A 56,351-nucleotide genomic window follows, 5' to 3' on the forward strand; every position below is an offset into this window, starting at 1 on the left:
AATTCATTTTGTGGAAGGATTATTTAACGGTAAACGTTTTGGATCCGACTTGATAATTGTCGACAAAAACCTTTATTTGATGAGTTCCGGAGGCATAATCGGATCCCTTCTCATAGTAGAAAACCAGATCCTGCTCAGTGTTGTCAAAGATAATGTCCTGCTTTACGGTGTAGAATTGCTCTGCACCATTGATCATGAATGTACCTGAGCCTTTTGCGACATCAAAGATTGGCTGGGAATTGGGGCCTAAAACCTGAACATATACGTTTCTTGGACCTTTTTGAGCCACTTTGTTATCAGCTAGATTAAAGCTCACTTTAAGTCTTTCCATTTGTTTGTTACGGAAATCCTTGGTGGTCTCTACACGCTCTTTACCTCTTGAGTTCACAGCGGTTATAGTAATGTTTTCAGCTTTTAGCATGGAAGCTACATCCACTTTTGCTTGTAAATCTTGTTTCTGAATGTTCAGCTGAGCTACTTCTTCCTCGATTTGAGCCTTGGTAGTTTTCAAATCTTCATTTTCTGCAAAAAGCTGTTGATTAGCGGCTCTGAGTTCGAGGATTTCTTGGTCCTTCTGTGCGATTAGGCCGTTGAGGTTGGTGATCTTGCTGTTCAAAGCTGCAATTTCAGATGAACTCCTCTGCTTGGATGAATTGCGCTCTGCGATCAATTGATCTCTTACTGCTTCAAGAGCTTGAATGTCTCCTCCAAGTTTTTCAATTTCTTGGATTCGAAGGTCAAGCTGATAGGTGACAGAGTCAAGCCTCTTGTTTAATTCGTTGTTTTCTGTGGAAAGGAGAAGTATTTCTTCAGTCTTCTTTGTGCGGTCTACATAGTCTGTATAAAGTTTGATACCGCTTATGATGACCAAGAGAACGAGAACAATTATTATGATGTTCTTATTTTGGTCTTTCTTTTGACTTGATTCCTTTTCAAAATTAGTGTTCATGTTTGATAATCTGTTTAGGGGCTTATGATATGCTGAATTTGGACGAAAATTTTTGGACCTCCAGATACCTTAGCGGTTCAACTGGATGGGATCTGGCTTCCGCCTCATCTCCCCTTTATCAATATCTTTGCCAAATTCATACTAAAACCATTTCTGTGCTCGTTCCGGGTGCGGGTAATGCGTATGAAGTGGCTGCCGGTTGGGGATTGGGCATTCACAACATTCATTTGTTGGACATTTCCTTCGTCCCGATTGAGCATTTTTTGAAAAAAAATCCATCTTTTCCAAATTCACAGGTTCACCATGAGGATTTTTTTGAACACAAAGGGAGCTATGATTTGATTCTTGAGCAGACGTTTTTTTGTGCCTTGAATCCGAGTTTAAGACCTGCTTATGCCCAAAAGATGCATGAATTGCTTAATCCGGGAGGGAAGTTAGTAGGGGTGTTGTTTAATAGGGATTTTCCAAACCAGGGTCCTCCTTTTGGAGGAAATGAGGTGGAGTATCGAACTTATTTTGAGCCCTATTTCGAGTTAGAAAAGTTTGAACCATGCTACAATTCCCATCCGGCTAGAATGGGATCTGAGCTTTTTATCAATCTTAGAAAATTAGATATCCAAAATTAGGTGGGTTTTTACTCCGGGATAATTAAAAAAAACAATTCCGCATTCGAAAAAATCTATGGTTAATTTCACCTGAGGGCAAGATTTAATTTCCTCCCATGCTTTTTCCATTTCAGGTGTCCAATGGATATCCCCAACTGCAATTATGGATTTACTATGAACTTTAGGAAGCAAAGTGTAAAAGGATTGGAGGGTTCCCTGATAAGTATGATTAGCATCGATTAGTGCAAAGTCGACGTGGTGGACCTCATTTATCACTTTAGGAAGTTTTTCCTCAATGGGCCCTAAAATGAATTCTGTTCTTTCCGGTGTCGGGTTTTGGGTTGCGATTTTTTGAATTTCCTCAGATCCCTCAAAAGTATATAGTTTTCCCAGGGTGGCTTTGGAAAGGTATCGGGTGGAGATTCCTACACATGTACCAAGCTCAATCACTTTTTCACCAGGTGTTAATGAGCAGAAAAACTGATAGAGTTGAGAAAATTTAGGATTGCTAGTTGAATAGCGAGTAATCTCAGCGATTTCCCTCGTTGGTAATGGAACCATTTTCGAGCCTGCCCCTAAGTCAAGAACGTTGATCTTGGTTTTGGTTTTCAATAATCTCTTTCTGATTTTTTCAATTTCAGGGTCACCGACTCTGTTTTCATTCAAAAAATTATAAAGCCGATTATACGTTTGAAAAATGAATGGAGATTGCTGGCTATAGTGATCTTCTTTTTTCAGCCAATATTTTAGGTATGATTTTATTGAAAAAAGAAGTCTTGCCAAATCAATTATGGAAAATGTTGGCAATCATTTGGAATTCCGGAACCTCTACATTGATCAGTTTTCCATCAAAAAGTTTTTCCATGGTAAAAACACCTTTCATTTTACCTAACCCAGACTTCAAATTACAGCCGGATACATAGGTGTGTGATTCTCCAGGCTCAAGAATAGGTTGTTGCCCTACTACTCCATTGCCTTCTATAATTTTTGGATTTTCGGCTGCATCAAAAATTTCCCATTTCCTTCTCAATAGCTGGTAGGTAAATTGGCTTTTGTTTTCAATAGTTACCTTGTAAGTGAATACATAATGGTGCTGGTGCGGACTTGAAAATTCCGCCTGATAAGTGACTTCTACGCAAACTTTGATTCCTTCAGTAACCGCTGTAACCATTGGATAATGCATTAAAATGACGATAATTTACAATTTCTTGTGATAAAATCAAGTATAAGTTAATGGAAGTCAAAATTGAAGATAGTTGGAAAAACGAATTAAGCGAAGTTTTTCACCATGACTTTTTTATTAAACTCGCAACTTTTGTCAAATACGAATACCAGAACTACCAGGTTTTTCCTCCGGGCAAAGAAATTTTTAATGCTTTTTGGCATTGTCCATTGAACGCCGTAAAGGTAGTTATTTTAGGTCAGGATCCGTACCATGGTCCAGGCCAAGCGCATGGGTTGTCGTTTTCAGTGAAGCCAGGTGTCCCTTTTCCCCCAAGTCTTTTGAATATTTTCAAAGAAATCAAATCGGATATCGGAACGGATATGCCTCCCAATGGAGATCTTACTCGATGGGCGGATCAGGGTGTTTTCCTCCTCAATGCTACTTTGACGGTTCGGGCCAATCAAGCCGGGTCACACCAGAATCAAGGGTGGGAGTCATTCACGGATGAAGTAATCCGGATAATTAATCAAAATCAGAACCACGTGGTCTTTATGCTCTGGGGAGCTTATGCTCAAAAAAAGGCCGAATTAATCGACTCAAAAAAGCATCTGGTTTTGAGGGCACCACATCCAAGTCCGCTTTCTGCACATAGGGGATTCTTGGGTTGTCGACATTTTTCCCAAGCAAACCGATATCTTTTGGAAAATGGTAAGGAACCAATTAGATGGTAACAAAAAGCCTCGAATCAATTCGAGGCTTTTGCTTAGTCAATTCCTTTGAAGAATCTGTTCCATCGGATTTTATTGAACATTGACTCGTATTTGTCCAGTGAAAGCCATAAGAACCAGGCTTTTCCAACAATATGATCTTCAGGTACAAATCCCCAGAACCTAGAATCCAGTGAATCATGGCGGTTGTCACCCATCATGAAGTAGTAATTTTGTTTGAAAGTATACTGATCAATTTTTTTACCATCAATCAATAGTTCACCGTTTCTGATTTCAACCTGCTTGTGTCCTTCGTACTTTTCAATGGTAAAGCCATACCGCATTACATTGTCGGCAGTCATTTCAATGGTCCAGTCTTTTGCGGGAATCTGTAATGGACCGAAGTTATCCGCATTCCAGCCGTAATTTGAACCATTTGGGAAAATTCTTGAATCATTTTCTCCCGGACTTTCGATTCGCTTGGTGATTGACACCACTACAGGAGAAGATTTCAGTCTTTCCATCATTTCATCTGTCCCAAAAACCAAATAACCTGCACCATTGGTAAAAGCCATAAAGCTTTCCGGATTGATCCCGTAATCGGCAAAGAAATCTACTGTCAATGGTCTATTGCTGATTAGATCATAGGAATACTGCATCTCCTCAGGTTTTGGAGCCGGTTCGCCATTAACGATCAATTCGCCCTGCTTAACTTCCAAAATGTCTCCAGGTATCCCTACGGCTCTTTTGATGTAGTTGGTTTTCAGATCACTTGGAAATTGGAATTCGACAGGGTAATTGAATACGACCACATCATTTCTTTCCACATCACTAAACCCTGGCAGGCGATAGTATGGTAGCTGAATGGCGTCCGAATAGGAGGAAAGTTCCGTCCCCCAAATTTTCTGATGAGTCAGAGGGACTTGAAGAGGGGTCTTTGGAATTCGCGTTCCATAGTGCATTTTGCTCACAAAAAGGAAATCACCAACCAAGAGAGATTTTTCCATGGATGCCGTAGGAATAGTAAAAGGTTCAAGCAAAAGCCAACGGATTAAGCTTGCTGCGACAACTGCAAAAACCAGCGCATCCAACCATTCCCGAGTTGCTGATTTTGTTTTTTTAGTTTGACTCATGATCTAAAATTAGTTTCAGAAAGATAGAAAATCGTCCATGGAAAGTACTCCTTTTCTGCCCTGTATCCACTCAGCTACTAAAACTGCACCAAGGGCAAATCCCTGTCTGCTGTGGGCAGTGTGGCTGATCTCAATTTCATCAATATCAGAGCTATAGCGAATAATGTGGGTACCCGGAGCAGGATCAATTCGCTTGGCTGTAATCGGCAGAGAGTGTTCGTTTTCGTTCGACTGTCCGACCAAATGCCAATCCTTCAATTTGTCCATGTTTCGGATAATTCCCTCAGCAAGTGTGATCGCTGTGCCGGATGGAGCATCTTTTTTCTCGGTATGGTGAATCTCTTCAAGAGATGCTTTATATCCGCTGGTTTCATTCATGAGCTTGGCCAAAAACTCATTGACTTTGAAGAAAATGTTGACACCAATGCTGTAATTGGATGCGTAAAAGAAAGCACCTTTTTTATCCTGGGTCAATTTTTCGACTTCGGCTTTTCGGGACAGCCAACCGGTAGTTCCTGAGACCACTGGAATTCCACGCTCCATGGCCCAGGTAATGTTTTCAACAGCGGCTTCTGGTTGGCTAAATTCAATCGCTACATTAATCATTGTAGGATCGAGTGTGTTGAGTTCTTCCCGATTGTCAATATTTATTTTTGCTACTAGGGAATGGCCTCGGGATTCAGCGATTTCGCCGATGATTTTCCCCATTTTGCCGTATCCAAGAATTAAAATATTCATTATTTAATTTGAAATTTCAGGGTTAGCCCCATGGATGAATTGGAAGCAGCGAAAGTACCCAGATTTGGTTCAATTTTCATGGCGATATCATCGGAAATATCGAATCCTGACAAATGTGCATCCACGTTGGCATCTATCAGATTGAGTGCATAGATCGCCGCTAACAAAAGTATGGTCAAATCCCGATTTTGCCTCCAATAGTCTACGTTTCGAACTAATGCGTCTCTGTTGAGCGATGGAAACTGACTTTGATCTCCTTCATCGTAGGCAAAGAGTGCATCCCGAAAGGTTTGATAGCGCTTATTATTGTAACCGATAAAATAAATATCAGTCATAAATCCGGCATAAAGAATCGGGACCTTCCACGCTTTACCATTATAAACCTGACCTGCTCCCGGCAAAACTGCCGAAAGAATGGTGGCTTTTTTTGGATTTTTGGGAAGGGAGGAATAGTCCGGTTTTTCCTTTTTCTCTTTTTCCTTTTTTTCCACAACCTCCGATTCAGTCTGATTTTGTGAAAATGCCGGTCTAGCCACAGTCAATACCAAAAGCAAAAGCCCCAAGGAAATCCATGGGGTCTTAATTTTGAAATCTAACGTGGAAAAGATGGCTTTCAATTGGTTCAGATGATTTCTAGGATTTCTAGGATTCTATTCAGGTCGGTAGCTGAATTGAAAGGAATTTTGATTTCTCCCCTGTTTTTTTCGTCTGCTTTTAAAGCGACTTTGGTTCCAAAGTGAGAAGCAAGACGCTGTTGGATTTTGTTTATTTCATATTTCCGAACATGATCGAGGCCTTTCTGGGAAGTTTCCTTTTCCTGCTTTCCTTCGTTTAGCGCCTTCACTAGTGCCTCTACCTTTCGGACACTCAGTTCTTCTTCCACCGCTTTTTTGAAAATCGCCAACTGCTTTTCCACATCTTCCACATTGATTAGTGCACGCGCATGCCCCATGAACAATTGCTGGTCGCGAATGGCAGCCTGGATGGTGGGAGGGAGTTTCAGGAGGCGAAGGTAATTATTGACTGTGGTACGGTTTTTACCAACTCGATCTCCGAGTTCTTCCTGTTTTAGATTACACTCAGCAAGTAAACGCTGATAAGAATGGGCGATTTCAAGCGCATTCAGGTTTTCACGTTGTATGTTTTCGATCAGGGCCATTTCCAGCATTTGCTGGTCGTTAGCTGTCCTGACGTAGGCCGGAATTTGAGTCAGCCCGGCGAGTTTGGATGCTTGAAAACGGCGTTCGCCAGAGATTAACTGATATTCATTAGGAGCAAGTTTTCTTACCGTGATCGGTTGAATGATGCCTTGGACTTTGATGGATTCGGCTAGTTCCTGGAGCGCATCTTTATCAAAATGAATCCTTGGCTGATAAGGATTGACTTGGATTTCTTCCAGTGAAATTTCAAAAATCCCTGTTTTGGCGACTTCAGGAAGTATTTCTGTGGGTTTGTTCTTAGCTGGGCTATCTTCCAAAAGTGCTCCAAGCCCTCTGCCTAATGCGTTTTTTCGATTCGGTTTTTGATCGGACATGGTTAGTTATTCACTTTTTGAAGGCCATTTTTCTGGGCGATTTCCCCTGCCAGATTGAGGTAAGCGATGGAGCCTTTTCCGTCTGCGTCAAAGGCAATAACGGGAAGTCCAAAGCTTGGAGATTCCGAAAGCCGGACGTTCCTTGGGATAATTGTATCAAAAACCATGTTTTTGAAGTGAAGTCTGACCTCTTCCACTACTTGATTGGATAGTCGCAGACGCACATCATACATAGTCAATAGGATTCCTTCGATCTCCAAGTCCGGATTGAGTCGGGTCTGAATTATCTTGATCGTATTAAGCAATTTCCCTAATCCTTCGAGGGCGAAATATTCACACTGAACTGGAATGATTACAGAATTTGCAGCTGTAAGCGCATTAATGGTAATTAAACCAAGAGATGGAGAGCAATCGATGATGATGAAGTCATAGAGATCTTTGATTTCCGAAATGACTCCTTTCATTTTCTCCTCCCTGTTTTCCATGTTGATCATCTCCACCTCGGCACCGACCAAGTCAATGTGTGAGGGTACAAGGTCAAGATTTTCAATTCCGGTTTTGATGACAATGTCCTTGACATCGATACCCTCCACCATACATTCGTAGATGCTGGTGTCTATGGCTTTTGGATCCTGTCCAAGCCCTGAGGTAGTATTGGCCTGAGGATCGGCATCGATCACCAGGGTTTTAAATTCCAATACCGCTAGGCTGGCTGCCAGATTCATTGCTGTGGTTGTTTTTCCCACACCGCCCTTTTGGTTGGCTATGGCAATAATTTTTCCCATGGTTTAGTTAGAGGGTATTTGGACTTCAATATTAAACAAATTCAGGTCTTTTCCTGTGGTCGTTTGGGCTTTTTTTGGGATGTACTTTAGGTGAAAAAAGGTTAAATCCTTCACATTCAACCAACAGGGGAATTCGCCGCAAATCTTTTCTGACAAAAAGCGACATAAAAAAAGGAGCCTTCGAAAGACTCCTTTTAGCTTATTTTTTTTTGCTCGCCTCTGCGGCTTTCATGGCATCTTCCAGTCTTTGTTGGAATTTGGATTTCTTTTTATTCACATTCTTCACTTTGTTCTCCTCAACTTTTTGACGAATTTTTGAATCATCGACAAAAAGCTTAATTAAGGCTTGCTGTCCGAAAGTAACCATGTTGGAAACGAAGTAATAAAAACTCAGACCTGCAGGGTAAGAGTTGAGGACAAACATGAACATGACAGGCATGATGTAGCCCAAGTTTTTCATCGGGCCTGTAGCCGTGGTAAGTTGATTGTTGAAATGCGTGTAAACCAACTGCGACACTGTCATCAATAAGGTGAATAAACTCACGTGTGCACCATAGAAAGGAATGGTGAACGGAAGCTTGATGAATTCATCGTACGTAGAAAGGTCACTAGCCCAAAGGAATGATTCCTGACGAAGTTCTACCGCATTTGGGAAGAAGAAGAACATCGCAAAAAGGAATGGCATCTGAAGCAGCAAAGGCAAGCATCCGGAGATTGGACTTACCCCAAGTTGCGAGAAGAGCTTCATTTGCTCTTGTTGCATTTTGGTTGGGTCTTCGCCGTATTTTTCTTTCAGTTCATCGATTTCAGGCTTGATCACCCGCATTTTTGCCATCCCAATATATGACTTGTAGGTCAAGGGAGACAAAGCAAGCTTGATGAGCAATACTATCAGAATGATGATAATTCCATAGCTGTCAAAATATTTTTCAAGAAACTCGAATAGGTGTACGACAATGTACTTGTTGACCCAGCTCACAAAGAAGTAACCCATGTCCACATTATCCTCAAATCCATCGGTGACTTTCTTCAGGATTTTGTATTTGTCCGGGCCAAAGTAAAAACTAAGTTCTGCCTTTCCATTTTCCATCGGAATGGAAAAAGAGGTTTTCATCGTTCGGACTACAGTCGAATCTGTTGGAGTGGACTGGGCTACATTCACATTCTGAAATACAGAATCTGCAATAATGCCAGCTGTGAAGAACCTTTGGCTGAAACCAATCCATTTCACAGGTTCGGCCAGTTGCTCTTCTTCCGCGTCATCTCCGACACCCAGATTTTCAAACGACTCGGAAGCGAGATAATAATTCAGCTGGGTTTGTCTTCTGGATTCTGCCAGGTCTTTTTCCTGAGCTTTTATCTGATCCTCCCAAGAGAAATTAATGGCGTTTCCGGAGAAAACTCCCTGAAACCGGTCTATTTCCAAGGTTCTTTTCACCTCATAGCTTCCATCAGCCAAGGTGAATTTTTGGATGATTTGTCCGGATTCTGTTCCTGCAGATAGGGTCAGAACCTGAGTTTTAACTCCTTCAATCTCCTCTTCAGACAATTTTGGGCTGAAGTAAAGCTCTGCAATATCCAGAGGTCCCTTAGAGCTTTCCAAAGTAAAACTCATTTTGGAACTCTTTTCATCCAACAGAGCCAAAGGCTCCATGGACCAGCTTTTGTAATCTTTGAGGATTACTTCTTTGATTGCTGCACCTTTGGTCGATAACGTAATTTTTACTTGTTCATTTTCCAAAACCACGTCTTGTTCCTCACCCAAAGTCAGGGGAGCAAGTGCTCCGTACTTTGCAGTACGCTGTACGTCTACCAAACTGTCCGGTAAAATTTCGGGCTGAGATTCCGGGGTGTTTATAGCTGCTTGCGCTTCAGTCTGCTGTTGAATTTCTTCTACCGGAGGAACTTCAGGACCACTCGCAAAAAAGATCGAGTAAATCAAAATTACCGCCGCAAAAAGAATCAAACCAGTTGCTTGATTTTTATCCATACGTTCACTTTTCTTAGCTGAAAAACTCAGCTCAATTCAATTACTTCTGTTTTTTATTATCAATAGCCGCTTGAATGAACTTGACAAACAGTGGCTGAGGGTTCAATACAGTGCTTTTATATTCCGGGTGGAATTGTACCCCTACGAACCAAGGGTGGTTTTTCAATTCCATGATTTCTACCAGACCTGTGTTGGGATTTTTTCCGGTTGCAATCATTCCTTTACTCTCAACTTGCTCCAGGTATTCATTGTTGAATTCATATCTGTGGCGATGTCTTTCCTGAATTTTTGTTTTGCCATAGGCCAAAGCCGCCTTGCTACCTTTTTTGAGGTCGCAAGCATACGAACCCAATCGCATAGTTCCACCCATTTGGTCAATTTTCTTTTGCTCTTCCATAAGCCCAATTACCGGATGGGGTGTTTTTGGATCCATTTCGGTGGAGTTTGCCTCCTCAAGACCCAATACATTTCTGGAGAATTCAATCACAGCTACTTGCATACCCAAACAGATTCCGAAGAATGGAACCTGATTTTCTCGGGCATAACGAACTGTTTCGATTTTTCCCTCAAATCCTCTTTCTCCAAATCCAGGTGCTACCAGAATTCCATCCAACTCATCCAGTTTGGATGAGAAATTTTCAGAATTGATTTCTTCTGAAGAAATTAATTTAAGATTCACTTTACATTCCACTGCCGCACCTGCATGGGTAAAGGACTCAATGATGGACTTATAGGAATCAGGAAGAGAAACATACTTACCGATAAGTCCAATGGTGACTTCCTGTGTTGGATTTTTTAGCCTTCCCAAGAAATCTTTCCAGTCCTCTAAGTCTGCGTGTGTTTTGGATGATAATTTCAATTTGCTCATCACCCGTTCATCCAGCTTTTCTTTTTTCATCAAAAGCGGTACATCGTAGATCGATTCTGCATCCATAGCCTCAATGACACTATTGAGCTGGACGTTGCAGAAAAGCGCTAGCTTTTTCTTCACATCTGGAGGAAGGTGATATTCCGTACGGCAAACTAAAATATCCGGCTGAATACCCGCCTCGAGCAATTGCTTGACCGAATGCTGGGTAGGCTTTGTTTTTAGCTCTTTGGCTGCTTTTAGGTAAGGAATAAGAGTCAGGTGAATGACAAGGAAGTTGCCCGGTCCCAAATCCCAACGTGCCTGACGAACTGCCTCAATAAAGGGAAGTGATTCGATGTCACCCACGCACCCTCCAATCTCAGTGATGACTACATCATATTTCCCATCATGCCCAAGCTTGTAGAAGTTACTCTTGATTTCATCGGTGATATGTGGGATTACTTGTACAGTTTTTCCCAAAAACTCACCTTTTCGTTCTTTGGTGATAACATTGTTGTATATCCTGCCAGTCGTGATGTTATTACTTTGAGAGGTAGTGACATTGAGAAACCTCTCATAATGTCCAAGGTCCAAATCAGTCTCTGCACCGTCATCCGTCACATAACATTCTCCGTGCTCATAGGGATTGAGCGTTCCTGGGTCAATGTTCAGGTAAGGATCAAATTTTTGAATGGTCACACTGAATCCCCTGGATTGCAGCAATTTGCCCAGTGAAGCAGCAATAATGCCTTTTCCCAGAGAGGAGGTAACGCCTCCGGTGATGAAAATGTACTTGGTGGATTGGCCCATAAGAATGGTGGCGGGATGATTTTGATTGGATTCTTATGGGGTTCAAAAGTAGGGAAATTTCCTGACTTGGCTTCTGTTCTTCCCGGTGAATTTTTAGTAAATCCTGACTTTTTCAAGGATTAAGACTGCTGGGATCCAAAAAGTATATACCGACAATATGTGTCAATTGATTGGTTGTGTTTGGGTACTCCACTAGTTTAGCAGCATGATTTGAGTGAAAAATTAGTCCATTGGTTTTCCCTTTAAAGTTATTGTGCCCATTTGTTTTCACTGCTTTCCAAACATCTTAAATATCATTCTGAATAAATATTAATCTAACCATCGTAATACTATGAACTCAAGAATCAAAAAAATTATTCTCGTAGATCAACATATGGAAATGAACCCAACTTGGATGGGGGAGTTTTCAGATCAAACCCGAGACTTGGTGATATTGGATCCTGTCCAGTTATTTGCAGAGATCGATTGGACCCGCTACGAGGAAGATGTTCAGGTGATCAATCAGATTTACTCCCGCCTTTTTGAAGAGGTTGTCATTGCCAATAAACGGTTGGTTTGTTTTTGGCCATTAGTAGAACAATATGGTAATGATTGGTTTGAATTGGCTTCCTTATGTAACCACAATCAGTTTGAGTTGGAAGTTTATAAACATATACTTTTTGAGTCTGAAAATTATGGATTCAGTTCAGAGATTCTGAGTGCTTGGAAAAAGTTTGTTTATTTCCTCATTGAATCTCTGATGGAGGATATTCATATGAATGAACAATTTGATGAGATCGCTACATTAATAGGAGAAAATGAATCAATTGTTTTATTCAGAATGGAAACTAACGGAAATGTTAGATACTCATTTGCTTCAAGTTCTGAATATTTTGAGATAACTCCGGATCAAATAATTGAACCGTCGGAAAGGGATAAACAATTGCCTTTTTTTGATTCCTTTAATGAAATGCTGGTGAAGCTTTCGGATGGAAATGATTTGTCTAAATATCAAACAAAGTTTGTGGACAGACAGCTGGAAAAAGCTTATTTCAATGTACTTGCAAAGGATTTTAAAATTAAAAACCTTATCCAAAACTGGCTCGAAACCTATTCCCTGAATTGATATTATCAATTGAAAATGATTTGAAAAGGAATTTTCATAAAATATTTTTTAAAAACTATTAATTGGTAAAAGAGCAATTTATATATTGCATGGATTTTTATTAACACAAATAAATATTCTAGCAATGAGAGAACTTATTAAAGAAGCTATTGCTGATCTGAAAAGAACAGACGGCTTTATCTATGTAACAGCCGACGGAAAGAAAATTGATCTTTATGAAGCTGCTGCAAGAGGTATTGCGGTAACTCCGGTTAATCCAAAGGATGAAGTCATCAAGAAATTAGAAGCAGCAGGATTGTTTTTAACAGATGGTAAATTCGTTTCTGAATTGAATGATTTGATCGCTGCATTAAGTGGCGCCGCAACTTCAAAAGGTGCGGGTAAGAGAAGATCTTTTTCTGATCATGAGAAAAACAAAATTGTTGAGGAGTGGAAAAAAGTAGAGGCAGCTGGAAAGAAAACCAAAGCTGCTTTTGCCAGAGAAATTGGTGTGGGTTATCAAACTTTTATCAACTGGTTGAAAAGCTAATTGAACTTGGTAATCAGGAAAAAGACAGCTAAATGGCTGTCTTTTTTTTATGTCTATTTTTTTCTTCTCATGGATTCTTGATTTTATACTAAGTCCAACGTCATAAAAATCTTTGAAGACATTTTAAATAAGAGTAAAAATTAGGCTGTTTTAGTGAGAGTCTTTTCTTTATTTATTTTCTGCTGAATTGAGTTGCTAACGGCTTTTTTTTCAGTTGGCGTTTGGATCACTATTAGATGTAAAATGGAAATAAGATCCTAAAATTAAGCCCAAGATGGAATTGGTTTTTTTGAGTTTGAGATTTTAACCTCTTGGGCCGGATAATCTGATTATTTTTGTTTCAAAATTTAAAGTTTTGGATCAGCAAGCAATTTTCAAAGCCTTTCGCGAAAAGGGTCAGGTATCTATTAAGGAGGGAAACGGAAAAATCCTTACACTTCTAAAAATGGAGAGTTGGAAACCGGAAATGGGGAAGGATTGGGTATATCTTTTGTTCGACCTTTTCCAGATTCGTACGGTATGTGAGCCTTTTTCTGAGGTTTCATTGGATATCGTGGAGTTTGGAACCAAGCCCACCATTTACCGTAGCCCAGCAAGCGGAGTATTGAAGCATGGGCCTATTCAAGATGGAGTGATTCGATTTTCCCTTATCAGAGAGCCTAATTGGAACAAACTGTTGTTTCAGATTTCACAACCTATTTTGATGAAAATTGAATCAGATAAATCCTCTGCAGAATTTCAAACTGACGTTTATTTTCCACTTTTAAGCCCTACCACCAAAGAAATGTTCTTGGGTCCGGACGGAGACGTAAAAATTATCAACCGATGAATTTGAAGTCAAGGCTTGATGAGCATGAGATTTTTGAACGAGTAGGATCAGCAGGAAAAAGGCTTGGATTGAAAACCTATGTCGTGGGAGGGTATGTTCGTGACCTGATTCTCAATCGGCCAAGTAAGGACATTGACTTTACCTGTGTTGGAAGTGGAATTGCATTGGCACAGGAAGTCGCCAAATCTTTTGAGCAGCATGTGCCGCTTTCAGTTTTTAAAAATTTCGGAACAGCAATGCTCAAGCTGGATGATTGGGAACTTGAATTTGTGGGTGCTCGAAAAGAGTCGTATCGACTAGAATCCCGCAAACCAATCGTGGAAGACGGGAGCCTAGAGGAGGATCTAGAGCGCCGAGATTTTACCATTAATGCGATGGCAATTTCCCTTAATCCGGAAGATTACGGGGAGTTGATCGATCCATTTGACGGGGTGGGTGACATCAAGCGAAAGAATATCAAAACGCCTCTTGAGCCCGGAATCACCTTTTCGGATGATCCGCTCCGAATGATGCGTGCAGTGCGATTTGCGGCTCAACTGACTTTCGATATTGATGCGGATACTTTTTTTGCGTTGTCAGAAAATGCCAGTCGACTTCAGATTATTTCCGCTGAGCGGATTATTGATGAATTGAATAAAATCATCATGACGCCGAAGCCCTCCTATGGATTTAAGCTGCTTTTTGCTTCCAAACTACTTCATGAATTTTTTCCTGAAATGGTCGAATTGCAGGGAGTAGATTCAGTGGATGACAAATCGCACAAGGATAACTTTTACCACACACTTCAGGTCCTTGATAATGTTTGTCTTACCACTGATAACCTTTGGCTTAGGTGGGCTGCAATTATGCATGACATTGCCAAGCCTGCCACCAAGCGATTTAATCCTAAAGTTGGGTGGACTTTTCACGGTCACGAAGATAAAGGCGCCCGAATGACTCCCCATATCTTTCGCAGGCTGAAACTCCCAATGGATGACCGGATGAAATATGTCCAAAAATTGGTTCGCCTCCACCTCAGGCCAATTGCCTTGGTAAAAGTTGAAGTGACGGATTCAGCGTTGAGGAGGTTACTTTTTGATTCAGGAGACGATATTGATGACCTAATGAAGCTTTGTCGGGCTGATATCACTTCCAAGAATAACAAGAAAGTACAGCGCTACCTCGAAAATTTCGACAAGGTGGAAGAGAAACTCAAGGAAGTAGAAGAAAAAGATCAGGTACGAAACTTCCAACCTCCTGTTAGTGGCGAAGAAATAATGGCCATTTTTGGCCTTCCTCCGTCAAAAATTATCGGAGAAATCAAAGAAGAAATTAAAGAAGCTATATTGGAGGGCAAAATTCAAAATAACCCTGAATCAGCTCGAGAGCTCATGTTTGAGATTGCCCTAAGCAAGGGAATAACTCCCATACAGAATTAATCAAATCACAAAAAAATAACGAAGTAACGATGAAGCGCACATTCCTTTTGCTGCTGTTGGCCATTTGTGCCGGAAATCTGGCTGCCCAGACTGCCAACGACTCCATTCCTAAAGTAGACCCGAAAACCAAAAGCGCCTTGAATGCGGCTGATCAGATGGTTTATCAGGCGGCCATGAGGTACAATGATTTGGATATAGCCAAAACTAAGTTGTATGAGCTTATGATCAGAAATCCGGAGGATATCCGATACATGGAGGCTTTGGCAAGTTTGTATTTTGATGCCAGCCAATTCACCTCAGCTGCTCTGATCTCCTTGGATTTACTTGAGTTGAACGATAAAAACATTGGGGCATTGGAGGTAGCTGCGTATTCCTTGGAGCAACTTGGAGCCTTAGACAGAGCTTTGCCTCAGTTTGAAAGTCTCTATCTCCTCACCGGGGACAACTTCAGCTTATACAAATCTGCTTTTATCCAATACAACTTGAAGCGGTATGATGAAGCTATGAATTCGGTCAACATGTTGGTAAAAAATGCCAAACCTGAAGAAAAGATCGGGTTTCCTAAAACCCAAACCGAAACACAGGAGGTCAGCATGAAAGCCGCCGCACTTAATTTGAAAGGATTGATTTACTTAGATCAAAATTCAAAAGTAGAAGCAAAGACTGCTTTCAACGAAGCTATAGCTTTGGATCCTGCCTTCGAACAGGCAAAAGAAAATCTGAAAAAAACCAATTAATAGCTCCAGTTAGCTAAGCAAAAACCGGCTCCAAGCCGGTTTTTTTATTCCCAAATTACCGATCGATTAAAATTAGATCGGGAAAAGATTATTTTATTTGATCGGGCAGGAGGTTTTATGGAAAATCAATAGCTTGACAATTAGTCCAAAAATTTTGGAGAAGTATTGGATTAATTAACCCCCTAAACTATGAAAAGCAACGTTTTCCTTTTTTTTGGTGTGCTGATGTTTAGCAGTTCATTCCTTTTTGCACAGGAATCCCGGGTCTATAAGGAACCTAAGTTTCATTTGGAGTGGTCCAAGCCTTCCGAATATCCTGATCGGATTGTGCTGAACTTTGGACAGAATCCCTCATCAGAGGTCAATGTCACTTGGCGTACCAATATTGACATCGATATTGCTTATGCTGAAATTGCGATTGCAACGGCAGCACCAAGATTTTGGAAAAACGGAGTCACCTTGCTGGCTAAAACTGAAGAATTGGATGCCAGTGATGTGCTGGATGCAGAAGTTATCGCCAATTATCATTCTGTAGAATTCAGGGATTTATTGCCTGATACCACTTATGCTTATCGGGTTGGAGACGGAGAGCGCTGGAGCGAGTGGTTTCAGTTTAGGACGGCTTCAGAAAATCCCGATGAGAAGTTTTCTTTTCTCTATGTCGGAGATGCCCAAAACTATATTCTGGAATTATGGTCTCGTTTAATCCGGGAGGGATTCCGCAAGGCACCTGATGCCCGTTTTTTTGTGCATGCTGGAGATTTGATCAATCGGGCTCATCGTGAGCAGGAATGGCACGAATGGTTTACTGCAGGAGGGTTTATTCATAGTATGATTCCTTCCATGCCAGTACCTGGTAACCATGAATACCGTGCAAAAAACCAGGATGAAACTAATCAAAGAATAAGAAGTCTGTCAGTCCAATGGAAACCCCAATTTACCCTTCCTGAAAATGGTCCAAAGGGATTGGAGGAAACCGTCTACTTTATGGATTATCAGGATGTCAGGATTATCTTTTTAGACTCCAACCGTGACCATCAACTGCAGGCTAAATGGCTAGAGGATGTGCTTGCTTCTAATCCGAAAAAATGGACGATTGTAAGCTATCACCACCCCCTTTTCTCGGCATCAAATGGCCGGGACAATGAAGAATTGAGAGCGCTGTGGAAGCCGATTTTTGATAAGTATAAGGTTGACTTGGCACTTCAGGGTCATGATCATGCTTATGCCAGAGGAAGAGTGGCTCCTGGGGAAAATATTATGGATGGGGTAAATATGAGAGATCTTACCGGAACTGTTTATGTGGTCTCTGTCAGTGGGGGAAAAATGTATGAAATAGGAGATGATTGGACGGACAAAGGCGGTCAGCGGGACCGAATTGCTGAGAATACCCAACTTTTTCAAGTGATTACAGTGGAAGGGGATCGACTTATTTTCGAAGCCTTCACTGCCATTGGGGAGCTTTATGATTCGTTTGAGTTGGTCAAGCAGGACAATGATTTGAATCAATTCATTGAACTCCGGGTAAGAGCGGTTCCTGAAAAAAACAATTCCAATACGATCCCTTATAAAGATTGACAAAAGAAAAGCCCCCAAAAAGTAACTTACTTTTTGGGGGCTTTTCTGTACTTGAGTTTTTTGTATTTATCGGTCGTTTAGATTTTCAATCATTACACCGTTTCTGTTTTTTAGGTCCAAAGTACTGGCGATATCTACACGGTCAAGCTGCTGGAATCTTGCTCCAGAAGGTACACCCGTGATTTGTTCGATTGCTTTTCTTAGCAATAATTCATTGACATCACCAAGCGGTCTTAGCCTTTCGGAGGATTCTTTGGCCTCAATGTTAGCCCCAAAACCATTGGTGTAATCTGACTGATCCAGACTGTTGAAGCTTCGGGAGACAATCGGTAAAATCCCATATTTATTGTCAGCGTTTTCTTCATCCTCAAAAGGCACGGAACCCACATTTTTCCCTGTTGTCTTATCTCCAATCAAAAACACATCCATGTAGGGTTTAAGGCCGTTTATGATCAGCTCAGAGGCAGATGCTGTTCGGGAAGAAGTAAGGATGTAAACTCTGTTTCCTTTAAGAATTTTTCCCAAGTTTTCAGCTTTGGCTTTAAATGGGGTCTGTACATTCTTGAGGTTGTCAAACTGCATCAGAAAACTGTTGTACTTGGTTTTGGAAAAAATATCTGTTGCTTTCACTCCCGGAGCGATTAAGCTAGCCAAATTTACCGCTGAGGAAACAAACCCACCACCATTGTATCGAAAGTCAACAATTAGGTTTTGGATTCCTTTAGCCTTGAAATCGGCAAAAATTGCATCCATTTCCTGGTCGTATGCAGTGCTGTTGTTCCCAGGTCCTGGTGCAAAGAAATGATAGACCACATAGCCGATTTTTTCTCCATTAATGGTATAAACAGAATCCATAAAGTTTGGATTTTCAGCAAGTTGCACTGCAGTTAGAGAAATTTCAGGCTGCGGCTCAAAGCTTCCACTTCCTTCATTGAAGCGAAGTGTAGTCAGCGTATGAGGCTTGTCTATTTGGGCAATTACACTGCGGTAATTTTCCAAAGTCATTTGAGTCCCATTGATTCGGGTGATGTAGTCACCTCTTTTTAATGGAGTACTGGCCGCAGGGCTGTTTTTCTTGACATAAGATATTTCAGCGACAACATTGTTGTTGCTTTGGCTCTCCCGGTATAGGGTAAATTCATACCCTGCCTCGAGAGTGATTCCATTAAGGGAATTGATCAATTCCTGATAATCCGGGTAGATTACCGAGAACCGATCGGTTGGTCGATTAAGCAACGACTCAAAATAATCTTCGGGATCAGAGGTGTCTGCGATCGGAGTTCGCATTTCTCCCAACCAGAGGTAAACCTCCTTCATTACTTCATTGATCCACTTGTTGATGGCAATATTAGGATTCGGTTTTTCGATTACCGGCTCAATTTCCTCTTCTTCCTTGCACGCAAATCCTCCCCAAGCCAACAGGCCAAAGAGAAAAATCCTGATTAAATACCTCTTTTTCATAGGATTGATTAGTTACTTATTGAAAAACGACTAAGTCGTCATCATGTTTTCAATTAATGAAATTTTGATCTCAAAAGGAAGATCCAAAGGAAACATCGTGAAGTTGACTGTCCAGAAGTTTTCCTTTTTCACATTTTAAAACACGATAAGGGAACTTACGAAGTAACTCATGGTTGTGGGTTGCCATGAGAATGGCAGTGCCTTTTTTATTTATCTCCTGGAATAGTTTAAAAATCCCGTCCGCTACATCAGGATCGAGGTTTCCGGTCGGTTCATCTGCCAAAAGAATGCAGGGTTCATTGAGCAAAGCTCTGGCAATTACCACACGTTGTTGTTCCCCACCGGAGAGTTGATGAGGCATTTTTTGAAGGGAATCGACTAATCCTACTTGGATGAGAACTTCGCTGATCCGCTCTTTTATTTTGACTGGATCGGTCCAACCGGTTGCTTTTAATACGAAGGAAAGATTCTCCTGAATCGTCCGGTCACTGAATAGCTGAAAGTCCTGAAAAATAATCCCGATTTTCCTTCGGAGATAGGGGACTTCACTGGTTTTAATTTTGGAAAGGGAATAGCCTACAATTTCTGCAAGACCTGATCTCAGAGGCAAATCTGCGTAAAGGGTTTTCAGAAGGGAGCTTTTACCGCTTCCCGTTCTTCCGATCAGAAAGACGAATTCATGCTGTTCCACAGCAAAATTTACATCTGACAAGACAGGTGATTCTCCCTGAAAAATGGTTGCCTGTGTCATTTGCAACACAGGTTTGGTACTGAAATCCATGGTTTAGAGTTCTAGTTTTTGAAGTTTTCCAAAAGGAAGGTTTTTGATTACTTCTTCGAGTTGGTCTTCCTTTCCTTCCAGACCAAATTTCTCGATATTCTTGAGGGGTCTGTCGGCACGGAAATAAGCAACCAAAACGAAATTCTCATCCCGGATCTGGATGTAATCAGGGATTTTGGCTTTTCCTTTTACTTTGATGATATACATACGGTGGGATTGAAAAAGAGGCTGTGTCCGGAAAGAAACAGCCTCTTTGTTGGATTTATTTTCCAGCTGCTTTCGCGTGATCTGCCAGAAACTGTGCCAGACCTGAATCCGTCAGGGGATGCTTTAGCAATCCTGTGATTACTTTTAGTGGACAAGTGACTACATCAGCTCCAAGCTCTGCACACTTGATCAGGTGCATGGTATGGCGCACAGAAGCCGCCAAAATTTCGGTTTCAAAACCGTAGTTCTGATAGATATGTACAATCTGTCCGATCAATTCCAGTCCATCATAAGAGATGTCATCCAATCGGCCAATGAAAGGGGAGAGGTAAGATGCACCTGCTTTGGCGGCTAGTATTGCTTGACCAGCAGAAAACACCAATGTGCAGTTAGTTCGGATGCCTTCGCTGTGAAAATATTTGATGGCTTTGATGCCATCTTTGATCATCGGGATTTTCACCACGATTTTGTCATCTATTTTTGCCAGTTCTTTGCCTTCGCGGATCATTCCTTCAAAGTCAGTAGCAATCACTTCTGCGCTAACTTTGTCATCCACGATATTGCAGATGGCTTTGTAGTGTGCTCTTACATTGGCTTCGCCGCTGATTCCTTCTTTGGCCATCAGGGAAGGATTGGTAGTCACACCGTCCAATACTCCGAGGTCATAGGCTTCGCGGATTTCGTCAAGATTGGCGGTATCGATAAAGAATTTCATGAGAATAGGTTTTTGGTTAACACTTAAACTAGACGCTTAAGCTTGAGATTAATTTTCGTTAGGCTAACGAACAAAGTTAGAAGATAAATCAGGATTAGGAATTCCAAAAAGTGGAGGAATTGGAAAATTTAGGGCAAAAAAGAAGCGGCATCGCACCGCTACAACCGCCTACCCTTGCTTCCTTCCGGACCTGGGGGATTCAGCAGGAGCTGGTCGTGCCGCTAGGTCACAAAGGTAAGTCAATTTTGGCTCCAAGCAATGGGCAGTTCTGAAATTGATTTTATCCTTCAGGTAATCAACAGCTAAAAGTTTTAACTTCGGGTCGGAAGAGGTCAATCCCTTCCACTTTTATCCCCACCTTAATCGTATGAAAAAAACACTTATCGTTGTCTCAATTGGTATTTCCTGTCTTTTGGGATGCCAGTCAGCAGAGCAAGCCAATTATCAATTCAAAGTTTCCGATCTCGAACCCAATCTGGTCAAACTAGCTTCAGATGAATTCATGGGAAGGTTACCTTTCACTGAAGGAGAAAAAATCACCACATCTTTTTTAGAATCCGAATTCAAAACAATGGGTTTGGAGCCGGGAAATGGTGATTCGTACTTTCAGGATGTCCCAATGGTTTCTATCGTGAGCAAACCTTCGGAAACCATGGAGTTAAAAACTTCCAATTCTTCTGTTTCCTTGAAAGGATTTAATGACTTTGTCATTTGGACTCAAAAAACTGATTCTTTGGTCGATGTGAAAGATGCCGAAGTGGTCTTCGCTGGCTTTGGAATAGTTGCTCCGGAGTATGGATGGAATGATTACGAGGGACTGGATGTCAAGGGAAAAATCGTGGTTGTCCTAGTCAATGATCCTGGATTTGGCACAGAAGATTCTACTTTTTTCAAGGGAAATACGATGACGTACTACGGCCGTTGGACTTACAAATACGAGGAGGCGGCCAGACAAGGAGCTTTGGGTTGCTTAATTGTTCACAATACCATACCAGCTGGATATGGATTCAACGTAATCCAAGGAAAACACAACGCCCCAATCCTTTACCTGGATGATCGGGGAAAGGAAAATTACAAAATGGGATTTGAAGGCTGGATTACCCTCCCTTCAGCCAAGAAATTGTTTGATCTCGCAGGAATGAACAATGGGGAGCTTTTGGCGAAGGCAAGAAAACCAGGATTCCAGGGGATGCCTTTGGGTGTGAATCTGACTGCTTCTATTCAAGTGGAGGCAGAATACAATATTTCCCAAAATGTAGTGGCAAAAATCACCGGTCAATCCAAGCCTGAGGAATACATTATTTATTCAGCACACTGGGATCATTTTGGCATAGGAAAACCGGACGAAACCGGAGACAGCATCTACAACGGAGCCTTGGATAATGCCTCAGGAACTGCCGCACTTTTGGCTTTGGCAAAAGCCTTTAAAACTGATGGGGCTCCTGAAAGAACTGTGGTTTTTCTTGCAGTGACCGCTGAGGAACAGGGGCTTTGGGGCTCGGCTTATTATGCCCAAAACCCGATTTATCCCAAGGAAAAAACTGTAGCCAATATCAATATGGACGGCATCAACCCTTATGGGAAAATGAAGGATGTGTCGATCATCGGGGTAGGTCAGTCTGAGATGGAAGACTTGCTCAATGTGGAATTGGAAAAATTGGGACGATACAGTGCTCCAGAGCCAAATCCGATAGCCGGTTATTACTTCCGTTCAGACCATTTCAATTTTGCCAAAATCGGGATTCCGGCCTTGTATTTTGGGACTGGAATCGACCATTTCGAAAAAGGGAAAGAATATGGGAAACAGCTTCAGGAAGACTATACGGCCAACTATTACCATAAGCCCAATGAAGAGTATGATCCTGCCCGATGGAATCTGGATGGTGCAGTAGATGATGTACAGGTCCTCTATAATGTTGGAAGAAGTTTGGCCAATTCCGATAAATGGCCGAATTGGAAACCGACATCTGAGTTTAAGGCTGTCAGGGATAGTTACATGAAAAGGTAATAGCAAAAAGCCGGATCAAATCGATCCGGCTTTCTTTTTCAGCCTATTTTAATTCCGTAATTACTCAAAAGGCCCGGTAATCCATCCAGGTCAAATCTTGCCCCTTTGATCCGATTCCTCTCAGGGTCTATCCTGAAATTAATAGCTTCCCGGAAATCCGCTTTTTCCAGATTAGTTCGGTCGAAAACTGCCCCGGTCAAATCCGATCCTTGAAAATCTGCACCACCTAGTTCAGCTTGTGAAAAGTCCACTTCCCGGAGGCGGCTGTTTTTGAAGATTGATTTTTTGAGTTGCAGATTGAAAAAGTTACAATAATCCAACTGACAGTTTTGGAAATCGAATTCCAGAAGAAATGGATTGGCAGCATTGAAATGAACCCCCAACAGTTTGCAAGTCTCAAACTTTACCTGCCGAAAACTTACCTGAGAAACTTTGGAATTGCTCAAGTCACAATTTTTGAAGCTGCAGTTTTCAAAACTACAACCATGAAAGTTCAAGTTGGAAAAATTACATCCGACAAAGGTGCAGCCTTCGTATTCTCCGATTTGGAAATCAGCAGCACTGAAGTTTTGGAAAGTTTGATCGGAGAAGTAGGGCATGAGGTGATGTGTTTCTTTTTATTTCACTTCGAAATTCATCATTCGATGTTCGATGTTCAAAATTTAAAAATATCGAACGCTGAATATCGAATTTCGAAGTTTATAAACCAGCCAAATCCCACTTCCGGATCGTTTCTTTGATCAGATCGGCGACTTTCGCATTGACTTTTTTGAAATACTCATCAGCCTGAGCCTGGTTGAAATTGGGATATCCTTGGCCTTCCTGATAGAGTCCGATGGAGGAGGGGAAAGGTACTGCTGACCATGTGCCTGGTTTAGGATATGCAGTGGCTTGGTCTGAGTTATAGCGCTCTTTGTGAACCAAAGTTGGATCGATGGCCTGAATGTAAGCCGTCTCGTTTAGCCCGGCATGACCTCCGTCTTCCTTAAATACTTCCAAAGTCACGTCTGACGCGAAGGACCACCAGTTGATCACCAGGGTCCGGACTCCCTGTTCATTGGCGACATCTGCGGCAACTTTTTGCAAGACGGCCGTTTGTCCACCTCCATGCCCATTGAGGATGATGATGTTTTTAAACCCGTTTTTGGAAAGTCCTTTCAAGATATCCCGTATAAACGGAGCATAGGCTTCTTCGGTGATTTGAAAAGCTCCCGGGTAAGCCGCCATCGAACCAGTGATTCCGTAATTCAGGGTAGGAGCAATCAAAGCATTCAGCTCATCCGCCATGGCTTTTGCCATCGCAAAGGGTGCAGTATTGTCCGCTCCGTTGTTAATGACTCCATGAGGCTCCAAGGTGCCTGTTGGCAAAAGCACGGTATTAATTTTTTCAGGGACAAACTCCGCAAACTCCATCCAGTTGATCCGATCCATTTCGCGGGTGGAAATTGAATTTTGAGCAGTAAGATCAGTGGCTAGGAAAAAGCAAAAAATGAAAGAAAAGAGGATTCGTTGCATAAGAAATGTTTTGGAGTTCAGAAAGCTGAAAATAAGCCAAAAAAATTAATTGAATTGGTAAAAAATCTACCAGTGGATAAAATGAAAAAGCCCTTAAGAAATATCTAAAGGGCTTTTCTGTATTAATGGCTACCGTTTTCTCCGCATTTCACTTTGGGATTAAACTTGGTAAAAATCCCCGAAGGATTGTTTTTCCAAACCCAAACATGGAGCTGGTAATTATCGAAAGGCAAAGGAGTAGGAGCCAAGGCTATGTCGAATATCTGACTGCCGAAATGGGGGATTTCCTCCTCTTCCCAAGCTTCAGTTACGACAATGAATTCAACTGCTACCAGTTTCATGTTTCCTTCCTGATCCATTTCATAGAGCAATGCTTCGGGTTGGGTAGGATCGAATATACCATCTACAAGATCAAAATTAACGAAGTGATAGCCCATGCTGCCCAAATTGGGATGAGATATACAGGGAGTGGCCTGTGAATATCCATCATCTTCTGCCACTTCCATCCGGTGGTATTTAGCAGTGGCGCTTCGTAAGTCCGCCAGCATTTTCAGCGTTGTAGGATCCATTCGCAAGTTTTCCAGAGGAAAGTCAGCTGATTCGGCCAAGACTTTTTCAAGATCCGCTGAGGGATCCAAAGGGAGGGCGGGATTGCTGTTATCAGAGATACAGCCGGTTTGGGTCAGGCTTGCTGAAAGGATCAGCAAAGCTGCCCAAATGAAATTTGAAGACATGTTCTTCATGGTTTTTGGGTTTTTGTTTTTAAAAGAATTGAATCAAAAGAAATCAAAAAAAACCTCGAGGGTACCGAGAGCAAATTGATTGAATATCAATTTATTGACTTAGTGAAATTAGGGTAATGGAATGATTTTTTGGAGAATTTATTTTAGTAAAAAATCATAATTCAACCCTTTTGGAGAATATTTTTTAATCTGATCAATCCAGCTTGATCATCCACTTCGTAATTCCCTCCAAATCGATCGGCTCTTAAGTTGATCTCAGATTTGACTTTTTTCCATGGAAAACAAAAACCAATTCTTAACCTCAAAACAAACCAAAATGAAAAAGGAATTGATCAAGCCTCAGGGCTTGGTAAAAAATGCCAACAGACGTCAGTTTCTCAAAATGGGGACTTTGACTATAGCCGGTGCAGGCTTGTTATTCGTAGGCTGCAACGATGACGATGAAATGATGCCCACAATGCCAGGCATGGTAAGTTTGGGTTCGGGAGATGTCGGGATTCTCAATTATGCCTATGCTTTAGAGCAGTTGGAAGCTGCTTTCTATGCGGAAGTGATCAAAGGAAGTTATTTCGCCAATGCTTCTGCCGAAGAAAAAATCATCATGGGTGACTTGGAAAAGCACGAGCGTGCTCACAGGGAATTTTTCAAGGCTGCTCTAGGGGCTAGTGCCATTGGGTCTTTGGAAGTTGATTTTTCCAGTATTGATTTCAGTAGCAGAACCTCTGTTCTGATGGCGGCAAAGACTTTCGAAGACTTGGGCGTGGCCGCTTACAACGGTGCTGGACAGTTTTTGGAGAGTTCGGATTTTCTGTTGATCGCTGGTAAGATTGTATCCGTTGAGGCTCGGCATGCGGCAGCAATCCGAGACCTGATCAATCCAGGTTCGGCGGATTTTGCCGGAGATGACATCATCGATGCCAACGGGTTGGAGCGAACCCTCAATTTTACCCAAGTGCTGACTGCAGCCAGTGCATTTGTCAAGACTGAGATCGATTTCAGTCAGTTGCCAAGCTAATCATTCACCTTAATTCACAGAACACATGAACTTGATCAAATTATTAGATACGATTTGCCCGGACACGAAAAGTGCCGAAGACAAGGACCGTTTTTTCTCCAGGAGAGAGGCATTTCGCCAATTTGGAGATTTTGGGAAAAAGATGGCCTTGGCAGCCGTCCCATTGGCGGTATTGAATTCCATTCCCCATGTGGCAAAGGCAGATACTGCCAGCCTGATTGGGGTGCTGAATTATGCTCTGACTCTTGAGCATTTGGAGTACCGGTATTACCAGTTGGCCTTGGATTCAGGTGTAATCGAAGCGGCTGATCGGGTGATTTTCCAGAAAATCCGTGACCACGAATTGGCTCACGTGCGGTTTCTGCAGGAAGTCATCGGCAATGTGCTGATGGGTACTCCTGTTGCTGAGCCTAAGTTTGACTTTACAGCCGGTGGAAATTTCTCTCCCTTCACGAGTTATCCTACGTTTTTGGCACTTGCCCAAGCATTTGAAGATACAGGGGTAAGGGCTTATAAAGGACAGGCCGCCAATGTGAAAGAAAGCGATGTGGTGTTGACGGCGGCTTTGTCCATTCATTCGGTGGAGGCACGGCATGCCTCGCAGGTGAGAAGACTCCGTACCAAAAAAGGTCAGGATGCCATCAAAGGATGGATCACAAACGGGTCAATCGGCTCGCTACCTGCAGCGACGATGGCCATCTATGCAGGTGAGGAAAACTTAACTCACGGTGGTGTAAATGTGTCCAGCCTGACAGGAATCGATGCTGCGGCTGTCTCCGAGGGCTGGGATGAGCCATTGAGCAGAGAACAGGTACTGGGAATTGCCGGATTATTTTTAGCAGGTTCCAACTAATTGCTGGGTAGAAGTTGGGACTCGGGCCATCTCCGATAGGGGATGGCTTTTTTTATAGTCTCCAAAATGATCAGAGACAATAGACTTCAAGTCAGGAGTCTTAGACTCTAACTTATTTTAAAGACTGATGCGGTATAGGCTGCAGCGCTGAATGTCAGGGAAGTTTTGTAGTTCGGAGTGATCAAAGTCTTTCCAATGACTCATGCCGATCTTTTTCATCACTTGGATCGATGCTGTGTTTCCAATGGAGGCCATCGAGAGTACTTCCCGGATTCCTTTTTGCTTTGCAAATTCCAGACAGGCTATCGCTCCTTCAGTGGTCAGGCCCTTATTCCACCATTTTTTGCTGATTCTCCAGCCGATGTCCACGCATGGTGTAAAGTCTGCTTCAAAGGTTTTCCAACCGAGTCCGATCGTGCCGATCAGTTCTTTGGTCTCCAGCAGATTCACTGCGAAATAGCAAAATCCCCTTTCTTCAAACATCCGCTGCATCCGGTCCATCATGGCTTGGGTTTCCTCGCGGGAAAGAGGCTTTTGGAAGAAACGCATCACTTCTTGGTCGGCATTGATGGCGGTGAAGTCATCCAAATCAAAGGGCTGCCAGGTTCGAAAACCGAGTCGGTGAGAGGTGAAGAGGTAAGGGTTCATTTCAGGCTAAAATCTGCTTTTTTCTCGATCTTAATCAATAAAATGCAGGGTTATTTTCCGTTAAAATCGAAGATTTTACCTTTTCATCCATTTTGAATTTCCCTTTTTCAACCACTCATTAACTAGATCGCCATCCCGTTGAACGGATTAAATCTCCGTCTTCCCACTCCCATGGCTACGGCTCGGCAGACGGTTTTGTCACCGTATTTCACGTTTAGTCGGTCGAGTGCTTGATAGAGATTGATCTGCTCCTGAGTGTCTTCGAAGAGCTTGATCTGGTAGTTGCCGTACACGAGTGCACTGAAACGTACCCCAATCAGACGAATGAGCAGGCGACGGCTGTAGAGTTTTCGGAAGAGCTCTTTCACCACGGGCAAGAGTGTGTGGTCTGCCGAAGTGTAGGGGATACGCTGCTGCACGGTATGCGTATCGAAGTCCGAATAGCGGATCTTCACACTCACGCAGGAGGTCAATTGGCGATTTTGGCGGAGCTTGCTGCTGAGCTGCTCGGTCATGGCGACGAGTGTGGCTTCGAGTAGTTTTACATCGATGGTGTCCTGTTCGAAGGTATTTTCCGAAGAGACGGACTTTGCTTCGGAGTAGGGAGTTACCGGTGATCGGTCGATTCCGTTGGCTTTTTCCCAGATCATTGTGCCATTTTTTCCGAAAGTCGCTTCGAGAAGTTGAGCAGGCATCTGCTGTAGCGTATGGACTTTTTTGACCCCCATACTGTAAAGTGTTTGAGAGGTTTTCTCTCCGATCATGGGGATTTTACGCACAGACAGCGGAGCGAGAAAGGGTTTTTCTTCTCCAAAAGGCACCTGCTTTTCATTGTTGGGTTTGGCTTCTCCGGTGGCGACTTTTGACACGGTTTTGTTTTCGGAAAGTCCCAGAGAAATAGGCAGACCGGTTTCTTTGATGATCTTTTGCCGGATCTCATGAGCCAGCTTGAAGCAACCGAAAAACCGATCCATCCCGGTCATGTCAATGTAAAACTCGTCGATGGAAGACTTTTCAAAAAGCGGGACATTCTCCCGGATGATTTCCGTGACTTCGTGGGATTTTTGGCTGTACTTTTCAAAATCCCCGCGGATGATCAATGCCTCGGGGCAAAGTTGCCTTGCCGTCCGCATGGGCATGGCTGAGTGCACTCCGAATTTTCTCGCTTCATAGCTGCAGGAAGCCACGACTCCGCGGTCTCCAGATCCTCCGATCAGGATGGGTTTGCCATTTAGTCTGCTGTCAAAAAGCCGCTCAACTGACACAAAAAATGAATCCAGATCCATGTGCGCAATACTCCTTTTCCCTTCCATAGCTTTTTGTTAATTATTTAAACATTTTACTGTTTATAATTTAATCAAAAAGAGTAGATTTGGTTTGTAGAATTCTAAAGGATTGACTGAAGCTGTCTTAATGTTATATGTATCTAAACTCAAACCTCAAATTCCTTCGAAAAAAGAAAGGTCTGACCCAAGAGGCTTTGGCGGAGGCATTGACGATTTCCCGGTCTAAGTTGGCCGGCTATGAGTTGACCATTACTCCGCCGCTTGATGCTATGGTTCGGATCTCAGACTTTTTCAAGGTGTCACTCGATATTCTGGTGAAGGAGGACTTGTCTTCCTATTCGGAATATAAGCTTCGGGAACTACTGGAAACGGACCAATTTCTCAGGGGACGAAAGCTTCGCATTCTGGCCACCACGGTAGATGAACAGGGTAGGGAACTGATCGAGGTAGTCTCCCAGCGGGCAAAAGCCAGCTACCTCGCGGGCTTTTCGGATCCGGAATACATTGCAGAATTGCCCAGATTTGCTTTGCCTTTTCTGCCAATGGACAAAAAACATCGCGTATTTCAGGTGGATGGAGATTCCATGCTGCCGATTCCCGATGGGGCTTGGATTGTCTGCGAATACGTGGATGACTGGACTGCTATCAAGGACGGTGAACGCTATGTGATCGTCACTGAGCAAGACGGAGTGACCTTCAAAATCGCCTACAATAAGATCAAAGAAGAGCAAAAATTGTTGCTCTGCTCAGCCAATCCGATCTATGTCCCGTTTGAAATAGAAATTGAGCAGCTTCGGGAGGTGTGGAGGTACCGGCTGGCAATGAGTTGATTAATTGCCAAAGACCAAGGTTTTTGTTCCATGAAAATTCACCAATAGCTCAATAGCCAATTTCCAATAATTCAATCCCTCTTCCCATGCCTGTAATCTATTCCCCGATTGGAAATATCCGGATCAACTCCAAAGAAGGCTGTCTTTCTGAATTGCAGTTTACCGAAGAAGCGACTGACGGAAAGATTCTGGATCAGGTACTGCTGGCTACCCAGGAGCAGCTGGAAGAGTACTTTTCCGGGAAACGCAAAGTTTTCGATATGCCCATCGGGCTCGGAGGGACTGATTTTCAACGAAAAGTCTGGATGGAGGTGGCCAAAATTCCTTTTGGTCAGACAACCACTTACATGAAAATTTCTCAGAAACTCGGTAACCCTTCTGCCATCCGGGCGGCGGGTGCGGCAATTGGTGCCAATCCGATTTTGATCATCCTTCCCTGCCATAGGGTATTGGGGAGTGATGGAGACCTGACAGGATACGCCGGTGGTTTGAACAAGAAAAAGGCCCTCCTGGAGTTGGAAGGCCATGCTTTTCAAGGAAGCTTATTTTAGTAATCAGTTGGCAGTAATCAGTGATCAGTAGGTAGTTTACTGGGTGACTGCCCACTGTTAACTGCTTACTTTTCCTCCAGCTCTACGATCACTTCGATCTCCACGGCCATGTTGTTGGGAAGAGACCCCATACCGACTGCGGAACGGGCGTGTTTTCCTTTTTCCCCAAACACCTCAACCATCAAGTCTGAGAATCCATTAATTACGGCAGGCTGTGCAGTAAAATCAGGAGTAGCATTTACCATTCCCAGGACTTTTACAAACTGCTTGATCCGGCTTAGATCTCCAGTTGCTGCCTGAAGTACTGCGATGATTTCCAATCCCGTTTCCCTTGCGGCGGCATACCCTTGCTCTTTTGTCAGATCGGCCCCTACTTTTCCATAAACTTTAGGCCCGGTTCCTGAGAGGTAGAGCAGGTTTCCGACTTGTCTCCATTTGACGTAATTGGCGATTGGTTGGCTTACTTCCGGGATTTTCAAGCCGAGTTGTTTGATTTTTTCTTCGGGAGTTTGGGCGTTTGCTAAATGAAATGCGGCCGTGAAAAGCAAAAGTCCGAGTGCGAGTAAAGTCTTTTTCATAAAGGGGGATGAAATTTGTCGTTTCTAAAGCTAATCGATTCTCTTTATTTTTGGTAGGCATTTCGTGACGTTCCTATGCATACCCTCGAGATTATCCCTTTTTCACCTAAGCTTCAGCCCTTTTTCGAGTCCATTAACAAGGCTTGGGTGACTCGTTATTTTTCCCTTGAACCCTTCGACATTGACCAATTGGAGCATCCAGAGGAGACGATTTTGGCGAAAGGAGGGAGGATCCTTTTTGCTAAAATCGAAAATGAAATCATCGGGACGGTGGGATTGATTCCGAAAGATCATTCCACTTGTGAAATGATCAAAATGGGAGTAGATCCTTCTGCTCAGGGAAAAGGTGTGGGGCTTGCTCTTGGAAAGGCTATTTTGGAGGAAGCGGGAAAAATGGGTTTTACCAAAATGTCACTTTATTCCAATACCAAACTCAAGGCGGCTTTACATCTTTATAAAAAATTGGGATTTCATGAAGTCAAGGCAGAGTGTAATGGCTATATCAGATGCGACATCAAAATGGAAAAAGAACTCTGATGCTATTCATAAATCCTAACATTTATCAGGTTTTTCCCTGATTTTTCACAAGTGGTTTCTCCAATTGAATTGGGAACTTGAAGCTCAATCCAAAAGCCCAATTTTATGAAAACCATCGTTGTTCCTTTCGACTTTTCACCCTACTCGCTTGCGGCTCTTCAGACTGCCCAGCGGATAAGTGCGAAGAATCATGCTAAGATCATTTGTGTCACTGTGATACCATCTGAGCTTGATTGGGATTTACTATCTGATGAGGCCAAGTCAAAGCATCAAGAACTGATAAGAGAGTATAATGAAGCCGTGGATGTACTTCCAGGACACATCAAATCCGTGGCTCCGGCCAAATCTCAAATTGAGCAGGTTGTAAAAATAGGCGTGCCCAATGAGCAAATCGTTCGGGTGGCTGAGAAATCCAAGGCAGATATTATTATTTTGGGTGCCTACGGAAAAGGATATACTGATGGGAAATTTATTGGTTCAACCCTTCAGAAAGTCCTTCGCAATGCCAACTGTCCTGTTTTAGCTGTGAAGCATGCCCTCGACGGAAATGCATTCCGAAAGATCGCATTTGCGACGGTATTTAATCCCGCCGGAAAAATTGCTTTTGAAAAGATCCTTCCATTGGCTAAAGCATTTAAAACCTCCATTCACCTGTTGTTTGTAAATACCCCGTCCCATTTTACAAGTTCTTCCCAGTCAGATATTGAAATGGCTGAATTTGGTAAAGGGCACGAACAATTTGTGATCCATCGTCATGTATACAATCATGAAGATGCCGAGCTGGGGATTATGGAATTTTGTGCAAAGGCCGGAATTCAGCTTGTAGGTTTGGTTTCAGCAGATCGAAGACATGCCTCATCTTACGTGATAGGTACCACTGAGACCTTGATTTTCAAATCTGAGCTTGGGATTTTGAGTTTGAAGGCCTGATTACCAGAATCTAAACCGCTTTTCGTAGATTCTGTCCCGGAAGATCCAGTTGTCCCAGATGTCCTCTGATAGGTAGATTTCCAGGCCTAAACTAAAAGTCAGGTATCCGTCAAACCGGTGATCCAATCCTGATCCCCGTCGGATTGCCCCTCCGTTTCTAAGGATACCTGCTACATCAGGTTCTCCATTGTCCAGAACATATTTAGGGTTCCGGATGGCAAGTCTTAATCGATCCGGGTTTTTTCCTGTTACGTAATCATCCACCAAATCCAGGTAGAATTCCCTGACATTATAGGCAGAAATATCGTCCATGTAGTCCGTTAACGTGTAGCGATAATTTCCCTCAAACTTCATGTCCATGTAGACATTGAGCTTGTATTTGAATCCCAATCCCATGGGAAAAACGATGATGTTTTTCTCATAAGGGTTGTTTTCCAGTTGGAAAGGTCTCAGGTCAACCCATTCTCCCCGAAGGAGTGTCTGAGGATTATTGGTGGACATTCCCACTCCAAAAAATATGTAAGGATTCCAAAGGTGGCGGGTGATGTTGTTCAGTTTTACAGGATGCCAATAGTATTCGATGATACCCGAAGCTTCCCAGTTTTTTGCTTGAAAGGTTAAGTTTCTGGGTGTTCGGTATGCCCGTGGATCTGAAGGCACATCCGAGCCGGACATCTTATAATAAGTCCCTTCCAGCCTTGCTTTTAAATGTGTGCCAAATACATAGTTTACTGAAAAGTTAGCATTCCAATCAGGCTGCACCCCTTCTTCATACTTCCAAAAGGAATAAAGTTCTCCAAAATATTGGGTTGGTCCGATGCCTGCTGAGATAGACCAAGGTGCCTCAAATCGATAACGATAAAAGCTTTGGGGATAAGCGCTAAAGCTCACTAAAAAAAGAAAAATAGAGAATAACCTTTTCATGTTTCCGTACTCCACGTATTTCCGCAAGGGCGGTTAAACGATGAAAATTAACGGTATTTATCAGAATTTCAAATTTATACAAGGATAGAGCCCCCCATTTCTACTGGTTTTCAAACTTTAGAGCACCCCATAAGGAACCTGGATTTTCTACTAAAATGATTACCAAGCTGGTCGTAATTATTTTGAATTTGAAGAGATTCAGACTTAAGACCTGCCCGATAGGAGATTTTAAAATTTATTGATGGGCATTAGTTAATTTTGAACCATGAGTAAGCAAAGAGAAGAATTAGAGCACCGACTCAAACTCCGGAATATCAAGTTGTCAGATTACGATGATATCCGTGAGATCATGGTGACTATTTATAAGAATCAAGGTGGCGCATGGACAAAAGCTGAGTTAAAAAATCAACTCAAAGTCTTCCCCGAAGGACAAATTTGTATTGAAGACAACGGGAAAGTTATTGCGGCAGCGCTAAGTATCATTGTTGATTATGGCAAATTTGGTGATAACCATACCTACGATCAGATAACCGGGTATGGCAAGTTTGATACGCATGATGATGACGGTGACACCTTGTATGGCACGGATGTCTTTGTTCATTCTGATTATCGGGGCATGCGCTTGGGACGCCGATTATATGATGCAAGAAAGGAACTCTGCGAAAACCTAAATCTTCGTTCCATTATCGCCGGGGGGAGGATTCCAGGGTACTCCAAATATGCCGATGAAATGACTCCCCGTAAATACATCGACTTGGTGAAAAACAGGGAGATTTTTGATCCGGTTCTTTCATTTCAGTTGGCAAATGAATTTCACGTCCGTAAGGTGATTACCAAGTATTTGCCTGAAGATACAGATTCCCGTGCCTACGCGACCCTACTCGAATGGATTAATATCTATTACGAAAAGGATGAAAAACTCATTGGAAACAAGAAATCAATCGTTCGTTTGGGATTGGTGCAGTGGAAAATGCGCCGCTTTTCCAATGTGGATGACCTGATGCAGCAAGTGGAGTTTTTTGTGGACACTGTTTCGGGATACAAGGCGGATTTTTGCCTACTCCCTGAATTTTTCAATGCTCCTTTGCTTGCTGAATTCAATGATATGGATGCCTCTGAAGCAATCCGAAATTTGGCAGATTATACCGATGAAATCGTCGGTCGGATGAGTGAACTGGCTGTCTCTTACAATGTGAACATCGTTGGAGGATCAATGCCGGAATATGACGGGAAAAAGCTCCGAAACGTCAGCTACCTCTGCCGCAGGGATGGCACCCAGGACAAGCAATACAAACTGCATATCACTCCTGATGAGGCAGCTTATTGGGGTTTGCAAGGAGGAAATGGAATCAATGTTTTCGATACTGATGCCGGCAGAATCGGGATTTTGATTTGTTATGACGTCGAATTCCCTGAATTGGGTAGAATCCTTGCTGAGCAGGAAATGGATATTTTGTTTGTTCCGTTTTGGACCGATACCAAAAACGCCTTCCTCCGTGTAAATACCTGTGCCAAATCCCGTGCAATTGAAAATGAATGCTACGTGGCCATAACAGGGTCTGTCGGTAACCTTCCCAAAGTGGAAAACATGGACATTCAATATTCACAGGCGGCGATTTTTTCTCCGTCAGATTTTTCCTTCCCTCACGATGCAGTGGTGGCTCAAGCCTCTGAAAATGAGGAAACCATCATCGTAGCGGATGTGGATTTGGATTTACTTACCAAGCAGCGCAAGGCAGGAAGCGTACGAAACCTGGAGCAGCGCAGACTTGATCTTTACTCGATTCAATGGAAACAGAAAAAATAGTCAGCGAATACCTCGCCCACGTACCTCAGGAAGTTTTCGAAAGGGCAAAATCCATCAAAGTACTCATTACGGATATTGACGGAGTCTTGACGGATGGTGGCATCATTTACGATGACATGGGCACAGAATATAAAAAGTTCAATGTCAAGGACGGATACATTGTGCAGCACCTCCGTAAGACAAAGATGTTGGTAGGCGCTATTACCGGCAGGGCTTCCCAAGTGGTGGAAAACCGTTGCGAAGAACTCAAGTTTGACTTTCACTACCACGGCATCAAAGACAAGGGAAAGAAACTCGGAGAGGTCCTTGAGACCATCGAGGTTTCCCTTGAAGAAGTAGCTTTTATCGGGGATGATCTAATTGATTTGCCGATTTTGGCTAAGGTAGGATTGGCAATATGTCCCTCTGATGCTTTGCCTTATGTCAAGGTGCATGCCCACTACATTTCCCCATTTGCAGGTGGAAAAGGCGTTTTTCGGGATGTAGCAGATATCCTTTTGCATGCCAAGGGTCAGCTAGTTCCATTAATTGAAAATTTATCCAAAAAGGAATCATGATCAGAAATACCCAACCTATGCACATTCGTGAAGGAATCGTGCTGGGATCAGATAAGCCGGTACTTTTTTCAGGCCCTTGCGCAGTCGAGAGTTTTGATATTTGCCTCGAGATCGGGACAAAAGTCAAAGCTTGGGCAGATGAAAACGGATTTTCTTACGTCTTTAAAGCCTCTTTTGACAAAGCCAATCGTACTTCCTCAGGTTCTTTCCGAAGTATAGGAATGGACAAATCTTTGGAAGTACTTCAGCGCGTAGGGCAGGAGCTGAATGTCCCATTAGTGACTGATATTCATGAAAGCTATCAGGCGGCTGAAGTAGCCGAGGTCGTCGATGTGTTGCAAATCCCAGCCTTTTTATGTCGACAGACAGACTTACTTCTGGCGGCGGGAAATACCGGAAAGGCCGTAAAGATCAAAAGAGGACAGTTTATGGCCCCTGAGGACATGCAATATGCCGTAAAGAAAGTTCGGTCAACTGGAAATGAAAATGTCTGCCTAACCGAACGTGGTTTTTCGCTTGGCTACCACAATCTTGTGGTCGACATGAGGGGCCTTCCGATCATGCGTCAGTTTGCTCCTGTTGTATTTGACATAACACATTCTGTTCAGCAGCCAGGTGGACAGGGAGGGAGTAGTGGAGGTCAGCGGGAATTTGCTCCGATATTGGCAAGAGCCGCGGCAGCGACTGGGATTGACGGGTTCTTTATTGAAACTCACCCTGAGCCGGCAAAAGCATTGAGTGATGGGCCCAATTTAATTCCGCTACACCGAATGGGGGATTTTCTCAGCATGCTCAAAGAGGCATGGACTTTGGGAAGGAAGTATCAGGATTTTCAGATTCAATAAAAAATCAGTTATGGGTAAGTTTACTTTTTTCACATTTTTAATAGTTTTTACCTCGCTTGGATTTGCCAGTGGCAAACCCTTTTTTGTCAACTCCACCTCTGAGCAACTTCGGACTATTCTTGAGCAGGACAATCCCGGTGAGAAAATTACTGTCCGGGAAATACCACTACAAAATACCGAGCAAATCTATGTTTTTTACGATGGACGGAATTATGACGAGTCATGGTCTGAAAATGGAATTCTCACCGAACAGGCCTATGAACTCAGATTTGAAATCAAGCAGGCGAAATTCGACGGGTTAAACCCTTCTGACTACCATATCGGGTTGATTGATGCGTTTTTCAAGACCTTTGAAGCCAATAAAAAAGCAGGGAAAGCGAATGATTTCATGGAGTTGGCCGATTTAGACCTTTTGTTGACTGATGCTTTTTTTAAGCTGGCGGCTCATCTTGAGCGAGGAAAAGTCGATCCTTCTCAACTGGACTCTAAGTGGGGAATTTCCAGAAAGCCTCAAAAAGCTGATTACATTAACTTACTCAACAAAGGCCTCCAGGAAAAAGCGATCAGGAGAAATCTGGAGCAATTGTATCCCGATTTCACCATTTACCGGAAAGGGAGGGAGGTTATCCGTGCCTTGGATGAGCTTGCAAAGAAGGACTCCCTGGATTGGAAGCCAATCAAAATAGATAAGTCAATTAAGGTAGGAGAAGTGAATAATGCCATTCCTCAGATTCGTCAAAGGCTTCAGTTTTGGGGGCATTTGAAATCTGCTGAGGTAGGGGATGCACGATTATACGATTCCACATTGTTTTTTGCAGTGAAGAGTTTCCAGGAAGAAAACGGGATGGAGCCTGACGGAGCGATCGGAAAAAATACGGTTGCAGGACTCAACGCTTCTCCGTCTTTTCTTATGGACAAAGCTTCCATCAACCTGGAGCGTCTTCGTTGGTTACCGGATACCGTACGGGATGCTGAGTTTATTTTGGTGAATATTGCCAACTATCAGCTGGATTATATCAATAAGCTGGATACCGTTTTTTCCTCCAAGGTGATTGTAGGAAAGCGTTACCATGAATCACCCATTTTCTCAGCTCAGATGAGCTACATCGTTTTTAGCCCCTATTGGAATATCCCGACTTCTATCGCTAAAAATGAAATCATTCCTGCCATCAGAAAGAACCCAAATTACCTCAACCAGAAAAACATGGAGGTAGTGACAGGCTCTGGAAAAGTGGTTGATCCTTCGACTATCAACTGGTCCTCCAGATCTTTTCCATATATGATCAGGCAAAAGCCCGGGGGTAGCAATTCTCTTGGTTTAGTCAAGTTTATGTTTCCCAATAGCCACAGCGTTTATATCCACGATACCCCCTCAAAATCACTTTTTGAGAAAGAAGATCGTGCACTCAGTCATGGATGTATCCGCCTTCAAAACCCGGTCAAGTTTGCCCAGATTCTTCTAAAGGATGACCCTAGTTGGACCTTGGAAAAAATCGATCAAGCCATGCATCAGGAAAAAGAGCAAATTGTAAATCTGCCACGAAAAATTCCTGTTATTCTAGTTTATCTTACGTTTTGGGCTGACTCCAAAGGAAAGCCGCATTTCAGACAGGATATTTATGGCAGAGATGCTGACTTGCTCATGAAATTGAAAAATTGATCAAGGCTGCAAAAGTGGGGATTCAGCCAGGTATTTTTGGTCTTGGCCGTAGATAAACAATAAAGAACCGTCTTTAATCAAGTCAATTACTTCTTGTGAGAGTTCTGTCGGAACGGCAGGACATCCAAGACTTCTTCCTAATCTACCTGACATTTTAGCAACCTCTTCTCTTGCATAGTCAGCACCGTGAATAACTATAGCCCGGTTTCTTGCCTGATCATTGATGCCTTTTTCCAATCCGTCCAACCGTAGCGAATAGCCATGTTTGCCTGAATAAGTCTCTGCAGTTTTATAAAATCCAAGACTGCTTTGGAAGGATTCAGGGAGATTTGAAAACTTCTCAGCCATCAGCATTCCGGAATTTCTTCCATGGGAAACAACCGTGTTGAGCAGGATTTCCTTTTTTTCTACATCAATGATCCAAAGTCGTTTTTCTGTAGAGGGAAGCGTGAAATCAATTACCGTTAAAATAGGTTTTTTGAGTTCATTTTCCAGTTTTTCGTAGCCTTCCATGGCTAAGTCCAAAGCAGAAAGTGAAGGCGTGTTTTCGTGTTTTTCGGTGAGGGATTCCAAAAGAATTTCGGATTCATCTTTAGATTCGACCTCGGTGGGAGCAGCTTCGCTTTTCCCGGTTAAACTTGATAGGGACAAAGCCCAGATTAAAGGAAGAAGAAATCCTTGAGTTAAAGTCATAGTTGGGAGGGTCGGGTGACTGACAAAGATAAGCTTTTGCCGGAGTGGGCAAAAATATTGCCAACTCCTTGAATGTCAATTTTGTCAGGTTTTGTAAAAATCCCAGTTGGAACCAAATTAAGATGATTTGAGGTTTGGGATTTAGAATGCAAAAGGCGCGGTTTTGGGTACGTATGGAATATGGCTACTTTTGTAATCTTTATTTAAATTAATCGATTGATCAGCAGGGAATTGATTTATTTTGTTTAATAAATATTTAAATTGATTAAACAAAAAAAATACATCTCCTGTTAATGTCTACAATGAAAGTATCAGTATATCGCAAAGAACACTTCAACGCTGCTCATCGCCTGAACAATCCCAATTGGTCGGATGAAAGGAATGAAGCGGTTTTCGGAAAGTGTAACAATCCTAATTTCCATGGTCACAATTACGAATTGATTGTCCAATTGAAAGGGGAGGTTGATCCTGAAACGGGATATGTATATGACATGAAGGTGCTTAGTGATCTTATCAAAGAGCACGTATTAAACAAATTTGACCACAAAAATTTAAACCTCGATACCGATGAATTCAGAAATCTCAATCCATCTGCTGAAAACATTGCAGTGGTTATTTGGAATATTTTGAGGGAAAAAATTGATCGGAAATTCGAATTAACAGTTCGGCTTTATGAAACAGAAAGAAACTATGTTGAATACGATGGGAATTGATATTGCCCGAGCTTCATTCGAAGAAATAGGCGAAGAGCATGTCGGTACTTCCCTTCAGACCCCGCTAAGAGAGGATGCATTTGTAATGGATGATGATTTGAAAGTGGAGTTGATCGAAAAGCATTTTCGTGAAATTATGCACATCATGGGTCTTGACTTGACCGACGATAGCCTCAAGGGGACTCCTCACCGAGTTGCAAAAATGTACGTTAAGGAAGTTTTTGCAGGTCTGAATCCTAAAAATAAGCCGGCTGCCAAGCTTTTCGAAAACAAGTACAAGTACAGTGAAATGCTGGTGGAAAAAGACATTACTTTCCACTCACATTGCGAGCATCACTTTGTGCCAATCTATGGAAAAGCCCACGTGGCATATATTTCCAATGGAAATGTAATCGGGTTATCAAAAATTAACCGAATCGTGCAGTATTTTTCCAAGCGTCCTCAGGTTCAGGAGAGATTGACTATGCAAATCGGAAATGAGCTAAAAGAGGTTTTGGGCACTGAAGACGTAGCCGTTATCATGGATGCCTATCACATGTGTGTAAGTTCCAGAGGTGTCAATGATACTAACAGTTCTACAGTGACTTCCTTCTATTCAGGGAAATTTGAAACGGACGAGCAAAGCCGTAATGAGTTTCTCAAATACATCAGCTTAAAAAAATAAATTAGCCTACTCGCTAGACCAACTTTATGCCCTGCTCAAAAAAGCAGGGTTTTTTTGTTAGTAATGCAAACAAAAGCGTCTCATTTTGATTTAATAAGAAAATTGTATGTCCATGACAGGAAAGAATATTGTGATTGTAGGGGGGAACTCCGGAATAGGAAAAGCCACAGCCAATTTGCTTCGAGCTGCTGGTGCAAATCTCTTTTTGTATTCCAAAAGTGGTGAAGAAACCACGGCTTTGGATACAGCTAAAGATTTTGACCAGATTCCAAATCTCCCTGAAGTTATCGACGGACTGATATATTGTCCGGGCACGATCAATCTTAAACCCTTTCATCGGATTTCGATCGAGGATTTCAAGCAGGAAATGGAAGTCAATTTCTATGGAGCCGTGAGAGTACTTCAGGCTTGCCTGAAAGGATTGAAAAAATCCGCTGCCCCATCTGTAGTTTTATACAGCACTGTTGCGGTGCAGACAGGGATGGGATTTCATGCCGGCATTGCATCAGCAAAGGGTGCCATTGAAGGATTGACCCGATCATTGGCTGCAGAATGGGCGCCTTCCAAGATCCGGGTGAATGCCATTGCGCCTTCACTCACTGAAACTCCCCTAGCTTCAGCCTTGCTTTCCACACCTGAGAAAAAAGAAGCTTCAGATAAGCGTCACCCACTTGGCAGGATCGGTACATCTGAGGACATTGCTAACGCAACAGTCTTTTTGTTGTCATCTCAGTCATCCTGGATGACCGGGCAGATCCTGCACCTGGATGGAGGAATGTCCAATCTAAAATAATTTAAAACAATTACCCTGTCCTACTTGTCTGTATTGCGGGTACGGTCCCGAGATGAAAGATCTGTGAATATGAAGACTCCACCTGAATCATTCCTGCTTTTTAAGGAAGAATTGAGGAAGGCCCAACTCGAAAAAGAAAGGCTGAAACATCATTACGAGCAAAAATTGGCAGAAGTCAATCAGGAACTCTGTCGCCTGAAAGAGCAAATTCAATCCCAACAGGATATGATGCGAACTACGCTTGAATATGCTTCCAATCTTGAAGCTCGCTTGACTGAAGTCAAGGAGGAAGTCTCGCATGCTACCTCCAGAAACAAAAACTCCATTTATTAAACCCACTCAGCAATGAACTCAACGATAAACTCTTCCGAGATCCAGGACTTTGTGGTAGCCTTTGAGCAGCGCTATGCCAGAGTATGGGTAAATCGGGACAAAAAAACAGTAATCTGTGAGCTCTTGACAGATTACGTGCCTATTGAAGATTTTAAGATAGCCTTTGGACAGATTGGAGAAATCGTGAAAACCGGTGGATTTGAAAAGTTCATCTTCGACAAGCGTGCTCTGAGAGCTTTTCACCAGCCTACGATGGAGTGGTATTTTATTCACTGGAAAAAGGAAATGCTGGAGTATGGGGTGAAAACTCACCGGAAAATACTTCCTGCTGAGAAGTGGTTTGAGAAAATGGTGCAAATCGCCAAAAACCAGATCCTGCAAACTTATCCGGACAATATCATTAACCAACTGGATATCAAGTATTGTGATACCATTGACGAAGCAATTTCAATGTGATGCGGCATTTTAGTCTGGATCAGATCAAGGAAGAAGACTCCTTTTTTAGAAGGAACCTGATAAATTGCCTTTCCGGCTATAAAAGCCTAAATCTGATCGGGACTAAGAACACAAAAGGAATTTCCAACCTTGCTCCCTTTTCACAAGTGTTTCATATTGGAGCTTCTCCTCCTCTGGTTGGGATATTGTTTCGTCCTCATACTGTTAAGCGGGATACATTGGAAAACATTCTCGAAACAGGATTTTTCACTCTAAACCATGTCACTCCCGAATTTTTCAAGGAGGCTCACTGGACTGCGGCCGATTGGGAACAAAGTGAGTTTGAGGCGACAGGCTTACAGGAAGAATATAAGGAGGATTTTTCTGCACCATTTGTTCTTGGTAGTCCTGTGCAGTTAGGATGCAGTCTGGTGGAAACTCAAACTTTAAAAATCAATCAAACGGTGCTATTGATTGGAGGGATTGACCACATTTTTTTGGATGAGAAAGGGTTGCGTCCCGATGGTTCCTTAGATTTAAATGCGCTTGAAACTGTGACCGTTTCCGGGTTGGATGAATATCATGTCGGCAGAAAGCTTGCACGACTCACCTATGCGAAATCAGGGAAATTTCCAGAAGAGATTTAATTCAAAAGGTTAATTTCCGTAAAATCCTTAACCAGAGTTGAGCCAATAAAGGCAATAGACATCTCCAATTCAAACTAGTGAATCTGCTTGAACTTACCGATTCCGGACTGTTTTGTCCTCCTGCAGGGATTTTCATTGATCCTTGGAGGCCTGTCGAACGGGCTGTGATTACCCATGCACATTCAGATCATGCCCGATGGGGAATGAAGCATTACCTGGCGCATCGGGATTCCGCCGAGGTGATGAAGCTGAGGTTAGGAGCGGAGATCAGTCTTCATACAGTGGATTATAATGAAAAGTTGGAGGTCAGTGGAGTGGAAATTTCCCTGCATCCAGCCGGACATATTCCTGGATCGGCTCAAGTCCGTCTGGAATATCAAGGAAAGGTTGCCGTAGTCAGCGGAGATTACAAAGTCGAGAATGACGGACTTTCCACGCCTTTTGAGCCTGTCAAATGCCACGAATTTGTTTCGGAATGTACCTTTGGCCTGCCGATTTACAAATGGGAATCTCAGGCAGAGATTTTTTTACAAATCAACGCCTGGTGGAAAGCTAATGCTTCCGAGGGTCGCAATTCGGTTCTTTTTGCCTACTCCTTGGGGAAAGCCCAACGGATCATCCAACACCTCAACCGGGAAATTGGCGAAGTCTTTGTCCATGGAGCCATCTGGAATACCAATCAAGCGTTGATTGCCAGTGGAATTCCGATAAGAGAAGTGCCAAAAGTGACCCAGGAACATCAAAAGTCACGATTCAAAGGAGCCATGATTATCGCACCTCCTTCGGCCATGGGGACACCTTGGATGAAGAAGTTTTCCCCTTACCGAACAGGAATCTGCTCGGGTTGGATGGCAGTTCGAGGAACCCGCAGGAGAAGAGCTGCAGATCGGGGATTTGTACTTTCGGATCACGCCGATTGGGAGGGATTAATCTCGGCGATTACTGCCACAGAAGCCGAAAAAGTGTACCTCACACACGGAAGTACGGCAGTGTTTGGGAAATTTCTCCAGGAGGAAAAAGGCATCCATGCGGTGGAGCTGCAAACACTTTTTGGAGCGGAGGAAGTGGAATAAGGAAATTAAGGCAGGATTGAAAAATTGGAAGATTCCAAAATTGAAAAATTGAAGATCGACCGATACCTTAGGACCAGATTCAAATTCCCACTTTATGTCCAAGTTTTTGATTTTCATTTTCTTAAGCATCCATTTAGCTTCTTGTCAAAATCCTCCTTCAAATAAAATTGACGATTATATCAATACAGTCACCGGACCGATATCCATCGATTCGATTGGATTGACGCTGATTCATGAGCACATGTTGGTGGATTTTATCGGGGCAGATTCAATCAGCCCGGATCGATGGAATCGGGATTCAGTGGTGGCTAAAGTGCTTCCTTACCTTTTGCAAGTCAAAGAACATGGCGTAAAGACCATTCTGGATTGCACACCAAGCTATCTGGCCAAGGATCCGTTGCTTTTGAAAACGCTGAGTGAAAAGTCAGGAATTCAGATTTTGACCAACACAGGATTTTATGGAGCAGTTGGGGGGAAATACCTTCCTGACTTTGTCCAAACCGAATCTGCCGAGCAGCTCGCCGAGCGATGGGTCGCTGAATTTGAAAACGGAATCGAAGGTACAGGCATCAAGCCGGGATTTATCAAGATTTCTGTCAACGAAGCAGATACACTTTCGGAAACTGATCAAAAGCTCGTTCGTGCCGCTGCAATCACACACTTAAACACAGGTTTGACGATTGCTTCCCACACCGGAACCTGGAAGACTGCGGCACAGGAAGTGAAGATTCTGCAAGAAATGGGAGTAAAGCCTTCGGAATTTGTTTGGGTTCATGCACAGGCCGAAAAAGATTTTGAAAATTACCGCAAAGCTGCCGAAATGGGCGTTTGGATTAGTTTGGATGGCATAGGTTGGGCAATTGAACCCTATGTGGAGCGGCTGGTTTTTGCCAAGGAAAAAGGAATCTTAAATCGGGTATTGATTTCACACGATGCTGGTTGGTATGATCCAGCTAAAGCAGGAGGTGGAGATTTTCAGCCCTTTACCAATATTTTTGAAAAGTTGATTCCTGAGCTAAAACCCCAAGGTTTTACAGAAAAAGACTTGAAGTTGCTTTTGGAAGATAATCCAAAATCAGCTTTTCAGAATCGTTAATTATTTGGTTTTCATAATTTTCCAGTTTTCCAATTTTCTAATCTTTCAATCTTCCCCCAAATTTTCTTTGCCGCATTTCAGCAAGCCGTTTAGCCTGCTTACCTTTGCGCATGGCAGAACAAATCCTCATCCTCGATTTCGGTTCTCAGTACACCCAGCTCATCGCCCGAAGAGTTAGAGAACTGAATGTTTACTGTGAAATTCATCCTTACAATAAGGTTCCAAACATTACCTCGGACATCAAAGGAATCATCCTTTCCGGTTCGCCTTGCTCTGTTCGCGATTCGGGTGCCCCAGACGTGGATACAGATGCATTCCGTGGCAAGTTGCCTGTACTGGGCGTTTGTTATGGGGCACAACTTTTAGCCAGTAAATACGGAGGTGAAGTTTTGCCATCCACTATTCGTGAGTATGGTCGCGCCAATCTAGATCATATCGATCTTCATCACGATTTATTAAAGGAAATGACCCATGGATCCCAAGTGTGGATGTCCCATGGAGATACTATCAAGGAGCTTCCGGCTGGTTTTGAGGTGATTGCCAGTACTTCATCCGTACGGGTAGCGGCTTTCAAAGTTGAAGGTGAAAAAACTTACGGAATCCAATTTCACCCTGAGGTTACGCACTCCTTGGAAGGCAAAAATCTCCTGAGAAACTTCGTGGTTGGAATTTGCGGTTGTTCTCAGGACTGGACTTCGGATACGTTTATCGACACTACCGTAGCAGATCTGAAAAAGAAAATCGGTTCGGATAAAGTGGTGATGGGACTTTCAGGAGGAGTTGATTCTTCCGTCGCTGCTACTCTTATCCATCGGGCTATCGGTGACCAATTGACTTGTGTGTTTGTAGACAATGGTCTGCTTCGCAAAAATGAGTTTGAAGAAGTGCTAGATTCCTACAAGCACATGGGTTTGAATGTGATCGGGGTAGATGCCAAGCTGCGTTTCTACGATGCACTCGCAGGCCTGACTGATCCAGAAGCGAAGCGTAAAGCAATAGGAAGAGTTTTTATCGAGGTTTTCGACGACGAGGCACACAAGATCGAAGGTGTAAAATGGCTCGGACAGGGTACGATTTACCCAGACGTCATTGAGTCTGTTTCTGTAAAAGGGCCATCTGCTACAATCAAATCGCATCACAATGTGGGTGGTTTGCCGGATTTCATGAAGCTTTCTGTAGTTGAGCCTTTAAATACCCTTTTCAAAGATGAGGTTCGTGAGGTGGGTCGAGCTTTGGAAATTGTGGAGACGATTATCGGCCGTCATCCTTTCCCCGGACCAGGTTTGGCGATCCGTATCTTAGGAGATATCACTGAGGAGAAAGTAAAAACCCTTCAGGAAGTAGATCATATTTTCATCCAAGGATTAAAAAATCATGGCCTTTACGATCAGGTTTGGCAGGCTGGAGCAATCCTCCTTCCGATTCAGTCAGTTGGTGTAATGGGGGATGAGCGTACCTACGAGCGTGTAGTTGCCCTTCGTGCCGTAGGTTCAGTTGATGGGATGACAGCAGATTGGATTCACCTTCCCTATGAGTTTTTGGGTAAAATGTCTAATGAGATCATCAACCGAGTCAAAGGAGTCAACCGAGTCGTGTATGATATTTCTTCCAAGCCACCGGCAACAATTGAATGGGAGTAAGTTATTGATTCATAAGTGAAATAAATTGAGAAGACCAGGTTTAAAAGGCCTGGTTTTTTTATGCCTTTTTGGATTTTGCAATTCATTTACAATTTGGAGCAGGTAGAATGTAAGGTGTAGTTTGTTATATTATTTTTATTCCATCAGTTTAAAAGAACCCTAAAACCTCCTGTCCGCCGAATAAAAACGGGGGGATAAAATACGGGGAAAAGGAATTTTCAAAAGTTAGATTTTAAGGATAAATAAATCTTAGGTAAAGCAAATGGAATTGTTCAGCACACTAACTCTTTTTGGTTTGAGCATAGTGATTTTAGCTGTGGTTGTAAAAGTTATCTACGTTTTTGCAAAGTCTAAAACTCCTGAAAAATCCCAATTGACTTTTTCAGTTTCCTCCAAGTTAGTGGAAGCTGAAGAAGCTAATAGTGAAGTAAAATCTAAAGCTGAAGATATCCTTGAGTACTTTGACGAATTGGAGTTGACTAAGAGAATCTATAAGCTTCTGGTTCTTGAAAAAATTTATCAACAGCAAGGTTTGACCGTTGGGGATTTTGCGAAAAAGCTTGGAGTCCAAGCAAGGATTGTAACTCAAATTCTTGACAAACTCTACGGTCATACATTCAAAGAATTGACTAATATGTATCGAGTAGAATACGCCAAGGAAAGGATTGAAGAGGGTTACCTTGATTTGTACACCTTGGATGCCTTGGGAAAAGAGGCTGGTTTTAGCTCCAGGACCACCTTTTTCAATGTGTTTAAAAAGGAGATTGGAATATGCCCGAGTGAATATTGGAAAAATTACTTGGCAGAGGCCGCCTAGAAAGAAAATAGATTGGGTTGTTTGTTGATTTTTTTACATAAGCCTGTGTTTGCTGGAACACGGGCTTTTTGTTTTATTGTATATTTTAAAATTATATAATAATGTTTCGAGTTAGTTAATTTGATTTTTTTTATCCAATAGATCAAGAGTGATTTTTTAATGTTTTTTTGGTGTTTTATATTACATTAATACGGTTCTCCTATAAAAGCACTATGATTCACCGCCGTTTTTAATAATTCTATTGTTTGGTGAAAAATGTATTTCAAATAAAGTAAAAATTATTTGATCACATAATATGTTTCAAAAGTTGTTTTTGAAACACCTGTTTTTTGATAATAAACTAGCTAAGCCTCTCCTTTACATAAGTTGTTTAACTTATTGAAAATCGACTTGATATTATTGTTTTTGTTTCCAAAAAATAAAGATAAGAGAGATGAAAAGGGGTATATTTTCTATGATGGCTTATCACGGGTCAAAGGTTGAATTGTTTGTCAATAGTTTTCTATCCATGATAAGTAGAGTGGTGGATTTGATGCAGATTCTTTTTGTGTATAGAATTTCCCTTAAGGTGATGGTTTTGGTTTTTGGTTTTCATTTTCTGAATGCTTCTGATCTCTTTGCTCAATTCTCAGGAGGAAAAGGTACCAAGGAGGATCCTTACAGAATTAGCACCTGGGAACAACTTGCTCTTATCAAGGACAAGCAATCTGCGGCATTTCGTTTAGTTGAAAACTTGGATAGAACCACTCCCGGATACGACCAATTCGCTGGGTCCAATGCCAATTCCGGAATGGGCTGGATTCCAATTGCGAATTTTATGGGAGTATTTGACGGCAATGGTAACTCGATTTCGGACGTGGTAATAAACAGACCAACTGAGAGTACTATCGGACTTTTCAAAAAAGCAGGAAATGCTCAGTTTAGAAACCTTCATTTGAGCAGATTCAAAATCTGGGGAGCAAGTGATATTGGCGGTTTATTGGGTATAGCAATAAAAGTTAAAATCTCCAATTGTTCCTTTGACGGGCGAGTAGAAGGGAAATACTATGTAGGAGGATTGGTTGGGACCATCGGTAATTCGGAAATTGCTGACAGTTTTTCACTTGGGGGAATTTCAGGATTCCGAGGTGTCGGAGGAATTGCAGGAAATGCCTACCAGACTAATTTAAGTCGCAGTTTTGCCTCAGGGAGTGTCAATGCAAACATGGAAGCGGGCGGATTAGTGGGCTTTTTTCATTCTTATTCCAATAATTCGATCCAAGATTCATACAGTGTTTCCAATATTTCTGCCAATGAAGTTGTGGGAGGCTTGGTTGGTAGAATAAGCGGAGCAATTCTCCGGACTTCTTATGCCGCTGGGCATGTCGTCGCAAAAAGCAAAGCCGGAGGCCTTTTTGGTTGGGCAGAGTCAAAAGTTTCCGTTATGGATTCTTTTTGGGATGTGGAAAAAACCGGACAGGATGCCAACTCAGGCGGAGGCTCTGGAATCAACACCAAGTCACTTAAGGGAAAAGAATCCTTGCAGTCTGGAGCCTGGAATTTTACTGAAATCTGGGAAATCAAGGAACCAACCGCATTAGAGCCTTTGATTTCCTATCCTTTTCTTAAAGCAATTAAATACGATCCGGTAAACCTGAAAGAGGGAAAAAATCCCATTCCTGGACTTGAATCTGCAAAAATTCCCAGTGGAATTAATTTTCCATTGGTATTGGTGAAAACCTATGGAGATCCGGATTACATCTTGGGAGAAGAAGTGGATCGTTTGGGTCAGAAGGTAATTTATTCCGCCGAAGATCCTTCAATACTTAAAATTGAGGGAAATATGGCGATGATTTTGAAAGCTGGAACTACCAAAATCAAAGCAGAAGTTACAAACACGTATAATATTGCTGATTTAATTCCCCTTGAGCAGGTTTTGACGATTGAACCAGCTCCCTTGAAAGTATCTGTTATAGCCAATCAAAAGAAAACTTTTGGTTCTGAGGATCAGAAGCTGGGATTTACCCTATCCGGTTTTAAATACGATGACAATCTGGAAATTCTATCGGGAGAATTGGTCCGTGAACCGGGAGAGAATGTTGGTTTATACCAAATCAATCAAGGTACTTTGGATGCTGGAGGGAATTATGAAATCGAATTTACTCCGGGTCATTTTGAGATTACCAAAAGAGTGGTGGTTCTGGAGGCTCAAGGAAAACAAAAAATCTTTGGTAGCGAGGATCCCGAATTGACTTTCCAAGTTTCAGGCTTGGATTTGCAGGAAGTTTCAAAGGTTCTTTCCGGAAATATTATAAGACAGGCCGGAGAGAAAGTTGGCAAATATGTGATTGGTTCGGGCGATTTGAAGGCTAGTCCCAATTATGAGATTGATTTTAAAGAAGGGCTTTTTGAAATTTTCCCAGCCGAGTTGGCTACTATCATGGATCCCAAGGAAATTGAAACACCATGGGCTGTCTTGCCTAATCTTCCTTCGCATGTCTCAGCACTTACAAAGGATGGACAGATTCTGGAATTGCCTGTAAATTGGGAGACAAGTCAACTCAACCTATTGGCCAAAGGAACTTGTTCATTGCCTGGAATTCTCGAATTGCCAGAAGGAATTCTCAATCCAGAAATGCGCAAACCGATACAAAAACTCACTGTCTTGCCTAAGCCTGCTCCGGATGATATTCTTTTAAGCAATAATAAGTTTGAGCCGGGGTCTTCAAAGTCTGTTTTTGAAATCGGAAAGTTCACGGTAATGGACAAAGTTGACGACCTGCATGATATTACTTTGGTTGAGGGGAGTTTGGACAATAACCTCTTTAGGATAAATGGCCATTCCCTTTCTTGGAAAAATGAAGGAAAACCTAAAATCAAAAGCCAATACTCAATCCTGGTCAAAGTTTTAGATCGGGGAGGAAATACCATAGAAAAAGCGTTTCAACTGAAAGCGGAATTTGTACGGATCAGCGATATCGAGGTGACTAATACATTCACGCCAGACGGTGATGGAATCAATGATACTTGGGGTATCTCGGCTTTGGGTGTTTCAGAGGGTGCCAGAGTACAGGTTTTCGAAAGAAGTGGGTCCTTGATTTTCTCCACTGAAAATCCCGAAGAAAGATGGGATGGCATATACCAAGGCCGTGCATTGCCGGAAGGAACTTATTATTGGATTTTGAATTTTCCCAAGACCGGGGAAATGAGGAAAGGCTTCTTGAACTTGTTAAAAAAATAGGATCCACCGACTTTATTGAATGAAAGGGGCTTCAATAGCCTTGGATTTTCATTCAAATATTGAATAATTCAAAACCCGAAGCCGAATCTTCGGGTTTTTGATTTGTATCCGGCTTGAGGCACAATCTTTGGGTTTGGAAATAATGGCTTAAATTTGCTCGTACGTCAATCATCCTGTCACTCTCCCGGAATCATGCGTAAACTGTTCATTTTCCTTTTCCTACTTTTTTCATTCCATCTATCAAATGCCCAAGGCGTTCCTGAGGATTACCAAAAAGCAAAAACAGCGCTGCTTGCCAAAGACTATTGGGCTGCTATGAATGGGTTCAAGCCTTTTACCGATTTGGAGAAATATGGGAATCTGGCCAATTATGCGGCGTTTCATTTGGCAGAGGCAGCTCTTGGAGCCAATCAGCCGATGCAGGCCATCTCTGCCTTGCAGCCGATTTACAGCAAAACGTGGAACAAATCCGATGAGGCAAAATTCCTCCTTGCAGTGGCTTATTTTAAGAATAAACAGAACCCAGAGGCGCTTCGGGTAATCAAAACCATTAAAAACGAGCAAATCCTCAAGCAATCCTATAATGCGACATTTGAGTACCTAAACAACTCCACAGCAAGTTTTTTGGTGGCGAATCTGAATGAATTTCAGACAAATGAAGGCTACACTGCGGCACTCGCTGCTGTTTTACAGAAGCAAACAATCATGTCTGCCAGCGAAAAGGAAGCTTTGAATCAAATCAGAGCGACAAACCCAAAAGTAAGTCCAGTAAAGGATGACGTCTTGGATCTGGTGGTGATTTTGCCCTTTACAGGTTCGGGAGCCTCTTCCATTTCAGGAATTGGATATACCGATTTCATGTTTGAGTTGTATCAGGGAATTGAATTCGGTGTCGATCAGCTCAAAAATGAGGGGCGAAAGGTCAATTTGATGACTTTTGATTCCAAGCGGGATTTGAATCATCTGTCTAATCTCCTGAACGATCCAACAATAAAGCAAGCCGATGTGATTATAGGCCCGATTTATCCTGAGGAAAGTGATCTCGTAAGTGCTTTTGCGGAAAAAGAACAGATTCCATTTATCCATCCACTTTCGAATTTGGGAGAGCGTTTTGAGCAGACCGATTTCAGCTATTTGTTTCGGCCTTCTGTCAATTCCCTCTCCACGGGAGTCATATCCAGTCTTAAATCTCAACGCTGGGGCACCCGGGTCGCGGTTGGATACAGCGGAAGTGCAAGAGATGAAAAGTTGGGACTTTTACTTCAGACTGAATTGCAGAAAGCAGGATTCCAGGTGACTAAAATCGAAAAAATTGACCCAAGAAATGCAGCAAGTTTTCTTCAGGGAATTGGAGTGAGAAGAGGTAATAATCCTGCCGTTGATCAAATCATTTTGTTGACTGACGATCCAGCCATCGCTCAGCCGGTTTTTTCCCTGATGGAAAGTATTACTGCCTCGGTTCCAGTTTTGGTGATGGATTCATGGTTGGGTTTCAACTTTGCCAACTACGAAATGCTGGAGTTTCCAAACTTCTATTTCATCGCAAACAATACACCAAAGTTTGGTTCTGAAGCGATTGATCAGTTCCGTGATCAATTTTATGAGCAGTATTTGGGCTTTCCTAGCTTGAATGCTATTCTTGGATTGGAGTTGGTCTACTGGTTGGGTGAAAACGAAACTGTAACCTTTGACTTTGATCTCAGAAGAAGTCTAAATCAAAACGCCTTCCAGCCCGGCAAATTGACCTGGGGTTTCAATTTTCAAAATTCGAACAACAACAGCTATGCTCCGGTATTCAAACTGGAAGCCGGTGAGCTGATTCCATTAAACTAAATCATGCAGATTACTGAAAGCAAGCGGCTTTTTGCCCATGCAAAAAACTTTATCCCAGGTGGAGTTAATTCGCCTGTCCGTGCCTTCCGTGCAGTGGGTGGAGAACCTATTTTCATTAAGCGGGCTGACGGAGCATTTCTTTACGACGAGGATGGAAATTCCTACATCGAGCTGATCAACAGCTGGGGTCCGATGATTCTGGGTCATAATCACCCGATGATCCGGGAAGCAGTTATCAAGGCAATGGAAAACGGGACTTCCTTCGGAGCTCCCACAGCCAGAGAGGTGGAAATCGCCGAACTGATCGTAAGTATGGTGCCCTCGGTGGAGAAGGTCCGTATGGTCAATTCCGGAACTGAAGCCACCATGTCGGCTATCCGTGTGGCCCGCGGATACACAGGTCGCGACAAATTCATCAAAATGGAAGGCCATTACCACGGACATGGGGATTCATTCCTCATTTCAGCTGGTTCCGGTGCGATTACCATGGGCAATCCCGATTCACCGGGAGTAACAGTGGGGACCGCCAAGGATACGCTATTGGCTCCTTACAATGATTTGGAGGCTATCGAAACGCTGGTGGCTGCAAATAAAGGAGAGATCGCAGCCTTGATTTTGGAGCCTGTGCCGGGAAATATGGGCCTTTGCCTTCCCAAGCCGGGATACCTTCAGGGATTGAGAGACATCTGTACACGGGAAGGAATCGTGTTGATCTTTGACGAGGTGATGACAGGTTTTCGATTGGCGAAAGGCGGAGCACAGGAGCTTTTCGGGGTGACTCCTGATATGACAACGCTTGGCAAAATCATTGGTGGAGGTATGCCTGTCGGTGCTTATGGAGGCAAAAAGGAAATCATGGAATTTGTTTCCCCTGCCGGTCCAGTCTACCAGGCAGGAACACTTTCCGGAAATCCGATAGCCATGGCTGCCGGTTTGACCATGCTCAACTATCTGAATACACATCCTGAAGTCTATTCCCGATTAAAAGAAATCGGGATGCAAATCGCTGCAGGTATGGCTTCCATCAACCATAAGTTGGGACATGACTTCACCATCAATCAGTTGGGAAGTATGTATTCTCTGTTCTTTACAGAGGAGTCAGTAACCGATTTTGAATCCGCCAAGAAATCCGACACTGCCCTTTTTGGCAAGTATTTCCAAGCCATGCTGAAGCGCGGTGTGTATTTGGCGCCATCCCAGTTTGAAAGTTTGTTTCTTTCCACGGCACTGACTGATGAGCTGATTGGGAAAATACTCCAAGCACACGAGGAGAGCATCAAAGAGATCTTGTAAGAATTGTATCCGTAAGAAAAATGGCAATCAAAGTATACGGCATCAAGAATTGTGACACGATGAAAAAGGCATTCACTTTTTTGGAAGGAAAGGGAGTGACTTACGACTTCATTGATTACAAAAAACAAAAACCAACTCAGGAACTCCTGGAAGGCTTTTTAGCTAAAACCACCTTGGAATCCTTGGTCAATAAACAGGGTACGACATACCGAAAAATGGATGATTCCCAGAAAGCTGCCTTGGAGAAAAAGGAAACAGCTTTGCCTCTTCTGATCGAAAATTCCAGCATGATCAAACGCCCAATAATTACCTATCCGGACGGATCCCTGACCATGGGATTTGTCCCTGACCAAATCAGCCAAAAGCTTTAATTCGCAAATCCGACCCTAAGTGGTCGGATTTTTTTTAATACACGATTGTATCTGTGGGTAATTTAGGAAGGGAATAATTGCCTGCTTCAAATAAAAATGGAAAGTTAAGGTTGCCCGCATTGGGCAGTTCGGTAGAGGCGGGCGTATCAAAGGCAAAGACTTTCTGCAGGGATTTGCTCGCCTTCAAGGCTTGAATCTGCGATAAACTCACCTGGGTTTTATTCAGGTAGAGCAGCTTCAGGTTGGGCAATTGGGCCAATTTTTCCAATGAGTTTCCGGAAATGGCAGTGCTGTTCAACTTCAAAACCGTCAGATTGGGTAAACCTGCCAGGCTGTCCAACAACACATCAGTCATTTGGGTGCCGCCCAAGTCCAAATAGGCCAAACGGCGTTTAACAGGAGCCAGCTTTTCCCAGTCTTTGTCTTGGAATTCAGGGAAATTGGTACAGGTGATTTTTAGTAATCCCGATCCCGATTCCACCGCTTCCGCAAAAAATCCAGAGGATTTCAAGTCAGCCAAGGAATCAGCAGAAATGGGCTGCATCTGGGTGATTGGGTAAAATGGAGTCTGATTTTTCAGGATAAACCGCTCGATCAGTTTCCTGGGAATCCCCGCTTCTGCCAGGGTTTGATTTTCTTTTGCACCAGTCTTGATCCAGCTTTCTATCAGCGCGATTTCTTCCTTGGAGGGTTGGGGCTTTTCGGAAGGAGGCATGTGTTTTTCGTCCTCCTTCGGTAAAATCAGCCGTGCAAACAAGGCACTGTGTTCAGCGTCACCTGCAGTCAGCACCAATCCATCTTCACCACCTTTCAATAAGTTGGCAAGGTTGCTCAAGTCCAATTCCCCTTTTTTATTTCTGGGATTGTGACAGCTTTTGCAGTTTTTATTGAGGATTGGCTGAATGACTTCTGCATAGAGCTCTGCATTTTCCCAGTTTTCTTCGGGAAGCTGCGGACCTTTTTCCGGTTCGATTTCAGCTCCAAGAAGGGATTGAAAATCAGCTGGAAGGACCTCAGTAAAGTAATTTTCTCCATGAGTCAGCGTTCCTCCCAAATGTCCAGTAACGGTCATAACCAGGCCTAACCCTAAAGCGGATACTTTGATTTTGGTGTCCAGGCGATCTGATTTTTTTGCCTGAACGTAAAGCCAAAAACTTCCCAAGGCAGTACTAATGCCACCAACCAAATGGATTTGGACATCTTCCCAGGCAAAACCCTCAAATTGATATTGGAGGAATCCGCTTAATCCTGCTACTAAAGCGGCAACTCCTCCCAAAAGAAAAGCAAGTCGGATGGTTGGGAGAAAGTCGTGATTTTCTTTTTTTGGAAGAAAGCAAAGCAGAATCCCAAAAACCAGGATACCAATCGGCAGGTGAACCAAAAGTGGATGCATTCGGCCGAAAAGTGGCCAGAGGAAATCAAACATAAATCAACGTGGGGTAAAGACTCCTTGCATTCAATTTTGGATTTTTAAGCTAATACAGAATGGATCAATTCCCCATGGACATCGGTCAATCGGAAGGGTCTGCCTTGGAAATCATAAGTGAATTTCTCATGATCAAAGCCCATCAGGTGAAGAATCGTAGCATGAAGGTCATGTACTGAAACCCGCTCATCGACTCCGGCAAAACCAAAATCGTCCGTTATTCCATAGCTGGTTCCCTTTTTCACTCCCCCGCCTGCCATCCACATGGTGAAGGCATCCACATGATGATCCCGACCAAGGAAGCCCATTTGTTTACCTTCCCGGTTTTCCTGCATTGGCGTCCGTCCAAACTCTCCTCCCCACACTACCAAGGTTTCTTCCAAGAGGCCTCGCTGTTTAAGATCCAATAGTAAGGCTGCCATCGGCCGGTCGATTTCACGGCATTTATTTCTGAGTCCCATGTCGATCGAACCGTCGTGATCTGTTCCGTGAGTGTCCCAACCCCAGTCGTAAAGTTGAACTACCCGAACGCCTTTTTCCACCAGTTTGCGGGCTAAGAGGCAGTTGTTGGCAAAGGATTCCTCACCTGATTTGGTCCCGTATAGCTCATGCATATATTCCGGCTCGTCGTTGATATTCATGACTTCGGGAACCTCAATCTGCATCCGGTAGGCCATTTCGTATTGGTTGATTCTGGAAAGAATTTCAGGATCACCAAACGTCTCGAAATCCTCCTGATTCGCCTGATTAATGGCGGAAATGACATTTTTCTTCAGATCACGGGACATCCCGCTGGGATCTTCGAGGTACAGAACGGGGTCGCCTTTGGAGCGGCATTGCACACCTTGGTAGACCGAAGGCAAAAATCCCGAACCCCAGACACTTTTGCCTGCATCAGGCGTTTTTCCTCCGGAAGTCAGCACCACAAAGCCGGGAAGATTTTGGTTTTCGGTACCCAATCCATACGTCACCCAGCTACCCAAGCTTGGTCTTCCCAACCTTGCCGAGCCCGTCTGCATAAATAATTGAGCGGGTCCATGGTTAAACTGATCGGTGTGCATGGCTTTCAGAAAGGCCACCTCATCGGCAACTTTGGCGAAATGAGGTAAGTAATCAGAAACCCATGCCCCGGATTCCCCATGTTGGGAAAATTTGGCCTGAGGGCCGAGCATTTTGGGGACTCCCCGGATAAAGGCAAACTTTCGTCCTTCCAGCAAACTCTCCGGACAAGCCTGATCGTGGTATTTGGCAAGCTCGGGTTTGTAATCAAAGAGTTCCAGTTGGGATGGGGCACCAGCCATGTGGAGGTAAATGATGGATTTGGCTTTGCCTAAAAACGGTGGAGGCAAGGGGGCCAAGGGATTCAAGTCCCGTTCCGATAATTGAAGGCC

At 42.9% G+C, this 56,351-nt stretch carries 57 protein-coding genes and 1 other RNA gene (1 of these 58 running past the window's edge); 33 read left to right on the top strand and 25 right to left on the bottom strand.

Annotated elements, in window-relative coordinates; translation table 11 throughout:
* Positions 1-19: 19 nt before the first annotated feature.
* On the bottom strand, positions 20-949 hold the full coding sequence (locus D0X99_RS06125) for a hypothetical protein (RefSeq protein WP_119476753.1): 930 nt from the start codon (positions 947-949) through the stop codon (positions 20-22).
* A 29-nt stretch (positions 950-978) separates the two neighbouring features.
* On the opposite strand from D0X99_RS06125, the gene D0X99_RS06130 reads away from it, so the two are divergent.
* On the top strand, positions 979-1,575 hold the full coding sequence (locus D0X99_RS06130) for a class I SAM-dependent methyltransferase (RefSeq protein WP_119476754.1): 597 nt from the start codon (positions 979-981) through the stop codon (positions 1,573-1,575).
* Here the strand turns inward: D0X99_RS06130 and D0X99_RS06135 are convergent.
* On the bottom strand, positions 1,558-2,166 hold the full coding sequence (locus D0X99_RS06135; protein ID WP_233553664.1) for an O-methyltransferase: 609 nt from the start codon (positions 2,164-2,166) through the stop codon (positions 1,558-1,560). The two genes, D0X99_RS06130 and D0X99_RS06135, sit on opposite strands and share 18 nt — an antisense overlap.
* 172 nt (positions 2,167-2,338) lie before the next feature.
* Positions 2,339-2,725, bottom strand: a complete 387-nt coding sequence (gene apaG / locus D0X99_RS06140) for a Co2+/Mg2+ efflux protein ApaG (protein ID WP_119476975.1) — start codon at positions 2,723-2,725, stop codon at positions 2,339-2,341.
* Between the two features lie 62 nt (positions 2,726-2,787).
* Here apaG and ung point away from each other — a divergent pair, with 62 nt between their 5' ends.
* Positions 2,788-3,450, top strand: coding sequence for a uracil-DNA glycosylase (gene ung, locus D0X99_RS06145; RefSeq protein ID WP_119476756.1), 663 nt, complete (start codon positions 2,788-2,790; stop codon positions 3,448-3,450).
* A 32-nt stretch (positions 3,451-3,482) separates the two neighbouring features.
* Here the strand turns inward: ung and lepB are convergent, their stop codons facing one another.
* From lepB to D0X99_RS06180, 7 genes are all read right to left on the bottom strand, one after another.
* The gene (lepB, locus tag D0X99_RS06150; protein WP_119476757.1) at positions 3,483-4,559 is read right to left on the bottom strand and encodes a signal peptidase I; all 1,077 of its coding nucleotides are present in this window, start codon (positions 4,557-4,559) and stop codon (positions 3,483-3,485) included.
* 15 nt (positions 4,560-4,574) lie between these two features.
* Entirely contained in the window at positions 4,575-5,297 is a 723-nt protein-coding gene (gene dapB, locus D0X99_RS06155; RefSeq protein ID WP_119476758.1) for a 4-hydroxy-tetrahydrodipicolinate reductase, read from the bottom strand.
* The gene (locus tag D0X99_RS06160; protein WP_233553665.1) at positions 5,297-5,914 is read right to left on the bottom strand and encodes a DUF5683 domain-containing protein; all 618 of its coding nucleotides are present in this window, start codon (positions 5,912-5,914) and stop codon (positions 5,297-5,299) included. Before D0X99_RS06160 ends, dapB begins: the two co-directional genes overlap by 1 nt.
* A gap of 5 nt (positions 5,915-5,919) precedes the next feature.
* The gene (locus tag D0X99_RS06165) at positions 5,920-6,831 is read right to left on the bottom strand and encodes a ParB/RepB/Spo0J family partition protein (RefSeq protein WP_119476759.1); all 912 of its coding nucleotides are present in this window, start codon (positions 6,829-6,831) and stop codon (positions 5,920-5,922) included.
* A 2-nt stretch (positions 6,832-6,833) separates the two neighbouring features.
* A complete protein-coding gene (locus D0X99_RS06170; RefSeq protein ID WP_119476760.1) occupies positions 6,834-7,616 on the bottom strand; it encodes a ParA family protein in 783 nt (260 codons plus the stop codon).
* A gap of 199 nt (positions 7,617-7,815) precedes the next feature.
* Positions 7,816-9,606 (bottom strand): membrane protein insertase YidC, encoded by a 1,791-nt coding sequence (gene yidC / locus D0X99_RS06175; RefSeq protein ID WP_119476761.1) that lies wholly within the window; start codon positions 9,604-9,606, stop codon positions 7,816-7,818.
* A gap of 40 nt (positions 9,607-9,646) precedes the next feature.
* Entirely contained in the window at positions 9,647-11,266 is a 1,620-nt protein-coding gene (locus tag D0X99_RS06180; protein WP_119476762.1) for a CTP synthase, read from the bottom strand.
* A 331-nt stretch (positions 11,267-11,597) separates the two neighbouring features.
* Between D0X99_RS06180 and D0X99_RS06185 the strand changes: the two genes are divergently transcribed.
* The 6 genes from D0X99_RS06185 (at position 11,598) to D0X99_RS06210 (ending at position 17,462) form a co-directional block, all read left to right on the top strand.
* A complete protein-coding gene (locus D0X99_RS06185) occupies positions 11,598-12,371 on the top strand; it encodes a hypothetical protein (protein WP_119476763.1) in 774 nt (257 codons plus the stop codon).
* A gap of 85 nt (positions 12,372-12,456) precedes the next feature.
* Positions 12,457-12,900, top strand: a complete 444-nt coding sequence (locus D0X99_RS06190) for a hypothetical protein (protein WP_147392194.1) — start codon at positions 12,457-12,459, stop codon at positions 12,898-12,900.
* A gap of 355 nt (positions 12,901-13,255) precedes the next feature.
* Positions 13,256-13,729 (top strand): hypothetical protein, encoded by a 474-nt coding sequence (locus tag D0X99_RS06195; protein WP_119476765.1) that lies wholly within the window; start codon positions 13,256-13,258, stop codon positions 13,727-13,729.
* The gene (locus D0X99_RS06200) at positions 13,726-15,147 is read left to right on the top strand and encodes a CCA tRNA nucleotidyltransferase (RefSeq protein ID WP_119476766.1); all 1,422 of its coding nucleotides are present in this window, start codon (positions 13,726-13,728) and stop codon (positions 15,145-15,147) included. Before D0X99_RS06195 ends, D0X99_RS06200 begins: the two co-directional genes overlap by 4 nt.
* 29 nt (positions 15,148-15,176) lie before the next feature.
* Positions 15,177-15,884 (top strand): tetratricopeptide repeat protein, encoded by a 708-nt coding sequence (locus tag D0X99_RS06205; RefSeq protein ID WP_119476767.1) that lies wholly within the window; start codon positions 15,177-15,179, stop codon positions 15,882-15,884.
* 189 nt (positions 15,885-16,073) lie between these two features.
* Complete coding sequence (locus D0X99_RS06210) at positions 16,074-17,462, top strand: purple acid phosphatase family protein (RefSeq protein ID WP_233553666.1); 1,389 nt, start codon at positions 16,074-16,076, stop codon at positions 17,460-17,462.
* 66 nt (positions 17,463-17,528) lie between these two features.
* Here the strand turns inward: D0X99_RS06210 and D0X99_RS06215 are convergent, their stop codons facing one another.
* The 5 genes from D0X99_RS06215 to ffs form a co-directional block, all read right to left on the bottom strand.
* Positions 17,529-18,923: a S41 family peptidase gene (locus D0X99_RS06215; RefSeq protein ID WP_119476768.1), complete on the bottom strand. Its 1,395-nt coding sequence runs from the start codon at positions 18,921-18,923 to the stop codon at positions 17,529-17,531.
* 70 nt (positions 18,924-18,993) lie between these two features.
* Positions 18,994-19,704, bottom strand: coding sequence for a cell division ATP-binding protein FtsE (locus D0X99_RS06220; protein WP_119476769.1), 711 nt, complete (start codon positions 19,702-19,704; stop codon positions 18,994-18,996).
* Between the two features lie 3 nt (positions 19,705-19,707).
* Positions 19,708-19,911, bottom strand: a complete 204-nt coding sequence (locus D0X99_RS06225; protein WP_119476770.1) for a fructose-6-phosphate aldolase — start codon at positions 19,909-19,911, stop codon at positions 19,708-19,710.
* A gap of 55 nt (positions 19,912-19,966) precedes the next feature.
* Positions 19,967-20,626 carry a fructose-6-phosphate aldolase gene (gene fsa / locus D0X99_RS06230; RefSeq protein WP_119476771.1) on the bottom strand — a complete coding sequence of 220 codons (660 nt, stop codon included), beginning with the start codon at positions 20,624-20,626 and terminating at the stop codon, positions 19,967-19,969.
* Between the two features lie 138 nt (positions 20,627-20,764).
* Positions 20,765-20,851: signal recognition particle sRNA small type (ffs, locus tag D0X99_RS06235), an RNA gene on the bottom strand.
* A 142-nt stretch (positions 20,852-20,993) separates the two neighbouring features.
* Between ffs and D0X99_RS06240 the strand changes: the two genes are divergently transcribed.
* A complete protein-coding gene (locus tag D0X99_RS06240; RefSeq protein WP_119476772.1) occupies positions 20,994-22,634 on the top strand; it encodes a M28 family metallopeptidase in 1,641 nt (546 codons plus the stop codon).
* Positions 22,635-22,672: 38 nt separating this feature from the next.
* Here D0X99_RS06240 and D0X99_RS06245 read toward each other — a convergent pair whose 3' ends face one another.
* From D0X99_RS06245 to D0X99_RS06255, 3 genes are all read right to left on the bottom strand, one after another.
* Positions 22,673-23,233: a pentapeptide repeat-containing protein gene (locus D0X99_RS06245; RefSeq protein WP_119476773.1), complete on the bottom strand. Its 561-nt coding sequence runs from the start codon at positions 23,231-23,233 to the stop codon at positions 22,673-22,675.
* 100 nt (positions 23,234-23,333) lie between these two features.
* On the bottom strand, positions 23,334-24,149 hold the full coding sequence (locus tag D0X99_RS06250) for a creatininase family protein (protein ID WP_119476774.1): 816 nt from the start codon (positions 24,147-24,149) through the stop codon (positions 23,334-23,336).
* Between the two features lie 122 nt (positions 24,150-24,271).
* Entirely contained in the window at positions 24,272-24,883 is a 612-nt protein-coding gene (locus tag D0X99_RS06255) for a hypothetical protein (RefSeq protein ID WP_119476775.1), read from the bottom strand.
* A gap of 325 nt (positions 24,884-25,208) precedes the next feature.
* Here D0X99_RS06255 and D0X99_RS06260 point away from each other — a divergent pair, with 325 nt between their 5' ends.
* Positions 25,209-25,907, top strand: a complete 699-nt coding sequence (locus tag D0X99_RS06260) for a ferritin-like domain-containing protein (RefSeq protein ID WP_119476978.1) — start codon at positions 25,209-25,211, stop codon at positions 25,905-25,907.
* A gap of 25 nt (positions 25,908-25,932) precedes the next feature.
* The gene (locus tag D0X99_RS06265) at positions 25,933-26,760 is read left to right on the top strand and encodes a ferritin-like domain-containing protein (protein WP_119476776.1); all 828 of its coding nucleotides are present in this window, start codon (positions 25,933-25,935) and stop codon (positions 26,758-26,760) included.
* 117 nt (positions 26,761-26,877) lie between these two features.
* Here the strand turns inward: D0X99_RS06265 and D0X99_RS06270 are convergent, their stop codons facing one another.
* A complete protein-coding gene (locus D0X99_RS06270) occupies positions 26,878-27,408 on the bottom strand; it encodes a GNAT family N-acetyltransferase (RefSeq protein WP_119476777.1) in 531 nt (176 codons plus the stop codon).
* 122 nt (positions 27,409-27,530) lie between these two features.
* Positions 27,531-28,721, bottom strand: coding sequence for a DNA polymerase IV (gene dinB / locus D0X99_RS06275; protein WP_119476778.1), 1,191 nt, complete (start codon positions 28,719-28,721; stop codon positions 27,531-27,533).
* A gap of 107 nt (positions 28,722-28,828) precedes the next feature.
* Here dinB and D0X99_RS06280 point away from each other — a divergent pair, with 107 nt between their 5' ends.
* Positions 28,829-29,524 carry an XRE family transcriptional regulator gene (locus D0X99_RS06280; protein ID WP_119476779.1) on the top strand — a complete coding sequence of 232 codons (696 nt, stop codon included), beginning with the start codon at positions 28,829-28,831 and terminating at the stop codon, positions 29,522-29,524.
* Between the two features lie 86 nt (positions 29,525-29,610).
* Complete coding sequence (locus tag D0X99_RS06285; protein WP_119476780.1) at positions 29,611-30,075, top strand: methylated-DNA--[protein]-cysteine S-methyltransferase; 465 nt, start codon at positions 29,611-29,613, stop codon at positions 30,073-30,075.
* 65 nt (positions 30,076-30,140) lie between these two features.
* On the opposite strand, the gene D0X99_RS06290 is transcribed toward D0X99_RS06285, so the two are convergent.
* Positions 30,141-30,653, bottom strand: coding sequence for a RidA family protein (locus tag D0X99_RS06290; RefSeq protein ID WP_119476781.1), 513 nt, complete (start codon positions 30,651-30,653; stop codon positions 30,141-30,143).
* Between the two features lie 75 nt (positions 30,654-30,728).
* Between D0X99_RS06290 and D0X99_RS06295 the strand changes: the two genes are divergently transcribed.
* Together D0X99_RS06295 and D0X99_RS06300 are read left to right on the top strand one after the other, a co-directional pair.
* Complete coding sequence (locus D0X99_RS06295; RefSeq protein WP_119476782.1) at positions 30,729-31,190, top strand: GNAT family N-acetyltransferase; 462 nt, start codon at positions 30,729-30,731, stop codon at positions 31,188-31,190.
* Positions 31,191-31,295: 105 nt separating this feature from the next.
* Positions 31,296-32,120 carry a universal stress protein gene (locus D0X99_RS06300; protein WP_119476783.1) on the top strand — a complete coding sequence of 275 codons (825 nt, stop codon included), beginning with the start codon at positions 31,296-31,298 and terminating at the stop codon, positions 32,118-32,120.
* On the opposite strand, the gene D0X99_RS06305 is transcribed toward D0X99_RS06300, so the two are convergent.
* Entirely contained in the window at positions 32,121-33,044 is a 924-nt protein-coding gene (locus D0X99_RS06305; protein ID WP_119476979.1) for a DUF6089 family protein, read from the bottom strand.
* 265 nt (positions 33,045-33,309) lie between these two features.
* Between D0X99_RS06305 and D0X99_RS06310 the strand changes: the two genes are divergently transcribed.
* The 4 genes from D0X99_RS06310 to D0X99_RS06325 are packed head-to-tail and all read left to right on the top strand — an operon-like array spanning position 33,310 to position 37,913.
* Positions 33,310-34,851, top strand: coding sequence for a bifunctional GNAT family N-acetyltransferase/carbon-nitrogen hydrolase family protein (locus D0X99_RS06310; RefSeq protein ID WP_119476784.1), 1,542 nt, complete (start codon positions 33,310-33,312; stop codon positions 34,849-34,851).
* Positions 34,833-35,408 carry a KdsC family phosphatase gene (locus tag D0X99_RS06315; protein WP_119476785.1) on the top strand — a complete coding sequence of 192 codons (576 nt, stop codon included), beginning with the start codon at positions 34,833-34,835 and terminating at the stop codon, positions 35,406-35,408. The genes D0X99_RS06310 and D0X99_RS06315 overlap by 19 nt, the downstream gene beginning before the upstream one ends.
* Positions 35,405-36,253, top strand: a complete 849-nt coding sequence (gene kdsA / locus D0X99_RS06320; RefSeq protein ID WP_119476786.1) for a 3-deoxy-8-phosphooctulonate synthase — start codon at positions 35,405-35,407, stop codon at positions 36,251-36,253. Before D0X99_RS06315 ends, kdsA begins: the two co-directional genes overlap by 4 nt.
* Positions 36,254-36,263: 10 nt before the next feature.
* Positions 36,264-37,913 carry a L,D-transpeptidase family protein gene (locus D0X99_RS06325; protein ID WP_119476787.1) on the top strand — a complete coding sequence of 550 codons (1,650 nt, stop codon included), beginning with the start codon at positions 36,264-36,266 and terminating at the stop codon, positions 37,911-37,913.
* Here the strand turns inward: D0X99_RS06325 and D0X99_RS06330 are convergent, their stop codons facing one another.
* Positions 37,914-38,606, bottom strand: a complete 693-nt coding sequence (locus D0X99_RS06330; RefSeq protein WP_119476788.1) for a murein L,D-transpeptidase catalytic domain family protein — start codon at positions 38,604-38,606, stop codon at positions 37,914-37,916. It abuts the gene before it with no gap.
* A 302-nt stretch (positions 38,607-38,908) separates the two neighbouring features.
* Here D0X99_RS06330 and D0X99_RS06335 point away from each other — a divergent pair, with 302 nt between their 5' ends.
* The 14 genes from D0X99_RS06335 (at position 38,909) to D0X99_RS06400 (ending at position 53,534) form a co-directional block, all read left to right on the top strand.
* A complete protein-coding gene (locus D0X99_RS06335) occupies positions 38,909-39,319 on the top strand; it encodes a 6-pyruvoyl trahydropterin synthase family protein (RefSeq protein ID WP_119476980.1) in 411 nt (136 codons plus the stop codon).
* Positions 39,279-39,983 carry a GTP cyclohydrolase I FolE gene (folE, locus tag D0X99_RS06340; protein ID WP_119476789.1) on the top strand — a complete coding sequence of 235 codons (705 nt, stop codon included), beginning with the start codon at positions 39,279-39,281 and terminating at the stop codon, positions 39,981-39,983. Before D0X99_RS06335 ends, folE begins: the two co-directional genes overlap by 41 nt.
* Before the next feature lie 112 nt (positions 39,984-40,095).
* Entirely contained in the window at positions 40,096-40,776 is a 681-nt protein-coding gene (locus D0X99_RS06345) for an SDR family NAD(P)-dependent oxidoreductase (RefSeq protein WP_119476981.1), read from the top strand.
* A 69-nt stretch (positions 40,777-40,845) separates the two neighbouring features.
* Positions 40,846-41,109, top strand: coding sequence for a hypothetical protein (locus D0X99_RS06350; protein WP_119476790.1), 264 nt, complete (start codon positions 40,846-40,848; stop codon positions 41,107-41,109).
* Between the two features lie 12 nt (positions 41,110-41,121).
* On the top strand, positions 41,122-41,565 hold the full coding sequence (locus D0X99_RS06355) for a hypothetical protein (RefSeq protein WP_119476791.1): 444 nt from the start codon (positions 41,122-41,124) through the stop codon (positions 41,563-41,565).
* Positions 41,565-42,191: a flavin reductase family protein gene (locus D0X99_RS06360; RefSeq protein WP_119476792.1), complete on the top strand. Its 627-nt coding sequence runs from the start codon at positions 41,565-41,567 to the stop codon at positions 42,189-42,191. Before D0X99_RS06355 ends, D0X99_RS06360 begins: the two co-directional genes overlap by 1 nt.
* Before the next feature lie 77 nt (positions 42,192-42,268).
* Positions 42,269-43,264, top strand: a complete 996-nt coding sequence (locus D0X99_RS06365) for a ligase-associated DNA damage response exonuclease (RefSeq protein ID WP_119476793.1) — start codon at positions 42,269-42,271, stop codon at positions 43,262-43,264.
* A gap of 94 nt (positions 43,265-43,358) precedes the next feature.
* Entirely contained in the window at positions 43,359-44,360 is a 1,002-nt protein-coding gene (locus tag D0X99_RS06370; protein ID WP_119476794.1) for a phosphotriesterase family protein, read from the top strand.
* Positions 44,361-44,470: 110 nt separating this feature from the next.
* Positions 44,471-46,000, top strand: a complete 1,530-nt coding sequence (gene guaA, locus D0X99_RS06375) for a glutamine-hydrolyzing GMP synthase (protein WP_119476795.1) — start codon at positions 44,471-44,473, stop codon at positions 45,998-46,000.
* 262 nt (positions 46,001-46,262) lie between these two features.
* A complete protein-coding gene (locus D0X99_RS06380) occupies positions 46,263-46,817 on the top strand; it encodes a helix-turn-helix domain-containing protein (RefSeq protein ID WP_119476796.1) in 555 nt (184 codons plus the stop codon).
* A gap of 508 nt (positions 46,818-47,325) precedes the next feature.
* Positions 47,326-50,037: an MBG domain-containing protein gene (locus D0X99_RS06385; RefSeq protein ID WP_158587679.1), complete on the top strand. Its 2,712-nt coding sequence runs from the start codon at positions 47,326-47,328 to the stop codon at positions 50,035-50,037.
* Between the two features lie 192 nt (positions 50,038-50,229).
* On the top strand, positions 50,230-51,870 hold the full coding sequence (locus tag D0X99_RS06390) for an ABC transporter substrate-binding protein (RefSeq protein ID WP_119476798.1): 1,641 nt from the start codon (positions 50,230-50,232) through the stop codon (positions 51,868-51,870).
* Between the two features lie 3 nt (positions 51,871-51,873).
* Positions 51,874-53,163, top strand: coding sequence for a glutamate-1-semialdehyde 2,1-aminomutase (gene hemL, locus D0X99_RS06395; RefSeq protein ID WP_119476799.1), 1,290 nt, complete (start codon positions 51,874-51,876; stop codon positions 53,161-53,163).
* Positions 53,164-53,183: 20 nt separating this feature from the next.
* Complete coding sequence (locus tag D0X99_RS06400) at positions 53,184-53,534, top strand: Spx/MgsR family RNA polymerase-binding regulatory protein (RefSeq protein ID WP_119476800.1); 351 nt, start codon at positions 53,184-53,186, stop codon at positions 53,532-53,534.
* Positions 53,535-53,568: 34 nt separating this feature from the next.
* Here D0X99_RS06400 and D0X99_RS06405 read toward each other — a convergent pair whose 3' ends face one another.
* Positions 53,569-54,960 (bottom strand): c-type cytochrome domain-containing protein, encoded by a 1,392-nt coding sequence (locus D0X99_RS06405; RefSeq protein ID WP_119476801.1) that lies wholly within the window; start codon positions 54,958-54,960, stop codon positions 53,569-53,571.
* A gap of 44 nt (positions 54,961-55,004) precedes the next feature.
* A protein-coding gene (locus D0X99_RS06410) for a DUF1501 domain-containing protein (RefSeq protein ID WP_119476802.1) crosses the window boundary here: on the bottom strand, positions 55,005-56,351 show its 3' portion. The gene runs 162 nt beyond the window's last position; only the last 1,347 of its 1,509 coding nucleotides appear in the window; the start codon falls outside the window, past its right edge; it ends in the stop codon at positions 55,005-55,007.

Source organism: Algoriphagus lacus, from assembly GCF_003583985.1.
In the GTDB taxonomy this organism is placed as follows: domain Bacteria; phylum Bacteroidota; class Bacteroidia; order Cytophagales; family Cyclobacteriaceae; genus Algoriphagus; species Algoriphagus lacus.

What these genes read in the sequence shown, in the direction of transcription:
- D0X99_RS06125 (WP_119476753.1), bottom strand. Translation starts at nt 949, where the DNA reads ATGAACACTAATTTTGAAAAGGAATCAAGTCAAAAGAAAGACCAAAAT.
- D0X99_RS06130 (WP_119476754.1), top strand. Translation starts at nt 979, where the DNA reads ATGCTGAATTTGGACGAAAATTTTTGGACCTCCAGATACCTTAGCGGT.
- apaG (WP_119476975.1), bottom strand. Translation starts at nt 2,725, where the DNA reads ATGGTTACAGCGGTTACTGAAGGAATCAAAGTTTGCGTAGAAGTCACT.
- ung (WP_119476756.1), top strand. Translation starts at nt 2,788, where the DNA reads ATGGAAGTCAAAATTGAAGATAGTTGGAAAAACGAATTAAGCGAAGTT.
- lepB (WP_119476757.1), bottom strand. Translation starts at nt 4,559, where the DNA reads ATGAGTCAAACTAAAAAAACAAAATCAGCAACTCGGGAATGGTTGGAT.
- dapB (WP_119476758.1), bottom strand. Translation starts at nt 5,297, where the DNA reads ATGAATATTTTAATTCTTGGATACGGCAAAATGGGGAAAATCATCGGC.
- D0X99_RS06165 (WP_119476759.1), bottom strand. Translation starts at nt 6,831, where the DNA reads ATGTCCGATCAAAAACCGAATCGAAAAAACGCATTAGGCAGAGGGCTT.
- D0X99_RS06170 (WP_119476760.1), bottom strand. Translation starts at nt 7,616, where the DNA reads ATGGGAAAAATTATTGCCATAGCCAACCAAAAGGGCGGTGTGGGAAAA.
- yidC (WP_119476761.1), bottom strand. Translation starts at nt 9,606, where the DNA reads ATGGATAAAAATCAAGCAACTGGTTTGATTCTTTTTGCGGCGGTAATT.
- D0X99_RS06180 (WP_119476762.1), bottom strand. Translation starts at nt 11,266, where the DNA reads ATGGGCCAATCCACCAAGTACATTTTCATCACCGGAGGCGTTACCTCC.
- D0X99_RS06185 (WP_119476763.1), top strand. Translation starts at nt 11,598, where the DNA reads ATGAACTCAAGAATCAAAAAAATTATTCTCGTAGATCAACATATGGAA.
- D0X99_RS06200 (WP_119476766.1), top strand. Translation starts at nt 13,726, where the DNA reads ATGAATTTGAAGTCAAGGCTTGATGAGCATGAGATTTTTGAACGAGTA.
- D0X99_RS06205 (WP_119476767.1), top strand. Translation starts at nt 15,177, where the DNA reads ATGAAGCGCACATTCCTTTTGCTGCTGTTGGCCATTTGTGCCGGAAAT.
- D0X99_RS06210 (WP_233553666.1), top strand. Translation starts at nt 16,074, where the DNA reads ATGAAAAGCAACGTTTTCCTTTTTTTTGGTGTGCTGATGTTTAGCAGT.
- D0X99_RS06215 (WP_119476768.1), bottom strand. Translation starts at nt 18,923, where the DNA reads ATGAAAAAGAGGTATTTAATCAGGATTTTTCTCTTTGGCCTGTTGGCT.
- D0X99_RS06220 (WP_119476769.1), bottom strand. Translation starts at nt 19,704, where the DNA reads ATGGATTTCAGTACCAAACCTGTGTTGCAAATGACACAGGCAACCATT.
- D0X99_RS06225 (WP_119476770.1), bottom strand. Translation starts at nt 19,911, where the DNA reads ATGTATATCATCAAAGTAAAAGGAAAAGCCAAAATCCCTGATTACATC.
- fsa (WP_119476771.1), bottom strand. Translation starts at nt 20,626, where the DNA reads ATGAAATTCTTTATCGATACCGCCAATCTTGACGAAATCCGCGAAGCC.
- D0X99_RS06240 (WP_119476772.1), top strand. Translation starts at nt 20,994, where the DNA reads ATGAAAAAAACACTTATCGTTGTCTCAATTGGTATTTCCTGTCTTTTG.
- D0X99_RS06245 (WP_119476773.1), bottom strand. Translation starts at nt 23,233, where the DNA reads ATGCCCTACTTCTCCGATCAAACTTTCCAAAACTTCAGTGCTGCTGAT.
- D0X99_RS06250 (WP_119476774.1), bottom strand. Translation starts at nt 24,149, where the DNA reads ATGCAACGAATCCTCTTTTCTTTCATTTTTTGCTTTTTCCTAGCCACT.
- D0X99_RS06255 (WP_119476775.1), bottom strand. Translation starts at nt 24,883, where the DNA reads ATGTCTTCAAATTTCATTTGGGCAGCTTTGCTGATCCTTTCAGCAAGC.
- D0X99_RS06260 (WP_119476978.1), top strand. Translation starts at nt 25,209, where the DNA reads ATGAAAAAGGAATTGATCAAGCCTCAGGGCTTGGTAAAAAATGCCAAC.
- D0X99_RS06265 (WP_119476776.1), top strand. Translation starts at nt 25,933, where the DNA reads ATGAACTTGATCAAATTATTAGATACGATTTGCCCGGACACGAAAAGT.
- D0X99_RS06270 (WP_119476777.1), bottom strand. Translation starts at nt 27,408, where the DNA reads ATGAACCCTTACCTCTTCACCTCTCACCGACTCGGTTTTCGAACCTGG.
- dinB (WP_119476778.1), bottom strand. Translation starts at nt 28,721, where the DNA reads ATGGAAGGGAAAAGGAGTATTGCGCACATGGATCTGGATTCATTTTTT.
- D0X99_RS06280 (WP_119476779.1), top strand. Translation starts at nt 28,829, where the DNA reads ATGTATCTAAACTCAAACCTCAAATTCCTTCGAAAAAAGAAAGGTCTG.
- D0X99_RS06285 (WP_119476780.1), top strand. Translation starts at nt 29,611, where the DNA reads ATGCCTGTAATCTATTCCCCGATTGGAAATATCCGGATCAACTCCAAA.
- D0X99_RS06290 (WP_119476781.1), bottom strand. Translation starts at nt 30,653, where the DNA reads ATGAAAAAGACTTTACTCGCACTCGGACTTTTGCTTTTCACGGCCGCA.
- D0X99_RS06295 (WP_119476782.1), top strand. Translation starts at nt 30,729, where the DNA reads ATGCATACCCTCGAGATTATCCCTTTTTCACCTAAGCTTCAGCCCTTT.
- D0X99_RS06300 (WP_119476783.1), top strand. Translation starts at nt 31,296, where the DNA reads ATGAAAACCATCGTTGTTCCTTTCGACTTTTCACCCTACTCGCTTGCG.
- D0X99_RS06305 (WP_119476979.1), bottom strand. Translation starts at nt 33,044, where the DNA reads ATGAAAAGGTTATTCTCTATTTTTCTTTTTTTAGTGAGCTTTAGCGCT.
- D0X99_RS06310 (WP_119476784.1), top strand. Translation starts at nt 33,310, where the DNA reads ATGAGTAAGCAAAGAGAAGAATTAGAGCACCGACTCAAACTCCGGAAT.
- D0X99_RS06315 (WP_119476785.1), top strand. Translation starts at nt 34,833, where the DNA reads ATGGAAACAGAAAAAATAGTCAGCGAATACCTCGCCCACGTACCTCAG.
- kdsA (WP_119476786.1), top strand. Translation starts at nt 35,405, where the DNA reads ATGATCAGAAATACCCAACCTATGCACATTCGTGAAGGAATCGTGCTG.
- D0X99_RS06325 (WP_119476787.1), top strand. Translation starts at nt 36,264, where the DNA reads ATGGGTAAGTTTACTTTTTTCACATTTTTAATAGTTTTTACCTCGCTT.
- D0X99_RS06330 (WP_119476788.1), bottom strand. Translation starts at nt 38,606, where the DNA reads ATGACTTTAACTCAAGGATTTCTTCTTCCTTTAATCTGGGCTTTGTCC.
- D0X99_RS06335 (WP_119476980.1), top strand. Translation starts at nt 38,909, where the DNA reads ATGAAAGTATCAGTATATCGCAAAGAACACTTCAACGCTGCTCATCGC.
- folE (WP_119476789.1), top strand. Translation starts at nt 39,279, where the DNA reads ATGAAACAGAAAGAAACTATGTTGAATACGATGGGAATTGATATTGCC.
- D0X99_RS06345 (WP_119476981.1), top strand. Translation starts at nt 40,096, where the DNA reads ATGACAGGAAAGAATATTGTGATTGTAGGGGGGAACTCCGGAATAGGA.
- D0X99_RS06350 (WP_119476790.1), top strand. Translation starts at nt 40,846, where the DNA reads ATGAAGACTCCACCTGAATCATTCCTGCTTTTTAAGGAAGAATTGAGG.
- D0X99_RS06355 (WP_119476791.1), top strand. Translation starts at nt 41,122, where the DNA reads ATGAACTCAACGATAAACTCTTCCGAGATCCAGGACTTTGTGGTAGCC.
- D0X99_RS06360 (WP_119476792.1), top strand. Translation starts at nt 41,565, where the DNA reads ATGCGGCATTTTAGTCTGGATCAGATCAAGGAAGAAGACTCCTTTTTT.
- D0X99_RS06370 (WP_119476794.1), top strand. Translation starts at nt 43,359, where the DNA reads ATGTCCAAGTTTTTGATTTTCATTTTCTTAAGCATCCATTTAGCTTCT.
- guaA (WP_119476795.1), top strand. Translation starts at nt 44,471, where the DNA reads ATGGCAGAACAAATCCTCATCCTCGATTTCGGTTCTCAGTACACCCAG.
- D0X99_RS06380 (WP_119476796.1), top strand. Translation starts at nt 46,263, where the DNA reads ATGGAATTGTTCAGCACACTAACTCTTTTTGGTTTGAGCATAGTGATT.
- D0X99_RS06385 (WP_158587679.1), top strand. Translation starts at nt 47,326, where the DNA reads ATGATAAGTAGAGTGGTGGATTTGATGCAGATTCTTTTTGTGTATAGA.
- D0X99_RS06390 (WP_119476798.1), top strand. Translation starts at nt 50,230, where the DNA reads ATGCGTAAACTGTTCATTTTCCTTTTCCTACTTTTTTCATTCCATCTA.
- hemL (WP_119476799.1), top strand. Translation starts at nt 51,874, where the DNA reads ATGCAGATTACTGAAAGCAAGCGGCTTTTTGCCCATGCAAAAAACTTT.
- D0X99_RS06400 (WP_119476800.1), top strand. Translation starts at nt 53,184, where the DNA reads ATGGCAATCAAAGTATACGGCATCAAGAATTGTGACACGATGAAAAAG.
- D0X99_RS06405 (WP_119476801.1), bottom strand. Translation starts at nt 54,960, where the DNA reads ATGTTTGATTTCCTCTGGCCACTTTTCGGCCGAATGCATCCACTTTTG.